The organism is Oceanicola granulosus HTCC2516, assembly GCF_000153305.1.
Lineage (GTDB): Bacteria > Pseudomonadota > Alphaproteobacteria > Rhodobacterales > Rhodobacteraceae > Oceanicola > Oceanicola granulosus.
Map to the genome: position 1 here is coordinate 439,469 of NZ_CH724107.1, position 55,507 is coordinate 494,975.

General features: G+C 70.5%; 52 protein-coding genes and 1 tRNA gene (2 of these 53 cut by a window edge). 34 read left to right on the forward strand and 19 right to left on the reverse strand.

Translation table 11 applies throughout. The annotated features are described in order from the left end of the window. A protein-coding gene (gene tsf / locus OG2516_RS02170) for a translation elongation factor Ts (RefSeq protein ID WP_040614888.1) crosses the window boundary here: on the forward strand, positions 1-728 show its 3' portion. Its footprint begins 148 nt before the window's first position; the window shows 728 of its 876 coding nt (coding positions 149-876); the start codon falls outside the window, past its left edge; its stop codon occupies positions 726-728. A 162-nt stretch (positions 729-890) separates the two neighbouring features. On the opposite strand, the gene rplI is transcribed toward tsf, so the two are convergent. From rplI to rpsF, 3 genes are read right to left on the reverse strand one after another with little or no spacing between them, the layout of a single operon-like run. Next, positions 891-1,520, reverse strand: a complete 630-nt coding sequence (gene rplI / locus OG2516_RS02175; RefSeq protein WP_007253965.1) for a 50S ribosomal protein L9 — start codon at positions 1,518-1,520, stop codon at positions 891-893. A gap of 10 nt (positions 1,521-1,530) precedes the next feature. After that, the gene (gene rpsR / locus OG2516_RS02180) at positions 1,531-1,758 is read right to left on the reverse strand and encodes a 30S ribosomal protein S18 (protein ID WP_007253966.1); all 228 of its coding nucleotides are present in this window, start codon (positions 1,756-1,758) and stop codon (positions 1,531-1,533) included. Between the two features lie 25 nt (positions 1,759-1,783). Next, entirely contained in the window at positions 1,784-2,140 is a 357-nt protein-coding gene (gene rpsF, locus OG2516_RS02185; RefSeq protein WP_007253967.1) for a 30S ribosomal protein S6, read from the reverse strand. Positions 2,141-2,342: 202 nt separating this feature from the next. Here rpsF and fabD point away from each other — a divergent pair, with 202 nt between their 5' ends. The 15 genes from fabD (at position 2,343) to OG2516_RS02250 (ending at position 12,449) form a co-directional block, all read left to right on the forward strand. Further along, on the forward strand, positions 2,343-3,281 hold the full coding sequence (gene fabD / locus OG2516_RS02190; RefSeq protein WP_007253968.1) for an ACP S-malonyltransferase: 939 nt from the start codon (positions 2,343-2,345) through the stop codon (positions 3,279-3,281). Between the two features lie 31 nt (positions 3,282-3,312). After that, positions 3,313-4,050 (forward strand): 3-oxoacyl-[acyl-carrier-protein] reductase, encoded by a 738-nt coding sequence (gene fabG / locus OG2516_RS02195; RefSeq protein ID WP_007253969.1) that lies wholly within the window; start codon positions 3,313-3,315, stop codon positions 4,048-4,050. Positions 4,051-4,204: 154 nt separating this feature from the next. Continuing rightward, positions 4,205-4,441: an acyl carrier protein gene (locus OG2516_RS02200; RefSeq protein ID WP_007253970.1), complete on the forward strand. Its 237-nt coding sequence runs from the start codon at positions 4,205-4,207 to the stop codon at positions 4,439-4,441. Positions 4,442-4,641: 200 nt separating this feature from the next. Further along, positions 4,642-4,935 (forward strand): preprotein translocase subunit YajC, encoded by a 294-nt coding sequence (gene yajC / locus OG2516_RS02205; RefSeq protein ID WP_007253971.1) that lies wholly within the window; start codon positions 4,642-4,644, stop codon positions 4,933-4,935. Positions 4,936-5,042: 107 nt separating this feature from the next. Further along, complete coding sequence (gene secD, locus OG2516_RS02210) at positions 5,043-6,704, forward strand: protein translocase subunit SecD (RefSeq protein WP_007253972.1); 1,662 nt, start codon at positions 5,043-5,045, stop codon at positions 6,702-6,704. 3 nt (positions 6,705-6,707) lie between these two features. Further along, complete coding sequence (secF, locus tag OG2516_RS02215) at positions 6,708-7,676, forward strand: protein translocase subunit SecF (protein ID WP_007253973.1); 969 nt, start codon at positions 6,708-6,710, stop codon at positions 7,674-7,676. A 6-nt stretch (positions 7,677-7,682) separates the two neighbouring features. Next, a complete protein-coding gene (locus OG2516_RS02220) occupies positions 7,683-8,201 on the forward strand; it encodes a TSUP family transporter (protein ID WP_007253974.1) in 519 nt (172 codons plus the stop codon). Beyond that, the gene (locus tag OG2516_RS20610) at positions 8,198-8,413 is read left to right on the forward strand and encodes a hypothetical protein (protein ID WP_007253975.1); all 216 of its coding nucleotides are present in this window, start codon (positions 8,198-8,200) and stop codon (positions 8,411-8,413) included. The genes OG2516_RS02220 and OG2516_RS20610 overlap by 4 nt, the downstream gene beginning before the upstream one ends. Positions 8,414-8,427: 14 nt before the next feature. Continuing rightward, positions 8,428-8,781, forward strand: coding sequence for an Mth938-like domain-containing protein (locus tag OG2516_RS19850; RefSeq protein WP_007253976.1), 354 nt, complete (start codon positions 8,428-8,430; stop codon positions 8,779-8,781). Positions 8,782-8,794: 13 nt separating this feature from the next. After that, positions 8,795-9,400, forward strand: coding sequence for a heme ABC exporter ATP-binding protein CcmA (gene ccmA / locus OG2516_RS02230; RefSeq protein ID WP_007253977.1), 606 nt, complete (start codon positions 8,795-8,797; stop codon positions 9,398-9,400). Further along, on the forward strand, positions 9,397-10,047 hold the full coding sequence (ccmB, locus tag OG2516_RS02235) for a heme exporter protein CcmB (RefSeq protein ID WP_007253978.1): 651 nt from the start codon (positions 9,397-9,399) through the stop codon (positions 10,045-10,047). Before ccmA ends, ccmB begins: the two co-directional genes overlap by 4 nt. A gap of 41 nt (positions 10,048-10,088) precedes the next feature. Then, entirely contained in the window at positions 10,089-10,853 is a 765-nt protein-coding gene (gene ccmC / locus OG2516_RS02240; RefSeq protein ID WP_007253979.1) for a heme ABC transporter permease CcmC, read from the forward strand. Continuing rightward, positions 10,850-10,996, forward strand: coding sequence for a heme exporter protein CcmD (gene ccmD, locus OG2516_RS19315; protein ID WP_007253980.1), 147 nt, complete (start codon positions 10,850-10,852; stop codon positions 10,994-10,996). Before ccmC ends, ccmD begins: the two co-directional genes overlap by 4 nt. Next, positions 10,989-11,537, forward strand: coding sequence for a DsbE family thiol:disulfide interchange protein (locus OG2516_RS02245; RefSeq protein WP_040614889.1), 549 nt, complete (start codon positions 10,989-10,991; stop codon positions 11,535-11,537). The genes ccmD and OG2516_RS02245 overlap by 8 nt, the downstream gene beginning before the upstream one ends. 72 nt (positions 11,538-11,609) lie before the next feature. Then, positions 11,610-12,449, forward strand: a complete 840-nt coding sequence (locus OG2516_RS02250; protein ID WP_050769103.1) for a c-type cytochrome — start codon at positions 11,610-11,612, stop codon at positions 12,447-12,449. Positions 12,450-12,586: 137 nt separating this feature from the next. On the opposite strand, the gene acnA is transcribed toward OG2516_RS02250, so the two are convergent. Then, positions 12,587-15,361 carry an aconitate hydratase AcnA gene (gene acnA / locus OG2516_RS02255; RefSeq protein WP_007253983.1) on the reverse strand — a complete coding sequence of 925 codons (2,775 nt, stop codon included), beginning with the start codon at positions 15,359-15,361 and terminating at the stop codon, positions 12,587-12,589. Positions 15,362-15,652: 291 nt separating this feature from the next. On the opposite strand from acnA, the gene OG2516_RS02260 reads away from it, so the two are divergent. After that, positions 15,653-16,270: a DUF1223 domain-containing protein gene (locus tag OG2516_RS02260; protein WP_007253984.1), complete on the forward strand. Its 618-nt coding sequence runs from the start codon at positions 15,653-15,655 to the stop codon at positions 16,268-16,270. 12 nt (positions 16,271-16,282) lie between these two features. On the opposite strand, the gene OG2516_RS02265 is transcribed toward OG2516_RS02260, so the two are convergent. The 3 genes from OG2516_RS02265 to OG2516_RS02270 are packed head-to-tail and all read right to left on the reverse strand — an operon-like array spanning position 16,283 to position 18,083. Beyond that, a complete protein-coding gene (locus tag OG2516_RS02265; RefSeq protein ID WP_342626081.1) occupies positions 16,283-17,347 on the reverse strand; it encodes a FliG C-terminal domain-containing protein in 1,065 nt (354 codons plus the stop codon). A 37-nt stretch (positions 17,348-17,384) separates the two neighbouring features. Then, on the reverse strand, positions 17,385-17,531 hold the full coding sequence (locus OG2516_RS20160; RefSeq protein WP_007253986.1) for a carbohydrate-binding module family 14 protein: 147 nt from the start codon (positions 17,529-17,531) through the stop codon (positions 17,385-17,387). A 60-nt stretch (positions 17,532-17,591) separates the two neighbouring features. After that, complete coding sequence (locus tag OG2516_RS02270) at positions 17,592-18,083, reverse strand: autoinducer binding domain-containing protein (RefSeq protein WP_050769104.1); 492 nt, start codon at positions 18,081-18,083, stop codon at positions 17,592-17,594. A gap of 128 nt (positions 18,084-18,211) precedes the next feature. Here OG2516_RS02270 and OG2516_RS02275 point away from each other — a divergent pair, with 128 nt between their 5' ends. Beyond that, a complete protein-coding gene (locus tag OG2516_RS02275; RefSeq protein WP_007253988.1) occupies positions 18,212-18,820 on the forward strand; it encodes a helix-turn-helix transcriptional regulator in 609 nt (202 codons plus the stop codon). Positions 18,821-19,003: 183 nt separating this feature from the next. Continuing rightward, positions 19,004-19,648 carry an acyl-homoserine-lactone synthase gene (locus OG2516_RS02280; protein WP_007253989.1) on the forward strand — a complete coding sequence of 215 codons (645 nt, stop codon included), beginning with the start codon at positions 19,004-19,006 and terminating at the stop codon, positions 19,646-19,648. Here OG2516_RS02280 and purB read toward each other — a convergent pair. Then, entirely contained in the window at positions 19,645-20,952 is a 1,308-nt protein-coding gene (purB, locus tag OG2516_RS02285) for an adenylosuccinate lyase (protein WP_007253990.1), read from the reverse strand. The genes OG2516_RS02280 and purB overlap by 4 nt on opposite strands. Before the next feature lie 138 nt (positions 20,953-21,090). On the opposite strand from purB, the gene OG2516_RS02290 reads away from it, so the two are divergent. From OG2516_RS02290 to OG2516_RS02305, 4 genes are all read left to right on the forward strand, one after another. After that, entirely contained in the window at positions 21,091-22,119 is a 1,029-nt protein-coding gene (locus OG2516_RS02290) for a sodium:calcium antiporter (RefSeq protein ID WP_007253991.1), read from the forward strand. 11 nt (positions 22,120-22,130) lie between these two features. Beyond that, positions 22,131-22,538, forward strand: a complete 408-nt coding sequence (locus OG2516_RS02295) for a DUF6314 family protein (RefSeq protein ID WP_007253992.1) — start codon at positions 22,131-22,133, stop codon at positions 22,536-22,538. Positions 22,539-22,605: 67 nt separating this feature from the next. Continuing rightward, the gene (locus OG2516_RS02300) at positions 22,606-23,205 is read left to right on the forward strand and encodes a biotin transporter BioY (protein WP_040614893.1); all 600 of its coding nucleotides are present in this window, start codon (positions 22,606-22,608) and stop codon (positions 23,203-23,205) included. A gap of 70 nt (positions 23,206-23,275) precedes the next feature. Further along, entirely contained in the window at positions 23,276-24,016 is a 741-nt protein-coding gene (locus OG2516_RS02305; protein WP_007253994.1) for a heme-dependent oxidative N-demethylase family protein, read from the forward strand. 153 nt (positions 24,017-24,169) lie between these two features. On the opposite strand, the gene glnA is transcribed toward OG2516_RS02305, so the two are convergent. Together glnA and OG2516_RS02315 are read right to left on the reverse strand one after the other, a co-directional pair. Further along, the gene (gene glnA / locus OG2516_RS02310; RefSeq protein ID WP_007253995.1) at positions 24,170-25,576 is read right to left on the reverse strand and encodes a type I glutamate--ammonia ligase; all 1,407 of its coding nucleotides are present in this window, start codon (positions 25,574-25,576) and stop codon (positions 24,170-24,172) included. 46 nt (positions 25,577-25,622) lie between these two features. Then, positions 25,623-25,961 carry a P-II family nitrogen regulator gene (locus OG2516_RS02315; RefSeq protein WP_007253996.1) on the reverse strand — a complete coding sequence of 113 codons (339 nt, stop codon included), beginning with the start codon at positions 25,959-25,961 and terminating at the stop codon, positions 25,623-25,625. Positions 25,962-26,125: 164 nt separating this feature from the next. Here OG2516_RS02315 and OG2516_RS02320 point away from each other — a divergent pair, with 164 nt between their 5' ends. After that, the gene (locus OG2516_RS02320) at positions 26,126-27,676 is read left to right on the forward strand and encodes a bifunctional ADP-dependent NAD(P)H-hydrate dehydratase/NAD(P)H-hydrate epimerase (RefSeq protein ID WP_040615358.1); all 1,551 of its coding nucleotides are present in this window, start codon (positions 26,126-26,128) and stop codon (positions 27,674-27,676) included. Positions 27,677-27,726: 50 nt separating this feature from the next. Here OG2516_RS02320 and OG2516_RS02325 read toward each other — a convergent pair whose 3' ends face one another. Beyond that, on the reverse strand, positions 27,727-28,206 hold the full coding sequence (locus OG2516_RS02325; RefSeq protein WP_007253998.1) for a Hint domain-containing protein: 480 nt from the start codon (positions 28,204-28,206) through the stop codon (positions 27,727-27,729). 164 nt (positions 28,207-28,370) lie between these two features. Here OG2516_RS02325 and OG2516_RS02330 point away from each other — a divergent pair. Together OG2516_RS02330 and OG2516_RS02335 are read left to right on the forward strand one after the other, a co-directional pair. Beyond that, a tRNA-Leu gene (locus OG2516_RS02330) sits at positions 28,371-28,455 on the forward strand. A gap of 82 nt (positions 28,456-28,537) precedes the next feature. Continuing rightward, positions 28,538-29,476: a 2-hydroxyacid dehydrogenase gene (locus OG2516_RS02335; RefSeq protein WP_040615360.1), complete on the forward strand. Its 939-nt coding sequence runs from the start codon at positions 28,538-28,540 to the stop codon at positions 29,474-29,476. A 77-nt stretch (positions 29,477-29,553) separates the two neighbouring features. Here OG2516_RS02335 and OG2516_RS02340 read toward each other — a convergent pair whose 3' ends face one another. Further along, the gene (locus OG2516_RS02340) at positions 29,554-31,110 is read right to left on the reverse strand and encodes a Ppx/GppA family phosphatase (RefSeq protein ID WP_007254000.1); all 1,557 of its coding nucleotides are present in this window, start codon (positions 31,108-31,110) and stop codon (positions 29,554-29,556) included. A 259-nt stretch (positions 31,111-31,369) separates the two neighbouring features. Between OG2516_RS02340 and lpdA the strand changes: the two genes are divergently transcribed. Beyond that, a complete protein-coding gene (lpdA, locus tag OG2516_RS02345) occupies positions 31,370-32,746 on the forward strand; it encodes a dihydrolipoyl dehydrogenase (protein ID WP_007254001.1) in 1,377 nt (458 codons plus the stop codon). A 143-nt stretch (positions 32,747-32,889) separates the two neighbouring features. Here lpdA and OG2516_RS20840 read toward each other — a convergent pair whose 3' ends face one another. From OG2516_RS20840 to OG2516_RS02370, 5 genes are all read right to left on the reverse strand, one after another. After that, the gene (locus OG2516_RS20840; protein ID WP_007254002.1) at positions 32,890-36,087 is read right to left on the reverse strand and encodes a VWA domain-containing protein; all 3,198 of its coding nucleotides are present in this window, start codon (positions 36,085-36,087) and stop codon (positions 32,890-32,892) included. Between the two features lie 665 nt (positions 36,088-36,752). Further along, complete coding sequence (locus OG2516_RS18835; RefSeq protein ID WP_007254003.1) at positions 36,753-37,577, reverse strand: calcium-binding protein; 825 nt, start codon at positions 37,575-37,577, stop codon at positions 36,753-36,755. A 118-nt stretch (positions 37,578-37,695) separates the two neighbouring features. After that, positions 37,696-41,499, reverse strand: a complete 3,804-nt coding sequence (locus tag OG2516_RS02360; protein WP_007254004.1) for an efflux RND transporter permease subunit — start codon at positions 41,497-41,499, stop codon at positions 37,696-37,698. Further along, positions 41,496-42,842, reverse strand: a complete 1,347-nt coding sequence (locus OG2516_RS02365; RefSeq protein ID WP_007254005.1) for an efflux RND transporter periplasmic adaptor subunit — start codon at positions 42,840-42,842, stop codon at positions 41,496-41,498. Before OG2516_RS02365 ends, OG2516_RS02360 begins: the two co-directional genes overlap by 4 nt. A 211-nt stretch (positions 42,843-43,053) precedes the next feature. Then, a complete protein-coding gene (locus tag OG2516_RS02370; RefSeq protein WP_156799261.1) occupies positions 43,054-44,055 on the reverse strand; it encodes a hypothetical protein in 1,002 nt (333 codons plus the stop codon). A 175-nt stretch (positions 44,056-44,230) separates the two neighbouring features. On the opposite strand from OG2516_RS02370, the gene OG2516_RS02375 reads away from it, so the two are divergent. The 5 genes from OG2516_RS02375 (at position 44,231) to OG2516_RS02395 (ending at position 51,576) form a co-directional block, all read left to right on the forward strand. Next, the gene (locus OG2516_RS02375; protein ID WP_007254007.1) at positions 44,231-44,935 is read left to right on the forward strand and encodes a tetratricopeptide repeat protein; all 705 of its coding nucleotides are present in this window, start codon (positions 44,231-44,233) and stop codon (positions 44,933-44,935) included. Positions 44,936-44,985: 50 nt separating this feature from the next. After that, positions 44,986-46,323: an outer membrane protein assembly factor BamB family protein gene (locus OG2516_RS02380; protein ID WP_007254008.1), complete on the forward strand. Its 1,338-nt coding sequence runs from the start codon at positions 44,986-44,988 to the stop codon at positions 46,321-46,323. A 45-nt stretch (positions 46,324-46,368) separates the two neighbouring features. Next, a complete protein-coding gene (gene der / locus OG2516_RS02385) occupies positions 46,369-47,835 on the forward strand; it encodes a ribosome biogenesis GTPase Der (RefSeq protein WP_007254009.1) in 1,467 nt (488 codons plus the stop codon). A 172-nt stretch (positions 47,836-48,007) separates the two neighbouring features. Next, entirely contained in the window at positions 48,008-49,141 is a 1,134-nt protein-coding gene (locus tag OG2516_RS02390) for an RsmB/NOP family class I SAM-dependent RNA methyltransferase (RefSeq protein WP_007254010.1), read from the forward strand. A 122-nt stretch (positions 49,142-49,263) separates the two neighbouring features. Next, positions 49,264-51,576 (forward strand): ATP-binding protein, encoded by a 2,313-nt coding sequence (locus OG2516_RS02395; RefSeq protein ID WP_050769105.1) that lies wholly within the window; start codon positions 49,264-49,266, stop codon positions 51,574-51,576. Positions 51,577-51,595: 19 nt separating this feature from the next. On the opposite strand, the gene OG2516_RS02400 is transcribed toward OG2516_RS02395, so the two are convergent. Together OG2516_RS02400 and OG2516_RS02405 are read right to left on the reverse strand one after the other, a co-directional pair. Beyond that, positions 51,596-52,567 (reverse strand): glucokinase, encoded by a 972-nt coding sequence (locus tag OG2516_RS02400; RefSeq protein ID WP_007254012.1) that lies wholly within the window; start codon positions 52,565-52,567, stop codon positions 51,596-51,598. 75 nt (positions 52,568-52,642) lie between these two features. Continuing rightward, complete coding sequence (locus OG2516_RS02405; protein WP_007254013.1) at positions 52,643-53,683, reverse strand: LacI family DNA-binding transcriptional regulator; 1,041 nt, start codon at positions 53,681-53,683, stop codon at positions 52,643-52,645. A gap of 270 nt (positions 53,684-53,953) precedes the next feature. Between OG2516_RS02405 and OG2516_RS02410 the strand changes: the two genes are divergently transcribed. Together OG2516_RS02410 and OG2516_RS02415 are read left to right on the forward strand one after the other, a co-directional pair. Continuing rightward, positions 53,954-55,294 (forward strand): ABC transporter substrate-binding protein, encoded by a 1,341-nt coding sequence (locus OG2516_RS02410; protein ID WP_007254014.1) that lies wholly within the window; start codon positions 53,954-53,956, stop codon positions 55,292-55,294. A gap of 102 nt (positions 55,295-55,396) precedes the next feature. Beyond that, positions 55,397-55,507, forward strand: the 5' end (the start) of a protein-coding gene (locus OG2516_RS02415) for a carbohydrate ABC transporter permease (RefSeq protein WP_007254015.1). The gene runs 867 nt beyond the window's last position; only the first 111 of its 978 coding nucleotides appear in the window; its start codon is at positions 55,397-55,399; the stop codon falls past the right edge of the window.

Genomic DNA, 55,507 nt, shown 5'->3' on the forward strand with positions numbered 1-55,507 from the left:
AGAAGTCCGGCCGCACCGCCGCCGAGGGCCTCGTCGCCGTCGCCGTCGAGAACGGCACCGGGGTCGCGGTCGAGGTGAACTCCGAGACCGACTTCGTCGCCAAGAACGCCGACTTCCAGAAGATGGTCGGCGAAATCGCCCAGGCCGCGCTCAAGGCCGACGACGTCGACTCGCTGCTCGCGGCCGATCTCGGCGGCAAGACCGTGCAGGACACCGTCACCGACCGCATCGCCACCATCGGCGAGAACATGTCCGTGCGCCGCATGGCCAAGCTCACCGGCGGCAGCGTCGTCACCTACGTGCACAACGCCGCCGCGCCGGGCATGGGCAACATCGGCGTCCTCGTGGCGCTGTCGGGCGAGAACGAGGCGTTCGGCCGCCAGGTCGCGATGCACATCGCCGCCGCGAGCCCCGCGTCGCTGTCCGAGGCCGACCTCGACCAGTCCGTCGTCGAGAAGGAGCGCCAGATCCAGATCGACATCGCGCGCGAGAGCGGCAAGCCCGAGCAGGTCATCGAGAAGATGATCGAGGGCCGCATGAAGAAGTTCATGGCCGAGGTGACGCTGCTGGGCCAGCAGTTCGTCGTCAATCCCGACCAGACCGTCGCGCAGGCCGCCGAGGAAGCCGGCGTCGCGATCACCGGGTTCGTCCGCCTGCAGGTCGGCGAGGGCATCGAGAAGAAGACCGAGGATTTCGCCGCCGAGGTGGCCAAGGCCGCGCAGGGCTGAACCTCCAGCGTCCGTAATTCGAAAAGGCCCGCCGTTTGGCGGGCCTTTTTCGTGGTGCGCAATGAATGCGCACCCTACGCCGGTCCGACGGTTCACACGCCCGCCTGACGCAAAGAGGCCGCCCCGGAGGGCGGCCTCTTCATCGCGCGCGGGTGCGGGCGATCAGTTCTCGTCGGTGATCGGGTCCTGGGACTCGTCGCGGGGCTCGGGGCCGCGCGGGTCTTCGTCGTCGAGGCCGGCGGCGCCGATCTCGTCGAACAGGCCCTGGATCTCGAACTCGGCGGCCGCTTCTTCCTCGGCGGCGAGCTCCTGGATCGACTTGCCCGACGCCTGCAGCTCGGCCTCTTCGGGCGAGCGGGCGACGTTGAGCTTGATCTCGGCGGTCACCTCGGGGTGCAGCTGCACCTCGACCGTGTGCAGGCCCAGCTCCTTGATCGGCGCGAGCAGCTTGACCTGCTTGCGGTCAATCTCGAAGCCGCCCTCGCTCGCCGCGTCGGCGGCGTCACGGGTGGAGACGGAGCCGTAGAGCGCGCCGCCGTCGGAGGCGGAGCGAATCACGACGAAGGACTGCCCGTCGAGCTTCTCGGCGAACTTCTCGGCTTCGGCCTTGCTCTCGAGGTTCTGGGCCTCGAGCTGCGCCTTGTCGGCCTCGAACCGGGCCTTGTTGGCCTCGTTCGCACGCAGGGCCTTGCCCTGGGGCAGCAGGAAGTTGCGGGCGTAGCCCTCCTTGACGGAGACGATCTCGCCCATCTGGCCGAGCTTGGCGACGCGTTCCAGCAGGATGACGTCCATGGCTGTTACCTCACTTCACGGCGTAGGGCAGGAGCGCCAGGAACCGGGCGCGCTTGATCGCCTGGGCGAGCTGACGCTGGTTCTTGGAGCCGACGGCGGTGATGCGCGACGGGACGATCTTGCCACGCTCGGAGACGTAGCGCTGCAGGGTGCGCGTGTCCTTGTAGTCGATCTTCGGAGCGTTCTCGCCCTCGAACGGATCGGTCTTGCGGCGGCGGAAAAACGGTTTGGCGGCCATTGCTTAGGGTCCTTTCTTCAGCCGGTCAGGAGCGGTCGCGGCGGCGGTCGGCCCGCTCGTCACGCTTTTGCATCTGGATCGAGGGGCCTTCCTCGTGCTCGTCGACGCGGATGGTGAGGACACGCATCACGTCGTCGTGCAGCCGCATCAGGCGCTCCATTTCCTGCACGGCCGGCGCGGGCGCGTCGGTCTTGAGGAAGGCGTAGTGGCCCTTGCGGTTCTTGTTGATCTTGTAGGCCATCGTCTTGACGCCCCAGTACTCGGTATCGACGACCTTGCCGTCGTTGTCGGCGAGCACCTGGGAGAAGTGTTCGATGAGGCCCTCGGCCTGCGCGTTGGAGAGATCCTGACGCGCGATGAAGACATGCTCGTAGAGCGGCATGCGGACTCCGTCACTGTATCGGCGCATTTCAAAGGGCAGGCCTGTGTCTGCCTTCCGCGTCCTGCCCACGAGAGACTGCGCAGTTCAATCGGGTATCACGGAAGGGAAGCGGCCTTATAGCGGCTGGCCGGGGAATCGCAAGCGAAGTTGTGCGCCGCCGCGCGCCGCGCTACGTGGGGGCCAGCGAACAGGAGGTAGAGCCATGCGTGCATTCGTCTTTCCGGGTCAGGGCTCCCAGGTCATCGGCATGGGGCGCGAACTGGCGGAGGCCTATCCGGAGGCGCGCGCGGTGTTCGACGAGGTCGACGCGGCGCTCGGGCAGGACTTGTCGGCGCTGACCTGGGAAGGCGACATCGCGGATCTGACGCTGACCGAGAACGCCCAGCCCGCGCTGATGGCGACGTCGATGGCCGCGATGGCGGCGCTGGCCTCGGAGGGCGTGACCGTGAGCGCGGCCGACTACGTCGCCGGCCATTCGCTCGGGGAGTACACCGCGCTCTGTGCCGCCGGCGCGCTGAGCCTCGCCGACACGGCGCGGCTTCTGAAGGTGCGCGGGCAGGCGATGCAGGAGGCGGTGCCGGTCGGGCAGGGCGCGATGGCGGCGCTGCTGGGGCTCGATTACGAGACCGCGCGCGCCGTGGCCGAGGAGGCCGCGGGCGACGACGTCTGCCAGGCGGCCAACGACAACGACCCCGGGCAGGTGGTCGTCTCGGGCCACAAGGCCGCGGTGGAGCGGGCGGTGGAGATCGCCAAGGGCAGGGGCGCCAAGCGCGCGGTGATCCTGCCGGTCTCGGCCCCGTTCCACTCGTCGCTGATGGCGCCAGCCGCCGAGGTCATGGCCGGGGCGCTCGACAAGGTGACCTTCGAGGCGCCGGTGGTGCCGGTCGTGACCAACGTCTCCGCCCGCCCCGTCACCAACCCCGACGAGCTGCGAGCGCAGCTGGTGGAGCAGGTCACCGGCTCCGTGCGCTGGCGCGAGAGCGTGGCCTGGATGGCGGGAGAGGGCGTCGGCGAGGTCTGGGAGATCGGTGCGGGCAAGGCGCTGTCGGGGATGATCCGGCGCATCGACCGCGCGGTCGCGACGCGCACCGTCGCCACGCCGCACGAGGTCAAGGACGCCGCCGCGAGCCTCGCGGGCTGAGGCGCAACGACAACATCGAGGAGATAGGGACATGTTCGACCTGACGGGCAAGAGCGCGCTGGTAACCGGCGCATCGGGCGGCATCGGCGGCGCCATCGCCGAGGCGCTGCACGGGGCGGGAGCGACGGTGGGCCTGTCGGGCACCCGCACCGGGCCGCTCGAGGAGCTGGCCGGCAAGCTCGGAGACCGGGCGCACGTGCTGCCCTGCAACCTCTCCGACGCCGAAGCCGTCGAGGCGCTGCCCAGGCAGGCGGCCGACGCGATGGGCGGGCTCGACATCCTCGTCAACAACGCCGGCATCACCCGCGACCAGATCTTCATGCGGATGTCCGACGAGGACTGGGCCAGCGTGATCGAGGTGAACCTCACCTCCACGATGCGGCTGTGCAAGGGCGTGATCCGGCCGATGATGAAAGCGCGCTGGGGGCGGATCGTCAACATCTCCTCCATCGTCGGCGCCACCGGCAATCCCGGGCAGGCCAACTATGCCGCCGCCAAGGCCGGGATGGTGGGGATGTCGAAGTCGATCGCCTACGAGGTCGCCACCCGCGGCATCACCGTCAACTGCATCGCGCCGGGCTTCATCGAGACCGCGATGACCGACAAGCTCAACGACGAGCAGAAGGGCGGAATCCTCGGCCAGATCCCGATGAATCGCATGGGCAGCCCCGACGAGATCGCCGCCGCCACGCTCTATCTCGCCTCGCCCGAGGCGGGTTACGTCACGGGCACGGTGCTGCACGTCAACGGCGGGATGGCGATGTTCTGAGGGTTGCCGGGTGGCAACTTGAAAGCGTTTGCGTCATATGGAATCTCTGCTATAGGCGGCGCAATCTCCGGGGGCGGGGCCTAGTCAAAGGCCCGTTTTCGGGCAGTATATGCCAAGACCGGGCCACCTGGCCCCAAGATAGAGGACACTGGACATGAGCGACGTCGCTGACCGCGTGCGCAAGATCGTTGTGGAGCACCTCGGTGTGGAAGAGGACAAGGTGACCGAGAATGCCTCGTTCATCGACGACCTCGGCGCCGATTCCCTGGACACCGTCGAACTCGTGATGGCGTTCGAAGAGGAGTTCGGGATCGAGATCCCCGACGACGCGGCCGAAACGATCCAGACCTTCGGCGACGCGGTCAAGTTCATCAAGGAAGCCCAGCAGTAAGCGCGGGCCTCCGGCCGGCATACCGGCCACGGTTTCAGGAAGGGCGGTCCCGCGCGGGGCCGCCCTTCTTCGTTGCCAAACCCGCATGACGGAGCGGCCCATGCGGCCTCGCGAGCGCTCTCGGCGTTGCGTCTGGCGCTCAAGATGTCCATATGGCCCCCGACAGGGCAATCGCGCCCGGCGACAGACGAGGAGTTTCCATGCAAGGCGGCGCAATAGCCCAGTTCATCCCGCTGATCCTGATCTTCGCGATCATGTATTTCCTGCTGATCCGGCCCCAGCAGAAGAAGCTTAAGCAGCACCAGGAAATGGTGAAGGCGCTGCGGCGGGGCGACCAGGTCGTGACCCAGGGCGGGCTGATCGGAAAGGTCGCCAAGGTCAAGGACGACAACGAGATCGAGGTCGAGCTGTCGCAGGGCGTCACCGTCCGCGTCGTGCGCTCGACGATCGCGCAGGTCATCAACAAGACCGAACCGGCCCAGGCCAAGGGTTGAGCCGCCACGGCGCCGCGACGGGGCAGGGCTCCGTCGTGGCAGGGCGGCATGGCCGGTCCGGCGCCCCCGGGCCGCGCGCCGCGCGCTGAACGATCGAAGGACGCCACATGCTCTACATCCCCCTCTGGCGGAGGATCCTGATCTGGCTGACCGTCGCGGTCGGCCTGTTCCTGGCCATGCCGAACTTCTTCTACGGCCGCGTCGAGCAGTCCAACGACGCCGAGAAGGCCATCGAGGCCGGCCTCAGCACCGAAGAGCTTGCCGCACAGGCCGCGCAATGGCCCAGCTGGCTGCCCGACGGGCTGGTCAATCTCGGGCTCGACCTGCGCGGCGGCGCGCACCTGCTCGCCGAGGTCAACGTCGCCGACGTCTACGAGACGCGGATGGACGGCCTCTGGCCCGAGGTACGCGACACGCTCGCCGCCGAGCGCGACACGCTCGGATTCGTCACCCGCGAAGACTCCGCCCCCGACGAGCTCAAGGTGCGCATCTCCGAGCCCGAGGGCGCCGAGCGCGCGCTCGAGCTGGCCCGCGGCCTCGCCCGCCCCATCGCCACCCTCAGCGGCGCGGGCGCCAGCGACATCGAGGTCACCGCCGACGGCCCCGTGCTGACGATCCGCCTCTCCGAGGCCGAGCGCGCCGCCACCGACGACCGCACCGTGCGCCAGTCGCTCGAGATCATCCGCCGCCGGATCGACGAGGTGGGCACCCGCGAGCCCTCGATCCAGCGCCAGGGCGACGACCGGATCCTGATCCAGGTCCCCGGCATCGGCTCGGCGCAGGAGCTCAAGGACATCATCGGCACCACGGCGCAGCTGACCTTCCAGCCCGTCGTCAGCCGCACCTCCGACCCGGACGAGGCGGCCGGCATGGGCAACGAGCTCGTGCCCGCGCTCGACGAGGAGGGGACGTACTACATCCTGGAGAGCGCCCCCGTCGTCACCGGCGAGGACCTCGTCGACGCCCAGCCCGGCTTCGACCAGAACAACCGCCCCGCCGTCACCTTCCGCTTCAACCCCGCGGGCGCGCGCCGCTTCGGCGACTACACCGCCGCCAACGTCGGCGCGCCGTTCGCCATCGTGCTCGACGAGGAGGTCATCTCCGCGCCGACCATCAACGAGGCGATCCGCGGCGGCTCGGGCATCATCACCGGCAACTTCACCGTCGAAAGCTCCACCGATCTCGCGGTGCTGCTGCGCGCCGGCGCGCTGCCGGCGGGTCTGACCTTCCTCGAGGAGCGCACCGTCGGCCCCGAGCTTGGCCAGGACAGCATCGACGCGGGCACCGTCGCCTGCATCGTCGCCTTCGCGGCGGTGATGGTGTTCATGGCGCTCAGCTACGGCCTGTTCGGGCTGTTCGCCAACGTCGCCCTGCTGGTCAACATCGCGATGATCTTCGGGCTGCTGTCGCTGATCGGCGGCACCCTGACCCTGCCGGGCATCGCGGGAATCGTGCTCACCATCGGCATGGCGGTCGACGCCAACGTGCTCGTCTTCGAGCGTATCCGCGAGGAGGTGAAGACGGCGCGCGGCCCCGCCCGGGCCATCGAGCTCGGTTACGAGAAGGCGCTCTCGGCGATCGTCGACGCCAACATCACCACCCTGATGACGGCGATCATCCTCTACGCGATGGGCTCCGGCCCGGTGCGCGGCTTCGCCATCACCCTCGGCCTCGGCATCGTCACCTCGGTCTTCACCGCGATCTTCGTCACGCGGCTGCTGATCGTGACCTGGTTCGACCGCCGCCGTCCGAAAACCATCGAGGTCTGATCCATGCGCCTGCGACTCGTCCCCCAGGAGACCAACTGGGACTTCTTCTCGAGAAGCCGCCTGTGGCTCGGCATCTCGGCCTTCATGATCGTGCTGGCGCTGGTGTCCTTCGGGGTGCGCGGCCTGAACTACGGCATCGACTTCGCCGGCGGCACCACGATCCGCACCGAGAGCGCCCAGCCCGTCGACGTCGGCGCCTACCGCGCCGCACTCGCGCCGCTCGAACTCGGCGACGTCACCATCACCGAGGTCTACGACCCGACCTTCGGCGACGACCGCAACGTCGCCTCGGTCGCCATCCAGGCCCAGGAGGGCCAGGAATCGGTCACCGCCGACACCATCGCCCAGGTCGAGGCGGCGCTCACCGAGGTGGCGCCCGACATCGTCTTCGCCAGCGTCGAATCGGTCGGCCCCACCGTCTCGGGCGAGCTGATCAAGACCGCGATCCTCGCCGTCTGCCTCGCCATCGGAGCGGTGCTGATCTACATCTGGCTGCGCTTCGAGTGGCAGTTCGCCGTCGGCGCGGTGCTGGCGCTGGTGCACGACGTGGTGCTGACGCTCGGCGTCTTCTCCGAGCTCGGCATCCGCTTCGACCTGTCGATCATCGCGGCGCTGCTGACCATCGTCGGCTACTCGCTCAACGACACCGTCGTCGTCTTCGACCGGGTCCGCGAGAACCTGCGCCGGTTCAAAAACCGGCCGCTGAAAGAGGTGCTCAACCTGTCGATCAACGGGACCCTGAGCCGGACCTTCATGACCTCGCTCACCACGCTGATGGCGCTGATCGCGCTGTTCGTGCTGGGCGGCGACGTGATCCGCGGCTTCGTCTTCGCGATGATCTGGGGCATCGTCGTCGGCACCTACTCGTCGATCTTCGCCGCCTCGGCGACGCTGCTGGTGCTCGGCGTCAAGCGCGACTGGTCCAAGGACGAGCCCCAGGCCGGCACCCAGTTCGGCACGCCCGATGCCTGACCGGGCGTGCTAGCGCCGGACGTCCTCCTCTGGCTCTCGGCGGCGGCCTTCGTCGCCGGGATCGTCCGCGGCTTCACCGGGTTCGGCACCGCGCTGGTCTACCTGCCGCTGGCGAGCATGGTGCTCGACCCGTTCTTCGCCATCACCACGCTGATTGTCGCCGAGCTGGTCGGCCCGCTGCCGGCGGTGCCGCGCGCGCTCGGCCTTGCCCACCGCCGCGACCTCGGCCGACTGGCGCTGGGGCTGGTGCTGGGGATGCCGTTGGGGATGCTGCTGCTGGCCTCGCTCAGCCCCGAGCTGTTCCGGCTGCTGGTCTCGCTGATCGCCCTCGGCCTCGTGGCGCTGCTCGCCGGCGGCGTTCGCTACCGCGGCGAGATGCGCGGCCGCCAGGTCACCGCGGTCGGCCTCGCCGGCGGGCTGCTCGGGGGCGTCACCGGGATCGCCGGGCCGCCGGTGATCCTGTTCTACATGGCCCGGCCGCTGCCGGCGGCGACGATCCGCGCCAACATCACCCGTTCCTGGTGATCGTCGACATCGTCCTGCTCAGCCTCTACGGCCTCACCGACCGGCTGGTCGGCGGCGCCATCCTCACCGGCATCCTGCTGATGCTGCCCAACGTGCTCGGCAACCTGGTCGGCAACCGGCTCTTTGACCCTGCCCGGGAAACCGCCTACCGTCGCACCGCCTACGTCATCATCGCCGCGACCGGCCTGTCGGGGCTGCCGGTCTGGGGCTGAAGGGGAGCCACGCGATGCGTCTCAACGAGATCGACTACAACGAGTCGAAGCCGATCGACGGCTACGGCCCCGGCTTCTTCCGTGTCGGCGGCGAGGCGCTGGAAGCGCCGCTCGTGGTCTCGCCCGCCGGCCCCGCCGCCTGGGGCGGCCTCGACGATGCCGAGACGCTCGCCGCGCTGGCCGAGGAGGTCGACGTGCTGCTCGTCGGCACCGGCGCCGAAATCGCCCACATCCCCGCCGCCCTGCGCGCCCGGCTCGAGGAGGCGGGGCTCGGCGTCGAGACGATGGCCAGCCCCGCCGCGGCGCGGACCTACAACGTCCTGCTGTCCGAGGGCCGCCGCATCGCCGTCGCGCTGCTCGGCGTCTGAGCGCCCTCGGCCCTTGCTCCGGGTCCGTGACCTCACCGTCGCCCGCGGCGGCCTCGCGGTCCTGGAGGGGCTGACCTTCGCCGTCGCGCCGGGCGAGGCGCTGGTGCTGAGCGGCCCGAACGGAGTGGGCAAGACGACCCTGCTGCGCACGCTCGCCGGGCTGCAGCCGCCGCTCGCGGGCGAGATCGAGGCAACGGGGCAGGCGGCCTACGCCAGCCACGCCGACGGGGTGAAGGGGCAGCTCACCGTTGCCGAGAACCTGCGCTTCTGGGCCGGCATCTACGGCACGCGCCTCACCGACGACGTGCTCGCCGCCTTCGCCCTCGCCGACCTCGCCGACCGCCCCGCCCGGACCCTCTCGGCCGGCCAGCTGCGCCGTACCGGCCTGGCGCGGCTGGCGCTGACCGGTCGGCCGCTCTGGCTGCTCGACGAGCCGACCGTCTCGCTCGACGCCGAGTCGGTGGCGCTGTTCGCAGGCCAGGTCCGCCGCCACCTAGCGACCGGCGGCGCGGCGGTCATCGCCTCGCACATCGACATCGGCCTCGACGCCCTCCGGCTCGACCTGCGCGCCTACGTCGCCACCGAGACCGCCACGGGCCGCGACGAGGCGTTCCTGTGAGGGCGCTCCTGCTGCGCGATCTGCGCATCGCCACGCGGGCTGGGGGCGGCTTCGGGCTCGGGCTGGCGTTCTTCCTGATCGTCGTGGTGCTGGTGCCGTTCGGCGTCGGCGCCGAGACGGCGACGCTGCGGCTGATCGCGCCGGGCATCCTCTGGGTCGGCGCGCTGCTCGCGGCGCTGCTGACGCTCGACCGGCTGTTCGCGCTCGACTGGGAAGACGGCTCGCTCGCGCTCATCGCCACCTCGCCCGCGCCGCTCGAGGGCGTCGCGCTGCTCAAGGCGCTGGCGCACTGGCTCACCACCGGCCTGCCGCTGACCCTCGCCGCGCCGCTCCTCGGCGTGCTGCTCAACCTCGCGCCCGAAGCCTACCCGTGGCTCGTCGCCTCGCTCCTCGTCGGCACCCCGGCGCTGTCGGTGATCGGCACCTTCGGCGCGGCGCTGACGGTGGGCCTGCGCCGGGGCGGGCTGCTGCTGTCGCTCCTGGTGCTGCCGCTCTACGTGCCGACGCTGATCTTCGGCGCAGAGGCCGTGCGGCGCGGCGCGGACGGCGGCGCGACGGCGCTGGCCTTGATGGGGGGCATCACGCTCGGTGCGCTGGCGCTGCTGCCCTTCGCCGCCGCTGCGGCATTGCGCGTCAACCTTCGGTGATGCCATTGAGGGCGCGCCCCGGCACGGCTAGACATCTTCCCATGTCGCTCTGGGACTACGCCAACCCGAGGAAGTTCCTCGCCGTCACGACCCCGCTGCTGCCTTGGCTGGCGGCGGCGTCGGCGTTGCTGGTGGGCAGCTCGCTGATCTGGGGCTTCTTCTTCACCCCCGAGGCCGAGCGTTTCGGCTCGACGGTCAAGATCATCTACCTCCACGTGCCCGCCGCGCTCATGGCGATCAACGCGTGGCTGATGATGCTCGTCGCCTCGCTGATCTGGCTGGTGCGCCGCCACCATGTCAGCGCGCTCGCCGCCAAGGCAGCGGCCCCGGTGGGCGTCACCATGACCCTGATCGCGCTCGCGACCGGGGCGATCTGGGGCCAGCCGACCTGGGGCACCTGGTGGGTCTGGGATCCGCGGCTGACGTCGTTCCTCATCCTGTTCCTGTTCTACCTCGGCTACATCGCCCTCTGGGAAGCCATAGAGGACCCCGACACCGCCGCCGACCTGACCTCGGTGCTCTGCATGGTCGGCTCGGTCTTCGCGATCCTGTCGCGCTACGCGGTGCGCTTCTGGAACCAGGGCCTGCACCAGGGAACCTCGGTGCCGGTGGCCACCGGCGGGCGCACGGTGGCCGACGTCTACTTCATCCCGCTCGCCATCGGCATGGTCGGCTTCGGGGTGCTGTTCGTCTGGCTCGTGCTGCTGCGCACCGGCAGCGAGATCCGCGCCCGCAGGACCCGCGCCCTGCTGGCGCGTGCCCGCCGGATGCCGCCGGTGCCGCTCGCGACGGAGCGCGAGGCATGATGTCGCTCGGACCTCACGCGATGGCGGTGCTGTCGGCCTATGCGGTGTCGCTGCTGCTGCTGGCGGTGCTGATCGGCGCGAGCCTGCGTCGCGACCGCCGCGCGCGGCGCGCCCTCGAGGAGGCGGAGCGCGACCATGGCTAGGGTGCCGCTCCTGATGATCCTGCCACCGGCGCTGTTCGCGGGGCTCGCCGGGCTGTTCCTCGCGGGCATGTTCCGCGACGACCCCGACGCGCTGCCCTCGACCTTCATCGGCACGCAGGCGCCCGCGCTGCCCGCCGTCGCGCTCGGCACCTACCCGACCTTCGCGTCGGACGATCTCGCCAACGGCGAGGTGAAGATGGTCAACTTCTTCGCCTCCTGGTGCCCGCCCTGCCGCGCCGAGCACCCGGCGCTGATGCAACTCGCCGAGGAGGGGGTGGCGGTCTACGGCGTCAACAAGTCCGACCCGACCGACACCGCCCTCGAGTTCCTCGACGAACTCGGCAATCCCTACCGGGCCATCACCGTCGACCGCAACGGTCGCCACGCGATCGACTGGGGGGTCGTGGCGCTTCCCGAGACGTTCGTCCTCGACGGCGACGGCACCGTGGTGCTGAAGTTCTCCGGCCCGATCCACGGCGTGATGGACAGCATCATCCGCCCCGCGCTCGCCGAGGCGGCGAAGCCTGCCGAGGCGAGCTGACGCAGCGGAAGTTCACGGTTTCGCGACTCGGCGCTCGGTGGCAAGATCGGCCCACAGCAGGAGGGCTGATTTATGAAGCAATTGATTAGTCTGACCGGTGCGTGCGCCCTCGGAGCAGGGCTCGCCCAGGCCGAACCATCGCTCGAGCGCGGCACCTACCTCGTCGAAGGCCCCGCCGCCTGCGGCAATTGCCACACGCCGCAGGGACCGCAGGGGCCGATGATGGACCAGGCGTTTTCAGGCATGCTCGTCGAGCAGAACGAGATGTTCACCGCCGTCGCGCCCAACATCACGCCCGCCGGCCACGTCGGCGACTGGAGCGACGCCGAGTTCGCCCGCGCCATCCGCGAGGGCATCCGCCCCGACGGTTCGGTCATCGGGCCGCCGATGCCGATCGTCCTCTACCGGGGGCTGTCGGACGACGACGTGATGAGCATCGTGATGTACATGCGCACGGTCGCGCCGGTCGAGAGCGACCTGCCGGAGAGCACCTACAACATCCCGCTCCCGCCCGCATGGGGCCCGCCGGTCGCGTCGGTGGCGCATCCCGAGGAGGGGGTCACGGCGGAGTACGGCGGCTACCTCGCCGGACCCGTCGCCCATTGCCTCGAGTGCCACACCACCTTCGGCGAGCAGGGGCCGATGTACGAGACCCACCTCGGCGCGGGCGGCTACGAGTTCCACGGACCTTGGGGCGTCTCGGTCGCGGCCAACATCACCTCGGGCGAAGACGGCATCGCCGCCTACAGCGACGAGGACCTGGCGAAGATGATCACGACCGGCACCCGCCCCGACGGCAGCCGCATGATGCCGCCGATGCCCTACGGGCACTACGCCAACATGACCGAGGAGGACGTGCAGGCGATCATCCTCTACCTGCGCTCCCTGCCGGCCTTGCCCGATCCGCAGTGACGGCGTGCCGGGCTGAAGCCCGGCCTACGCATCCCGCGCACCGCCCGTAGGCCGGGCTTCAGCCCGGCCCCGGCCGCCCCGAAACGCGAAACGGCGCCCCATCGGGGCGCCGTTTCAACCTCACATGCTCCAGAAGATCAGGCCGCCTTGGCCAGGTCGCGCAGCACGTATTGCAGCACGCCGCCGTGCTCGATGTATTCCACCTCGATGGCGGTATCGATGCGGCAGCGCAGGGTGATCGTCTTTTCGGTGCCGTCGCCGTAGGTGATCTGGGCCGGCACCTCCGACAGCGGCTTGACCGAGGCGAGGCCCTCGATGGTCACTGTCTCGTCGCCCTTCAGGCCGAGCGAGGCGCGGCTGTCGCCGCCGGTGAACTCGAACGGGATCACGCCCATGCCGACGAGGTTGGAGCGGTGGATCCGCTCGAAGCTCTCGGCGATCACCGCCTTGACGCCGAGCAGCGCGGTGCCCTTGGCCGCCCAGTCGCGGGACGAGCCGGCGCCGTATTGCTCGCCGGCGAAGACCACCGTCGGCGTGCCCTGCTCCTGGTAGGCCATCGCCGCCTCGTAGATCGACACCTGCTGGCCGTCCGGCCCGAGGGTGAAGCCGCCCTCGACCCCGTCCAGCATCTCGTTGCGGATGCGGATGTTGGCGAAGGTGCCGCGCATCATCACCTCGTGGTTGCCGCGGCGCGAGCCGTAGGAGTTGAACTCGCGCACCGGCACCTGGCGTTCGATCAGGTACTTGCCCGCGGGCGAGGTGTCCTTAAATGAGCCGGCCGGCGAGATGTGGTCGGTGGTGACCATGTCGCCCAGTATCGCGAGCACCCGGGCCTGGCGGACGTCGGAGATGGTGCCCGGCTCGGGCGACATGCCTTGGAAGTAGGGCGGGTTCTGGACGTAGGTGGAGGAGGGCGGCCAGTCGTAGGTCTCGCTGTCGGTGGTTTCCACCGCCTGCCACTTCTCGTCGCCCTTGAAGACGTCGGCGTACTTGGCCTGGAACGCCTCGCGGGTGACGGTCTTCTCCACCAGCGCGGCGATCTCGGATTGCGACGGCCAGAGGTCCTTGAGGTAGACGTCGTTACCGTTCTTGTCCTGGCCGAGCGGGTCCTTGGCGATGTCGACGTTCATGTCGCCGACCAGCGCGTAGGCGACCACCAGCGGCGGCGAGGCCAGGTAGTTGGCGCGCACGTCGGGGCTGATGCGGCCCTCGAAGTTGCGGTTGCCCGACAGCACCGAGACGCCGATCAGGTCGGCCTCGTTGATGCACTTGGAGATCTCGGGCGCCAGCGGGCCCGAGTTGCCGATGCAGGTGGTGCAGCCGTAGCCGACCAGGTTGAAGCCGATCGCGTCGAGGTCGTCCTGCAGCCCGGCCGCCTCGAGATAGGCCGAGACCACCTGCGAGCCCGGCGCCAGCGAGGTCTTCACCCAGGGCTTGCGGTTGAGCCCGAGTTCGCGCGCCTTGCGGGCGACGAGGCCGGCGCCGATCATCACGTAGGGGTTGGAGGTGTTGGTGCACGAGGTGATCGAGGCGATCACGATCGAGCCGTCGTGGAGCTGGTAATGGCCGTCGTCGGTCATCACGAAGCCGCGCTCGTGGTGGCCCTCGTCGCCGGGGATGTCGACCGGCTCGGGCTGGCCGCCCTCACCCTCCCAGCGGATCTCGGAGCGGGCGGAGGTGTCCTTGCCCTCGCGCTGACCCTTCACGTACTCGCCGAAAGCCTTGGCGGCCTCGTCGAGCGCGATGTGGTCCTGCGGGCGCTTGGGCCCGGAGATCGCCGGCACCACGTCGCCCATGTCGAGCTCGAGCGTGTCGGTGTAGACCGGCTCGTAGCCGGCGTCGCGCCACATGCCGTTCTCGCGGGCATAGGCCTCGACCAGCGCGATGCGGTCCTTGTCGCGGCCGGTGAGCTCGAGGTACTTGAGCGTCTCCGCGTCGATCGGGAAGAAGCCGCAGGTGGCGCCGTATTCGGGCGCCATGTTGCCGATCGTGGCGCGGTCGGCGAGGGGGACGTTGTCGAGCCCGTCGCCGTAGAACTCGACGAACTTGCCGACGACGCCCTTCTCGCGCAGCATCTGCACCACCTTCAGCACCAGGTCGGTGGCGGTGGTGCCCTCGCGCATGGCGCCGGTCAGCTTGAAGCCGACCACTTCGGGGATCAGCATCGAGATCGGCTGGCCGAGCATCGCCGCCTCCGCCTCGATCCCGCCGACGCCCCAGCCGAGCACGGCGAGGCCGTTGATCATGGTGGTGTGGCTGTCGGTGCCGACGAGCGTGTCGGGATACGCGACCTCTTCGCCGTTCTGGTCCTTGTCGGTCCAGACCGTCTGGGCGAGGTACTCGAGGTTGACCTGGTGGCAGATGCCGGTGCCGGGCGGCACCACGCGGAAGTTCTGGAACGCCTTCTGACCCCACTTGAGGAAGGTGTAGCGCTCGATGTTGCGCTCGTATTCGCGGTCGACGTTGACCTGGAAGGCGCGCGGGTTGCCGAACTCGTCGATCATCACGGAGTGGTCGATGACCAGGTCGACCTGGTTCAGCGGGTTGATCTGCTGGGCGTCGCCGCCGAGCGCCTTGATCCCGTCGCGCATCGCCGCGAGGTCGACCACCGCGGGCACGCCGGTGAAGTCCTGCATCAGCACCCGGGCGGGGCGGTAGGCGATTTCGCGGGGGTTCTTGCCGCCGTTGGCGCCCCACTCGGCGAAGGCGCGGATGTCGTCGGTGGTGACGGTCTTGCCGTCCTCGAAGCGGAGCATGTTCTCCAGCACCACCTTGAGCGCGGCGGGCAGGCGGGTGAAGTCTCCGAGCCCGGCCTCCTGCGCGGCGGGGATCGAATAGTAGGCGACGCTCTGGGTGCCCGCGGACAGCGTCCTGCGGGTTCCGGCGCTGTCGTGGCCGACGGTGATGGGCATGGGAAGCCTCCTGTCATGCGGACGGGTGGAAGGTCGCCCTTCCTCTGCCAAAGGTCGCGCGGCCGATCAAGGGGGTGCGGTATACTATTGCACACAATTTGCGGTTTCGGCTGGCGTGGCGGCGCGGGGACTGTCACGGAAACTCCCGCATCCTTGATTGGCGGCGGTCGGGCGAGTTGACTAGGAAGGGCAGGGGGCGACGACGAGGAACGTATGAGACAAGTCCTTCGGGCAATTGCAGCGGCAGCGTGCCTGGCCGCGACCGGAGCCGTTGCAGAGGGCGATGGCCCGGTGGTGGTCGAGCTGTTCACCTCGCAGGGCTGTTCGTCCTGCCCGCCTGCCGACGAGACCCTGCGCGAGCTGGCCCGGCGCGACGATGTCCTCGCGCTGGCGCTGCACGTTGATTACTGGGACTATATCGGCTGGGCCGACGCCTTCGCCGATCCCGCCTTCACCCGCCGTCAGAAATCCTACGCGCTCGCCGCGGGCGAGACGATGATCTACACGCCGCAGATGATCGTCGGCGGCGTCGACCACGTGATCGGCAACCGGCCCGTCGAGGTCTACGACCGGATCATGACCCACGCCGCCCACGACAGCGGCATCCGTGTCCAGCTCGAGCCGGCGGGCGACAGCCTCGCCGTCCGTGTCACCGCCGAGCGCGACCGGGGGCCGATGGTGGTCCAGCTGGTGCGCTACGATGCCGAGCAGGTCGTCGACATCGAGCGCGGCGAGAATGCCGGCCACACGATCCACTACGCCAACATCGTCACCTCGTGGGAGGTGATCTCGGAGTGGGACGGCGCCGCGCCGCTCGAGACGGTGGTGGAGCGCGGGGAGTCGCCGCTGGCGGTGATCGTGCAGGCGCCCGGGCCCGGGCCCATCCTCGCCGCCGCGCAGCTCGACTGACGGGCCCGGGGCTCATTCCGCCTCTCCGCTCTCGAGCATGATCTCGCCCCGGTCCGCCGCCTCGCGCACCGCGGCGACGACCCGGCCCTGCGCCGCCTCGGCGTCGGCGGGCTTAACCTTGCCGCGCTCGGCGATCTCCTCGCGCAAGCCCGTGGCCATGCGCTGCGAGATGTTGTCGAGCAGGTAGTCCGCCGCGATCTGCGCCGCGCCGCCCTCGGCGAGCGCGGCGGCCAGCGCGGTCGTCAGGTCGGCGGCGTCGATCAGGCGGATGACCTTGGCGATGTCTTCCCGGCGCAGGCGGGCGGGAAGGTCGGGGAAGGTGAAGATCGCCTTGCGGACCTCCTCGGCGAAGGCCGGATCCTCGCTGCGCAGCGATTCGAGCATCTCGTCGCGGGTGGCGGCCTGGCTCGAGTTGAGGATCGCGCCGAGCCGCCGCCCGGCCTGGTCGGCGAAGGCGGGAGCGGGGGTGGTGCCGTAGCTCTCCGCCAAGGCCTCGCCGATGCGCCGCACCGCGACGGGGGTGACGGCCTGGGTGCGCGAGACGGCGTAGGTGATCCGGCGCGCGTGCTCGCCCGGCAGCAGGCCGAGCAGCTCGGCCGCCTTGGCCACCGGCAGCTTCGAGAGCACCACGGCGCAGACCTCGACGCTCTCGCTCTCCATGATCGGCTTGATGTCCGCCACCGGCAGCGCCAGCAGGCGCGGCCACGGATCGGCGCCCGAGAGCCGCGCGTTTTCCTCGCGCAGCAGGCTGGCGGCGTCGTCGCTGAGGCGGCCGTCGAGCAGGCGCAGAGCCTCGTCGAGATTGCGCGGGGCGGCGAGCGCGACGTGCTGGACCTCGGTGGCGAACTCGTCGGCCACCGTCTCGAGCGTGGCGCGATCGACAAGACGCAGCTCCGCCAGCTCGCGCGTCAACGCGACCTGCACCTCGCGCGGCAGGCGCTCGAGCGAGAGCGACTGCCCCTCGGCGAGGGCGAACTGGACGATCATCGCCGCCTTCCGGCGACGAGACGCCGCAAGTGCTTCCGCATTGGCCAACAGCCGCTCCAACCCCGCTGCATCAGGACTGCCCGAAGCCAACCTGACAGAGAGGAATGAAGAAACCGTTAGGCGCGGCTCAACCCGTGACGACGGCCTCGCAGGTCCCGGTCTCGGGATCCCAGATCATGCCGTCGGCGCAGCTCATCGCCTGGTCATGGTCGCAGGCCTGGGCCAGCGCGAGTGTCGGAAACAGGGTGAGGACGAAAAGGACAGCGATCTTCATGATACGGCAACCTCCATGTCGTAGCGTCAATCCTAGCACCGCTCCCGGGCGGATCAATGCTCAGACGGAGGCGCCATGGACGTAGCCGATCGACATCGCCCGCAGCTCGGCATGTACCGCGGGCGAGATCCGCCCGGCCTGCAGGGTGATCCGGTGCAGCGCGTCCATGGCGTTGGCGACGGCCCCGGCCTCGGCGTCGGTGAAGTCGCGGTCGCTGCGGGCGAAGCCGCCGACGCTGCGGCTGCCGCCCCAGAGGTGCCCGAGGGCGATCCCGTGCTTCATGTCATAGGCGCGCGCCCGCTCGAGGACGCCGCCGGGCGGGTCGTCGAGTTCGGCCCAGCGAATCCAGCCCTCGTTGGCGAAGCCCCAGCGGACGATCGGGTCGTGCATCACGAGGCCCTCGTCGGAATAGCGGTCGATCCAGTCGCGCCGGTAGGTCTGGAACAGGAAATCCGGCCGGTTGAAGCGGATGTGGCACGCGATGGCGAAGCCGGCGTTGCTCAACTCACCCAGCCGCGCGACCTCGCGCTCGATATCGGCCGTCAAACTCATCACTTCTCTCCTCGTTCACCCTCAACGCGGTTGTCAGTCGGCCGATACAACCTCTACATTATGCGAGTGATCCGCACGACCCGCCATATCTCCTTCGGGACAGTCTCCGGCAGCCGGGCTCGCCGGGCGTGAACGGTCCGCTGCTGTCGGTCGATGTCGCCGCGCTTGCGCCGGCAGGCAGCTACCTCGCCCTCCGCGTCGGATTTGCCTTTCCGCTCGAGGAGGTCAACCGGCTGCCGCCCGAGTGGGTCGACCACTACACCGCCAAGGGGCTTATGCTGGCCGATCCGGCGATGCGCTGGATCTACGCCAACACCGGCGCGATCCGCTGGTCGGAGATCGCGCTCGACGATCCGCTGCAGGTGCTGGCGCAGGCGCGCAGCTTCGGGTTGCGCTACGGGCTTGCCGTGTCGCTGCACGACGACACGCCGCTCGGGCAGCGCTCGTTCGGCCTGTTCGCGCGCGCCGACCGGGAGTTCGACGACAGCGAGGTCGCGCTTCTGACGCTCTACCTCACCCGCCGCCACGAGGAGCGCATGCCGCCGAGCAACCTCACTGCCGCCGAGCTCGAGGCGCTGCGGATGGTGAAGGACGGACAGCGGGTCAAGCAGATCGCCCACGAGCTGGGCGTCAGCGAGGGCGCGGTCAAGCAGCGGCTGAAGAACGCCAAGCGCAAGCTCAACGCCGCCACCAGCGCGCAGGCGGCGACGATGGCGACGGAGTTCGGCCTGATCTGAGCCCTCGGACACTTGTCCCCAACTTTCGAAGCGGTGCGGCCCGGCACCGAAGCCGCGGTTAACGATCTGTTAGGCAGTCGCCTTAAGGTTGTTAAGCGTCACGGCTGCGCTAACGGACAGCCGCCCGACAATACCAGAGAAATCCAGACAGGCCGGGCGCTTCGCCCGGCGAGGGAGGCGCTCATGCGTACGATCACGTTCAACCTGAAGTCACTCCACCAGCACGGCGATGCGTTCTGCGACTATCTCGCGTTGCGCAAGCGCTTCTTCGTCGACGCGCTCGGCTGGGACATCCCGCACGACGCGACCGTCGAGATGGACCAATACGACAACCCGACGGCCCGCTACTCGCTCGTCGTCGGCGACGACGGCCGGGTGCTGGCGGGCGCGCGGGCGCTGCCGACCACGGCGAGCTGGGGGCTGACGACCTACATGCTGCGCGACGCCCAGAGCGGCAAGGTCGCCGGCATCCCGGCCGACCTGCTCGACGGGCAGATCGTCACCGCCGGGATGTGGGAATGCACCCGCCTCGTCATCGCGCCGTCGGTGCAGGGCGCGACGGCCCGGCGCGCCTGCCTCGGGCTGATCTGCGAGGGGCTGGTGGAGATGGCGCTCGAGGAGGGCGCGCGCGAGCTGATGTCTCTGTCGAACCTGTGGCTGCTGCGCGCCCTGCGCCAGCTCGGCTACCCGGCCGACCTCATCAGCCGGCCCTACGTCAACAGCGACGACGGCCACCGGTACGCGGTCATGAAGATGCCGGCCATCCGGCTCCACCGCCCGGCCGCGCCGGCGCGGGCGGTGGAGACGCGGGTGCCCGAGCCTGCCTAACCCTCGCCGAAGACGCGCGCGAAGATCGTGTCAACGTGCTTGGTGTGGTAGCCGAGATCGAACTTCTCCTCGATCTCGGCCTCCGTGAGGGCGGCCCGGACCTCCGCGTCGGCGAGCAGTTCGCTACGGAAATCCTTGCCCTCTTCCCACACCTTCATCGCGTTGCGCTGCACCAGGCGGTAGGCGTCCTCGCGGCTCACCCCGGCCTGGGTCAGCGCCAGCAGCACCCGCTGGCTCATCACGAGGCCGCGGAACTTGTTCATGTTGGCCAGCATGTTGTCGGGATAGACGACCAGCTTGTCGATCACCCCGGTGAGCCGCGCCAGCGCGAAGTCGAGGTGCACCGTGGCGTCGGGCCCGATGCCGCGCTCGACGGAGGAGTGCGAGATGTCGCGCTCGTGCCAGAGCGCCACGTTCTCGAGCGCCGGCACCACCGACGAACGCACCAGCCGGGCCAGGCCGGTCAGGTTTTCGGTCAGCACCGGGTTGCGCTTGTGAGGCATCGCCGACGAGCCCTTCTGGCCCTTCGAGAAGAATTCCTCCGCCTCGAGCACCTCGGTGCGCTGCATGTGGCGGATCTCGGTTGCGATGTTCTCGATGGAGGAGGCAATCACGCCGAGCGTGGCGAAGAACATCGCGTGGCGGTCGCGCGGGATCACCTGGGTGGAGATCGGCTCGGGGCGCAGGCCGAGCTGGGCGCAGACGTGCTCCTCGACGCGCGGGTCGACGTTGGCGAAGGTGCCGACGGCGCCGGAGATGGCGCCGGTCTCGATCTCGAACTTGGCCTTCTCGAGCCGGTTTCGATTGCGGTCCATCTCGGCGTAGAAGCGCGCGAAGGTCAGCCCCATCGTCGTCGGCTCGGCGTGGATGCCGTGGCTGCGGCCGATCCGCACCGTGTCCTTGTGCTCGAAGGCGCGCCGCTTGAGCGCCGCGAGCAGCGCGTCCATGTCGGCGAGCAGCAGGTCGGCGGCGCGCTTGAGCTGGATGTTGAAGGTGGTGTCGAGCACGTCCGACGAGGTCATCCCCTGGTGGACGAAGCGGGCCTCGTCGCTGCCCACGTGCTCGGCGAGGTGGGTGAGGAAGGCGATCACGTCGTGCTTGGTCACCGCCTCGATCTCGTCGATGCGAGCGACGTCGAAGTCGACATCCTTGGCCTTCCACACCGCCTCGGCGTTGGCGCGCGGGATCACCCCGAGATCGGCCATGGCGTCGCAGGCATGGGCCTCGATCTCGTACCAGATGCGGAACTTGGTGGCGGGCTCCCAGATCGCGGTCATCTCGGGGCGGGCGTAGCGGGGGATCATCTCGGCACCTTTCGTCTCGGCAGGGGATCACGGGCCTCCTAGACGGCAGTGGACGTGGCGGCAAGGGCAGGGGCCGGCCGGGGCGGACCCGCAGGCGCCCGGGCGGCGTTGGCCCCTCGATCCCCAGCCGGAGCCTCCATGTTCACATCCCTGCCGCTGCCCGTCGTCCTCGCCATCTTCGCGGCGTGCGGCGTGGTGATCCTGCTGCTCGGCGTGCGCATGACGGCGCTGGCGGACCGCATCGCCGACCTCACCGGGCTGGGCGAGGCGGTGGTCGGCGCGGTGCTGCTCGGCGCGGCGACGTCGCTGTCGGGCGTGGTCGTTTCGGTGACGGCGGCGCTCGACGGACGCGCCTCGCTCGCCTTCGCCAACGGGATCGGCGGCATCGCGGCGCAGACCGTCTTCCTCGCCGTGGCCGACATGATCCACCGCCGCGCCAACCTCGAACATGCCGCCGCCGAGGTGACCAACCTGTTCCAGGCGGCGCTGCTGATGGTGCTGCTGGCGCTGCCTCTGGTGGCCTGGAGCGCGCCGGAGGTCAGCTTCTGGTCGGTGCACCCGGTCTCGCTGCTGATGCTGGCGGGCTACATCGCCGGGGTGGTGGCGACTCGGCGCGCGCGCCAGACGCCGATGTGGCGCCCCGTGCGCACCAAGGAGACGCGGCCCGACGATCCCGACGAGGAGGTCGCCCGGAGCGGCGCGGCGCGCGTGATCGGCGTCTTCGTCTTCCTGATGGTGCTGATGGGCATCGCGGGCTGGCTGGTGGCCCAGTCGGCGGTCGCCATCGTCACCCGCGTCGGCATCTCCGAGACCATCGTCGGCGCGCTGATGACGGCGGTCGTGACCTCGCTGCCCGAACTCGTCACCACGCTCGCCGCCGTGCGCCGGGGCGCGATGCAGCTCGCGCTCGGCGGGATCATCGGCGGCAACACTTTCGACACGCTGTTCCTCGCCGCCTCCGACGCCGCCTACCGCGACGGCTCGATCTACCACGCCGTCGCGCGCACCGATTTCCTGTGGCTGACGGTGGGGATGCTGATGACGGGCGTGCTGCTCATGGGGCTGATCCTGCGCGAGCGCGACGGACCGTTCCGCATCGGCACCGAGAGCGTGCTCCTGCTGGCGATCTACGGCGGCGCGGTTGCGATCCAGCTCGCCACCGGCTAACCGGCGGCGCCATGAGCTTGCTGGCCCGTTTCCTCGGCACCTGGAGCCTCGCGCGCGAGGTCGACGACGCCCGCGCCGGCGCGCTGCTCGCCTACGAGGGGACGGCCACGCTCGCCCCAGACGAGGCGGGGCTGGTCTACGACGAGGCCGGTGCCTGGACGGCCGGCCCCTACGCGGGGCTGCGCGCCACCCGCCGCTACCTCTGGCGCCCCGCGTCCGACGGTATCGCCGTGCTGTTCCACGACGGCCGCCCGTTCCACGACTTCGCCCTCGCACGCCCCGCCGCGCAGCACCTCTGCGGCGCCGACACCTACGACGTGACCTACGCCTTCGCGCTGCCCGGCGGCTGGCAGAGCGTCTGGCAGGTCTGCGGCCCGGCGAAGGACTACCGCGCCACCACCCGCTACTGCCGCGCCTGAGGCTTGCGGCAGCCTGGGGATTGTTGCACAACTCCCCCTGACGAAAGCCTAGGAAAGAGGGTGGCTCATGGCTCTGGCAATGACGGACAAGGTTCTGGCCGATGCGGTCTGGCCCGAGGCGGCGCGCGGACGGCTGCTGCGGCAGGCGGCGCTGGTCGTGGCGGGCGTGGTCTTCATGATCGCGATGGCGAAGATCCGGGTGCCCATGTGGCCGGTGCCGATCACCATGGGCACCTTCGCGGTGCTGACGCTGGGCGCCGCCTACGGCCCCCGCCTCGGCCTGGTGACGATCCTCGGCTACCTGCTCATCGGCGCGCTCGGCTTCGACGTGTTCGCCTCGTCGGCGGCCGACAATGCCGGCCTGAGCTACATGCTCGGCGGCACCGGCGGCTACCTGGTCGGCTACGTGCTCGCGGTCGCGGCGCTCGGCATGGCGGCGCGCGCGGGTTGGGACCGGTCGGTCGGCGGCATGGCGGCGGCGATGCTGCTGGGCAACGCGATCATCTACGTTCCCGGCGTCGCCTGGCTCGGCGTGCTCTACGGCTGGGACCAGCCGCTGCTGCAGTGGGGCCTGTTCCCGTTCCTCATCGGCGATGCGCTCAAGCTCGGCCTCGCCGCGCTGCTGGTGCCCGCCCTGTGGAAGCTGGTCGCCAAGGCCCGCGGCTGACCCGGCCGACCGGATCAACGATACGGGGCGCGGGAGCCATTCCCGCGCCCTTTTCATGTGCCGGAGCGCCATGAGCCCGCGGCGCCCGCCCATCCTGCAGCCCGCGATCCCGACCGAGCTGCGCGCCGCCGCGGCGCTGCCGCTGCCCCGGATGCAGCCCGTCGCCGGCCCCTGGATCACCGTCGACGCCGCCTACGCCGCCCAGATGGCCGAGCGCGCCCGCCTCGCAGCCGAACACGGCCCCGGCGTGCTGCGCGCCCTCGACGGCAGCGCCCCCGCGCTCGACGACCTGCTCGACACCGTGCTCGCGGCCCTCGACGACCACCCCGCCTTCGCCCGCGACGGCGCGGCGATCCGCTGCCCCGACGGCCGCCGCGTCACGCCCGAGCGCGCGCGCCCGCTCGAGAGCCTCAACGCGCTCCTCGCCGAAGACCTGTGCCTGCTCGAGAAGCGCGGCGACGAGCACGTCCTGACCGCCGCCGCCCTCTGCTTCCCCGCCGGCTGGACGCTCGCCCAGAAGATCGGCCGGCCGCTGACCCGCATCCACCGCCCCGTGCCGCCCTACGACGACGACATCGCCCGCCGCGTGCAGCGCTTCTTCGACGCCGCCCGCCCCGGCCGCCCGCTCTGGCGCGCCAACCTGCACGGCTACACCACCCCCGACCTCTACCTGCCCCTGCGCGAGGACGAGCCGAAATCCAAGATCTCGGCCCGCCCCGCCTACCTGCGCAGCGAACGCCAGACCGTCCTGCGCCTGCCCGCCTCCGGCGCGGTCCTGTTCGCCATCCACACCACCGTCACCCGCGCCTGACGCCCCCATTCTCTGTCCGGCAAATATCCTCGGGGAGAGCGCGAGAGGGGCAGACAGCCCCTCTCGCCCCCGCCGGCCACGCGCGGCACGCACGAAAAAAGGCGCCCCCGCGAGGAGGCGCCTGTCCAGTCCCGGGAATGCGGGGACCGGTGTTCAGCAGCTGTAGTACAGCTTGAACTCGATCGGGTGCGGGGTGTGCTCGTAGGCGTACACCTCTTCCCACTTCAGGCCCATGTAGCCCTCGATCTGGTCCCGCGTAAAGACGTCGCCGACGAGCAGGAAGTCGTGGTCCGCCTCGAGCTCCTCCAGCGCCTCGCGCAGCGACGCGCAGACGGTGGGGATGCCGGCCAGCTCCTCGGGGGGCAGGTCGTAGAGGTCCTTGTCCGACGCCGGGCCCGGGTCGATCTTGTTCTTGATCCCGTCGAGGCCGGCCATCAGCAGCGCCGCGAAGCACAGGTAGGGGTTGGCGGACGGATCGGGGAAGCGGGCCTCGACGCGCTTGGCCTTCGGGCTCTCCGCCCACGGGATCCGGACGCAGCCCGAGCGGTTGTTGGCCGAGTAGGCGCGCAGCACGGGGGCCTCGAAGCCGGGAATCAGGCGCTTGTAGGAGTTGGTCGAGGGGTTGGTGAAGGCGTTGAGCGCCTTGGCGTGCTTCAGGATGCCGCCGATGAACCACAGGGCTTCCTCGGAGAGATCGGCGTACTTGTCGCCCGCGAAGAGCGGCTTGCCGTCCTTCCAGATCGACATGTTGACGTGCATCCCCGTGCCGTTGTCGCCGGCGATGGGCTTGGGCATGAAGGTCGCCGTCTTGCCGTAGGCCTGTGCGACGTTGTGGATGACGTACTTGTACTTCTGGATCTCGTCGGCCTGCTTGGTCAGCGAGTCGAAGACCAGCCCGAGCTCGTGCTGGCACGAGGCGACCTCGTGGTGGTGCTTGTCCACCTTCATGCCGAGCTTCTTCATGGTCGAGAGCATCTCGGAGCGGATGTCCTGCGCGTCGTCGATCGGGTTGACCGGGAAGTAGCCGCCCTTGACGCCCGGCCGGTGGCCGGTGTTGCCCATCTCGTACTCGGTGTCGGTGTTCCACGAGGCGTCGATCGCGTCGACCTGGTAGGAGACCTTGTTGGTCGTGACCGCGAAGCGGACGTCGTCGAACAGGAAGAACTCCGCCTCGGGGCCGAAGAACGCGGCGTCGCCGATGCCGGACGACTTCAGGTAGGCCTCGGCGAGCAGCGCCGTGCCGCGCGGGTCGCGGTTGTAGGGCTCGCCGGTGTCGGGCTCGACGACGGTGCAGTGCAGGCAGAGCGTCTTCTCGGCGTAAAACGGGTCGATATAGGCGCTGTCGGTGTCGGGCATGAGCTTCATGTCGGACTGGTCGATCGACTTCCAGCCGGCGATGGACGAGCCATCGAACATGAAGCCCTCCTCGAGGAAGTCCTCGTCGATCTGGCTGACGTCGATGGTGACGTGCTGCAGCTTGCCGCGCGGGTCGGTGAAGCGGACATCGACGTACTGGACGTCTTCGTCTTCGATGAGTTTGAGAACGTCGGCGTTGCTCATGGGTCTGGATTCCCCTTGTTGGTAATCGTGTCTTGGGTGCGGGCGGTCAGAGGGCGTCTTCGCCCGTCTCCCCGGTGCGGATGCGGATCGCCTGGCTGATGTCGGAGACGAAGATCTTGCCGTCGCCGATCTTGTCGGTCTTGGCGGCGGCGATGATCGCGTTGATCGCCGCCTCGGCGAGATCGTCGGAGAGAACCACCTCGATCTTCACCTTCGGCAGGAAGTCGACGACGTACTCGGCGCCGCGATAGAGCTCGGTATGGCCCTTCTGGCGGCCGAAGCCCTTCACTTCCACGACCGACAGGCCCTGGACGCCGGCCTCCTGGAGGGCCTCCTTGACCTCGTCCAGCTTGAACGGCTTGATGATCGCTTCGATTTTCTTCATCGACCGGCACTCCCTTGTCCTCGGCGCTGGGGGCGTGAGACCATCCCCTGCCGGCGGGCACAATCGGGCGAGCCTGCGCGGCCGCGTAGGGCGCGTGCTTTCCGGGCCGCACGCCTCGCGAATGGGCGGATGGCACAAAGATTGGGCAGTTTGTGAAGGTGGCGATGGGCGAGGTGCTGTTGAGCGCGCAGATGCGCGAGATCGAGGCGGCGGCGATGGCCGGGGACCGCGTCACCGGCGCGGAGCTGATGGAGCGGGCGGGGTCCGAGGTCGTCGCGGCGGCGCGGGCGGCGTGGCCCGAGCTCGCGGCTGGCGGCCGGGCGCTGGTGCTGGCGGGGCCGGGCAACAACGGCGGCGACGGCTTCGTCATCGCGCGCCTGCTGGCGGAGGCCGGCTGGGAGGTGGCGGTACAGGTCCAAGGCGACCGCGCCCGGCTCGGCCCGGACGCGCAGGCGATGGCCGCGGCGTGGCGCGGGCCGGTCCTGCCGCCGGAGGCGCGGCCGGAGGCGCCGCTCGACCTGGCGGTCGACGCGCTCTTCGGCACCGGCCTCTCGCGCACCATCCCCGACGCAGCCGCGCAGGCGCTGCGTGCCGCGCGCGCGCGCGCCGCGCGGCTGGTCGCGGTGGACTGCCCGTCCGGGCTCGACTGCGACAGCGGCCGGCTGCACCTGCCCGAGGACACGGCGGCCGACGACATCGCCGCCGATCTCACCGTCACCTTCCACCGCCCCAAGCGGGGGCACTATCTCGGGCAGGGGCCCGAGGTCTGCGGGCGGCTGGTGATCGCCGACATCGGCCTGCCCGCCGCCGCCACCGCGCCCGAGGCGCTGCCGCCGCCGGGCCGGATACGGCTGGTGGCCCGTGCGCCGGGCTGGCCGGCGGCGCTGATCGCCGCGACGCGGCCGGGCGTGCACAAGTATGACCGGGGCCACGCGCTGGTGCTCGGCGGCGGCGTCGGCAAGGGCGGGGCGGCGCGCATGGCGGCGCGCGCGGCGCTGCGGATCGGGGCGGGGCTGGTGACGGTCGCGGTGCCGCCGGCGGCGCTGATCGAGAACGCGGCCCAGCTCAACGCGATCATGCTGACGCGCCTCGCCGATGCCGGCGCGTTGGCGGAGATGCTCGGGGACGACCGCCTGAGCGCGCTGTGTCTCGGCCCCGGGCTCGGCACGGGCGAGGGCACCCGCGCGCTCGTCGGCGCGGCGCTGGCGGCGGAGCGCTTCACGGTGCTCGACGCGGACGCGCTCTCGAGCTTCCGCGACGACCCGCCCGCGCTGTTCTCCCGCCTGCACCCGCGCTGCGTGCTGACGCCCCACGAGGGCGAGTTCGCGCGCCTGTTCCCCGACCTCGCGCAAGGCGCGCGCGCCGCGGCCGGCCGCTCGAAGGCGGACGCCGCCGCCGAGGCGGCCGAGCGGGCGGGCTGCACCGTCCTGCTCAAGGGCCCCGACACGATCATCGCCAGCCCCGGCGGCCACCTGTCGCTCAGCGCCTCGCTCTACGAGCGGCGCACCACCTGGCTGGGCACTGCCGGCGCGGGGGACGTTCTGGCGGGAATGATCGCCGGCCTCGGCGCGGCGCCGGGCGCGAAGGCGCACCTGGTGGCCGAGGCGGCGGCGTGGCTGCACGTGGAGGCGGCGCTTAGCTTCGGCCCCGGGCTGATCGCGGAAGACCTGCCGGAGGCGCTGCCGGGGGTGCTGCGCGGGCTGCGCGGGCTGTGAGCGCCGCGCGCGGGGCGCAGAGCCGCCGCCGCCGCGGTCCGGGGAGAAGGTCAGACCGCGGCGGAGGCCACTTCGAGACCGTCGGCGTAGAGCACGTGCTGACGGTCGAAGACGAGATCGTAGACGCGGGCGGTGGTGCGCGCGGCGGGCGAGATGAACTCGCCGTCGATGAGCCGGCGGGCGGGAACCATCGCGGCGCGGGCGCCGAACATCGCCTCGGCGCGCCAGTCGCGGATATGGACGAGAGCGTCGGGGGCGATCAGCATGTCGCGGTCGGGGCGGGTATGGCCGAGGGAGCCGGCCTTGATGCGGATCGGCGTCAGCTCGACGTCGCGCACCCGCACCTCGCGCAGCACGGCCATGCCGCTGTCGCGCGTGATGATGCGGTCGCCCGCGCCGAGGTGCTCGACCGGCAGTTCGCCGTCCATCGTCATCAGCGAGGTGCCGGCACAGAAGCCGGTGACCTCTTGCGTGGTGTCGACGCGCGCGCCGCCGGCGGCGGCGCCTGCCGTGTTCGTCTCCAGGTCCATGGCGATTTTCCGCTCTTGGTATGTCTGCCTCAGTCTTCTCGCCATAATGTGTCAAAAAAGAGTTTACGTCAGGCCCAATTGCGGGCGATGACGCGCCGTGTGCGGCTTCTTTGCCCCACATTTGACTTGAACCCGGGGCGCTTGCGCGCGACATCCAAGCCTGTGCGGGTGTGGCGGAACTGGTAGACGCACCAGATTTAGGTTCTGGCGCCGCGAGGCGTGGGGGTTCGAGTCCCTTCACCCGCACCACCTTCCCCGGATGCCCCGCCAAGCTTGCACTCCGGCGCGATCCGTGGCCCCTGTCGCTGCGACAGCAGTGATGGAGGACGAGATGGCGGATGTTGCAGCCGTGGGCGGCTACGAGGGCGAGGACAGGGCGGCGCTCGAGGCGATGGGGGCGGTCTTCTACGACGACCTCGGCGCGCTGGGAGATGCCGGCGAGGACGCGCGGGGCGCGGTGCGCGTGGTCGCCTACAAGCACCACCAGCCCTTCGACGGCGAGATCATGGACCGGCTGCCGCAGCTCGGGCTGATCGCCAACAACGGCGTCGGCTACGACGCCATCGACGTGGACGCGGCCAAGGCGCGCGGCGTGCGCGTCACCAACACGCCCGACGTGCTCAACGACGACGTCGCCGACCTCGCGGTGGCCATGCTGCTGATGCAGGCGCGCGACCTGTGCGCGGGCGATGCCTGGGTCCGGCAGGGCAAGTGGGCCGAGGAGGGGGCGATGCCGCTGGCGCGCAAGGTCGCGGGCAAGCGCGCCGGGATCTGCGGCCTCGGCCGGATCGGGCGCGAGATCGCCGACCGCCTCGCCGCCTTCAAGCTCGAGATCCACTACCATTCGCGCCACGAGAAGGAGACGCCGGCGGGCTGGACCTACCATGCCGACCCGGTGTCGCTGGCCGGGGCGGTCGACTTCTTCGTCATCGCCCTCGTCGGCGGACCCGACACGGAGAACTACGTCGACGCGGGGGTGATCGAGGCGCTGGGACCGGAGGGGGTCATCGTGAACATCTCGCGCGGCACGGTGATCGACGAGAGCGCGATGCTCGACGCGCTCGAGGCGGGACGGCTGGCGGGCGCGGGGCTCGACGTGTTCCGCGGCGAGCCGCAGGTCGACGCCCGCTTCGCCCGGCTCGGCAACGTGGTGCTGCAGCCCCATGTGGGCTCGGCCACCGGCGAGACGCGCGCCGCGATGGGGGCGCTGCAGCGGCGCAACGTGGCGGCGTTTCTCGCCGGAGAGGAGCTGCCGACGCCGGTCGTCTGAGACGGAGGGAGGGGGGCTTCGCCCCCCGCTGCCGTCGGCAGCTCCCCCCAGGATACTTCCAGGACAGAGGGGGCGGGTCAGGTGCCGATGGTGACCCGGGGCTCGGCGTCGAGAGCCTTGGCGAGGGCTTCGAAGCGCGAGGCGGCGACCTCGCCGTAGAGCGGGCGGGCGTGCTCGGTCAGGTGCAGGGAGAGCACGCGCGCCTGGTCGTCCCAGGCGAGGCGGCCGGGCGCCTCGTCGGCCTTCATCCAGAGCATCGCGCCGAAGCGCATGGCGCGGCCCAGCACCGCGGCCTCGGCCTGCTCCCCCGGCGTCAGCAGGGCGAAGAGCGGCTCGTAGACGGTGCCCTCGCGCTTGGACGAGTAGCGGTGCAGCAGGGCGAGGCCCAGGTAGATGCGCTCGGCATGCTTGAGGCCGCCGAGGTTGGCGCGGGTGGCGTTGTCGAAGGTGATCTCGGCGCGGTAGTCGGGGTGGGCGCGCCAGGAGACGTCGTGGAGCAGGCAGGCGGCCTTGATGATGCGCTTCTTCTGCCAGTCGGCGTCGGCGAAGAGCGGCATGACGAAATCGTAGAGCGTGCGCCCGAAGCCCGGCGTGCGCGCGTCCTTGGCCTCGGCGAAGCGGGCGGCCTCGATCAGCGGGTCGCGCTTGCGCAGCTGGTCGGGCATCTGCTCGTAGAGCATCCCCTCGCGGATGCCGTAGGAGGACACGGTGATGTCCTTGGGCTCGAACACCCGCACCAGCTCGGCCAGCACCGGCGCGGCGAGCGGGATCAGCGACATCCGCGCGTCAGAGATGTTGCAGCGCCCGCGCAGCTCCTGGAGATCCGACTTGGCGACGTAGGCGGCGGTGCGGTCGACGTCGCGCGCGGTCATGCGGTACTCGTGGAGCACGTGGAGCGGGTAGTCGCGCCGGTCCATGTCGATGCGCGCGATCGCCCGCCAGGAGCCGCCGACGAGGAACAGCCGCTGCCCGGTCGGCCGGCCCATCCGCTCGAACAGGTCGGCCATGGTCTCGGCGACATGGGCCTCGAGCTGCTTGCGGCCGCCGTGGATGCCCTTGAGCTTGAGCGGGCCGAGCGCGGAGGTCAGGCGGCGGCCGACCTCTCCGTCGTGGAGGTCGGCGAGCTCCATCGAGGAGCCGCCGATGTCGCAGACGAGGCCGTAGCTGCCGGGCCAGCCGAGCAGCACCCCCTGCGCCGACAGCCGCGCCTCCTCGGCGCCGTCGATGACGAAGATGTTGACCCCGGTCTCGCGCTCGATCTCCTCGCGAAAGGCTGGCCCGTCCTCGGCGTCGCGCATCGCCGCGGTGGCGACGGCGGTCAGCGGCGAAATGCCGAGGCTGTCGGCGAGGGCGGCGAAGCGGCGGATGGCGGAGAGCGCGCGCACCTTGCCCTCGGGGTTGAGGCGGCCCGTCTCGCCGAGGCCGCTGCCGAGCCCGGCCATGACCTTCTCGTTGTAGAAATAGGCCGGCGAGCGGGCGGCGCCGTCGAAGATCACGAGGCGGACCGAGTTGGAGCCGACGTCGATGACCCCGACCTTGGAGAGGCCGAGCGCCTCGGCCTCCTGGAACAGCGGCCGGCCGAAGGGGCCGTAGTCGATGCCGTCGGAGCCGATCTCGTTGGGGGGCTGGTTCATGCCGCCTCGCGCGCTTGCCGGGACAGTCCCGTGGGTGGGCGTTCGCGGCCGCGGCGGCCGCATCGGTCGCAGTCCGGCGAGAGATAGCGTGAATCGCCGCGCCGTGCAGCCACGACGTGCCAAACCTCGCCCGGCCGCACAAGACCGCACCGCATGGCCGGCATGAGCGGGGGTTACTGGCGAACGGGCGCGAACCGGGCTAGCTTCGGGAGCGAACACGGAGCTCGGAGAGGACGCACCCTTGGCGAAAAGCTATGACATGATCGTAATCGGCGCCGGCCCCGGCGGCTACGTCGCCGCCATCCGCGGCGCGCAACTGGGCATGAACGTGCTCTGCATCGAGCGCGAGCATCTCGGCGGCATCTGCCTCAACTGGGGCTGCATTCCGACCAAGGCGCTGCTGCGCTCGTCGGAGGTGTTCCACCTGATGCACCGCGCCAAGGAGTTCGGGCTGAAGGCCGAGGGGGTGGGCTACGACCTCGACGCCGTGGTCAAGCGCTCGCGCGGGGTGGCCAAGCAGCTCTCGGGCGGCATCGGGCACCTGTTCAAGAAGAACAAGGTGACCTCGCTGATGGGCGAGGCGCGGATCGCCGGCAAGGGCCGCGTCGTGGTCAAGACCGACCAGGGCGAGGAGGAGGTCTCCGCCCCCGCCATCGTCGTCGCCACCGGGGCGCGGGCGCGCGAATTGCCCGGGCTCGAGGCCGACGGCGATCTGGTCTGGACCTACAAGCACGCGCTGCAGCCGCCGCGGATGCCCAAGAAGCTGCTGGTGATCGGCTCGGGCGCCATCGGTATCGAGTTCGCGAGCTTTTACAACACGCTCGGCGCCGAGACGACGGTGGTCGAGGTGATGGACCGGATCCTGCCCGTCGAGGACGCCGAGATCTCGGCCTTCGCCAAGAAGCAGTTCAAGAAGCAGGGCATGAAGATCCTGGAGAAGGCCATGGTCAAGAAGCTTGACCGCGCCAAGGGCAAGGTCACCGCTCACATCGAGAGCGGCGGCAAGGTCGAGACGCAGGAGTTCGACGCCGTCATCTCGGCCGTCGGCATCGTCGGCAATACCGAGGGGCTGGGCCTCGAGGAACTCGGCGTGAAGGTCGACCGCAGCCACGTCATCGTCGACGAATATTGCCGCACCGGGGTCGAGGGCGTCTACGCCATCGGCGACATCGCCGGCGCGCCGTGGCTGGCGCACAAGGCGAGCCACGAGGGGGTGATGGTCGCCGAGCTGATCCACGGCAAGAACAAGGTCCACCCGGTCCGCCCCGAGAGCATCGCCGGCTGCACCTACTGCCAGCCGCAGGTCGCCAGCGTCGGCTTCACCGAGGCGCAGGCCAGGGAGAAGGGCTACGACATCAAGGTCGGCAAGTTTCCGTTCATCGGCAACGGAAAGGCGATCGCGCTCGGCGAGCCGGAGGGGATCGTCAAGACGGTCTTCGACGCGAAGACGGGCGAGCTGCTCGGCGCGCACATGGTCGGGGCGGAAGTGACCGAGCTGATCCAGGGCTACGTGGTCGGCCGCCAGCTCGAGACGACCGAGGAGGACCTGATGGAGACGGTCTTCCCGCATCCGACGCTGAGCGAGATGATGCACGAGAGCGTGCTGGACGCGTACGGGAAGGCGATCCACTTCTGAGTTGGGGCCATCGGGGTGCGCAATGAATGCGCACCCTGTGGTGGTGTGGGCCCCGTAGGCCGGGCTTCAGCCCGGCTGTCGCACCGCTGGTGTTGCCGCATGACTGGCTACGGGCGGGTTGCGCGATGAATGCGCCCCCTCGCTCACTTGTCCGGTACCACCTCCACCGTGTCGCGGCCGACGATGCGGCGGTCCTCGCGCAGGTAATAGCGGACCTCGTAGCGCCCGGGGGCCTCGGGGAGGTCGATCTCGAGCGGATTGCCGTCGCGGGTGTAGGCGTAGCTCTCGTAGCCGTCGTCGCCGGGCAGGCCGATGCCGATGAAGTCGTTGTGGTTGTCCGGCCCGTCATGGCCGACGATCAGCGTCTGGCCGGCCACGCCCTCGGGCGGGAACACGAGGCGCACGGCGATGTCGCTGACCTCCAGCGGGATGCGCGTGACGATGCGGCGGTCCTGGTCGAGGTAGTAGCGCACCTCGTACTGGCCGGGCTGGGCCGGGACGGCGACCTCGGCGGGGTTGCCGTCGCGGGTGTAGGCGTAGGAGGCGTAGCTGTCGTCGCCGACGGGGCCGATGGCGATGAAGTCGTTGCGGTAGCCGGGCCCGTCCCACGTCACCGGCAGGGTCGAGCCGACGGGGGCGCTGGCGGGCGCGGAGAGTTCGACCTTCAGCGGCGTCAGGGTGATCGGCACCGAGGCGATCTGGCGGCGGTCCTGGCCGAGGTAGTAGCGGATCTCGTAGCGGCCCGGCTCGGTCGGCATCTCGAGCGCCGCGGGGGCGCCGTCGCGGGTGTAGGTGTAGTTGACGTAGCCGTCCTCGCCGACCTCCGACACCGCGATGTAGTCGTTGCGGTAGCCCGGCCCGGTCCACTCGACACTCACCGTCTCCCCCGCCGCGGCCTCGGCCGGGGCCGAGAGCGTCGCGCCGACCGCCGCGACCTCGATGGGCCGGCGCGCCAGCGGCACCCGGTCCTGGCCGAGGACGTAGCGGAGCTCGTATTGGCCCGGCTCGGTTGGCAGCTCCAGCTCGAGCGGGTTGCCCTCGCGGGTGTAGGTGTAGTTGACGTAGCCGTCGTCGCCCACTTCCGACACCGCGATGTAGTCGTTGCGGTAGCCCGGCCCGGTCCAGTCGACGGTGATCGGCTCGCCGGCCGCCGCGCTGTCGGGCGCGTCGAGGCTCGCCTCCACCTTCGTCACCTCGATGGGGCGGGCGGCGAGCTGCGCGCGGTCCTGGCCGAGGACGTAGCGGAGCTCGTAGCGGCCCGGCGCGGTGGGCAGCTCCAGCTCGAGCGGGTTGCCCTCGCGGGTGTAGGTGTAGTTGACGTAGCCGTCGTCGCCCACTTCCGACACCGCGATGTAGTCGTTGCGGTAGCCCGGCCCGGACCAGCCGACGGTGATCGTCGCCCCGGCGGGGGCGCTCTCGGGCGCGACCAGATCGGCGGCGACGGCGGTGACCTCGAGGGAGGCGCGGGCGAGGACGACCCTGTCCTGGCCCATCACGTAACGCACCTCGTAATCACCGGGCTCCGTCGGCAGCTCGAGTTCGACCGGGTTGCCCTCGCGGGCGTAGGTGTAGTTGACGTAGCCGTCGTCGGTGGGGAGCGACACGGCGATGTAGTCGTTGCGGTAGCCCGGCCCCTCCCAGCCGACGTCGATCGTCGCCCCGGCCTCGGCGCGCGCGGGCAGGGTGAGCGCGGCGCCGACCTGCTCCACCACGATGGGCCGCGACGCGACCACGCGGGCATCCTCGCCGAGCACGTAGCGCAGCTCGTAGGCACCCGGTTCGGCGGGCAGGGTGAGCGGCAGGGGATTGCCCTCGCGCACGTAGGTGTAGCCCTCGTAGCCGGGATCGCCGACGCGGGCGACGGAGACGTAGTCGTTGCGATATCCCGGCCCGTCCCAGCCGACGTCGATGGTCTCGCCCACCGGCGCGGCGTCGGGCGCGGTGAGGGCGGCGGCGATGTCGATCACCTCGATCGGGCGGGTCAGGATCGTCTGGCGGTCGAGGAAGCGGTAGCGGACCTCGTAGGCGCCCGGGTCGGCGGGCGCGGTGAGGGTGAGCGGGTTGCCCGAGCTCGTGTAGCGGAAGTCGCTGTAGCCGCCGCCGACCGGGCCGACCTGGATGTTGTCGAGCCTTTGGCCCGGCCCCTCCCACGTCACCTCGAAGGGCGCGCCCGCGGCGACGGTTTCGGGCGCGTCGAGCGACAGCGGCGCCTCGGTCACCTCGATCATGCGGGTGGCGATGACCTCGGAATCGTGCAGCACGTAGCGCAGCTCGTAGGTGCCGGGCGTGGCGGGCATGATCAGCGGCACGGGGCTGCCGTCCTTGGTGTAGGTGAAGTCGTGATAGCGGCCGTTCAGCTCGCCGACCTGGATGTTGTCGAGCGGCTCGTCCGGCCCGTCCCAGCCGACCATCACCGTCGAGCCCATCGGCGCGTTGTCGGGCGCGTCGAGGCGGGCGGTGGGCAGGGGGGTGTCGAAGACCACCTGCACCGTCTGGACGGGCGCGTCGGTGAGGGTGACGCTCTGCTCCTGCACGATCTCCTGCGCGACCCAGTAGGCGTGGACGAGGTAGGTTCCCGGCATCAGCTCGGCCTCGAGGGGGTTGCCCTCCGCCTCGCTCAGCTGCGCCGCGTCGCCCTGCCAGACGTCCCAGATCACCGGCCAGTCGAGCAGGCCGCCGTCGTCGAGCACCGCCTCGAAGGTGACGGACGCCGCCACCGGCTCGGGCTCCACGACGACGCTCATCGCCTCGCTGAGCTCGCCGGCATTGGCGGCGGTGGTGAAGGTGCCGCCGGTCTCGTCGGCGATGCACTGCATCTGGCCGAGCGCGTCGGGGTCGGTGACGTCGAAGCCGATGACGTGGGCGGTGAAGTCGATCCCCGCCTGCTCGAGCGCGCGGGCGGCGGCGCAGGGGTCGGGGTTGCAGGTCTCGATCCCGTCGGAGACGAGCACCACGGTCGCGCGCTCCTCGGTGTAGCGCAGCGCCTCGGCGGCGGCGATGATGGCGTCGGTCATCGGGGTCTTGCCGCGCGGGTTGATGCCTTCGACCACCTCGACGATCTGCCCCGCCGTCCCCGTGGCAGGCGCGACGACGGTCTCGATGTCGGTGCAGTCGCCGCGCGTGCGGTGGCCGTAGACGGTCAGGCCGAGGTTCTGGTCGGCGGGGAAGTCGCCGAGGATCTCGCTGACCACCTCCCGGGCGATGACGATCTTGTTCACCCCGTCGATCTGCCCCCACATCGACCCCGACCCGTCCATCACCAAGATCGTGTTCGGCCGCTCCTGCGCCGCGAGCGCGAAAGGCAGCAGAAGCAGGGCGAGGAGGGGGGCAATCAGGCGCATCGGAAATCTCCCTAGAGGTGCAATGACCTCAGGGTTAGCGCGCAGGGTGAGTCGGGGCTAGGGGGGAGGCGAGGGTACCTCTACGAGATCCTTTGCCGTCCGCGATCTCTGATTATGCAACTAGGCCAATCTGCAGCTGCCGCATTCAATTCACGTGCCCATTCCTCAAAGAGGATGAGGTAACCCCGTCGGTCTTGGTGCCGATAAGAGCAGACAACGACACCAGCAAGGTTCTCATCTTCGCCATCTATCCAACAGCGAGCAATGGAATGTAGGAGTTGATTACAAAGCTCCCGCAGACCGACGTCGACAGGCAGGCCGATCCGCTGGTCAAAGTTTACTGAACCAACTGTGTTACGCCAAACTGAGGCTTCAGGAGGTGCCTCAGTCGAAAAGGTACGGATGCTGAGTTGCCTGCCTGCAAATTCGTCTGTCAGCTTGCGGTCTTCTATTAGCTTTCTGAGGACTACCGCCGAGTAGAGCAGGGCACGCTCGATCTCGAAGGGGATATCGTCACCAACAGGCCAAAGTGGCGCATCCTGTAGGGTGACCGCGAACTGCCGCAGCTCGGTCCGCCAAGGGGCACTTTCATACATGCCTGTTATACCCAGTCCTCGAGACGGAGATGCTACGCCCGCCGAGAGGCGAGCGTAGATAGTTCGAGGTCAGCCGAAGTTGCCGTAGACGCTGTCGAGGACTTCCTCGAGCGTCAGGTCCGTCAGCAGCAAGGCGGCATCCTCGCCGTCGACGGTGAAGTTGATCATTCCGCTGCCGATGAAGGGGCTGGAGCCGCCGAAATCGGGCGTCTCGTCGATGTCCCAGCCCTTGAGCTCGATCAGGTCGCCCTCGCGCATGTCGATGACGTCGAGGCCGTCGATCTTGTTCTTCTTGAAGACGAACGTGTCGTCGCCGGAGCCGCCGTCGATGCTGTCCTCGCCGGCGGAGACGACGATGCGGTCGTCGCCCTTGCCGCCGCGCACCCGGTCGTCGCCGGAGCCGCCGTCGAGGCGGTCCTCGCCGCGGTTGCCCTTGATGAAATCGTCGCCGGAGCCGCCCTTGATCTTGTCGTCGCCGGAGCCGCCCTTGAGGGTGTCGTCGCCCGAGTTGCCCTTGATGTTGTCGTCGCCCGAACCGCCCTTGACGTTATCGTCACCCGAGCCGCCGCGGATGCGGTCGTCGCCGGAGTTGCCCTTGATCGAGTCGTCGCCCCTGTTGCCCTTGAGGGTGTCGTCGCCGGTGCCGCCCTTGATGAGGTCGTCGCCGCCGCGTCCCTTGATCGAGTCGTCGCCGCCGAGGCCCTCGATCTTGTCCTCGCGCATCGTGCCGCGGATCGTGTTGTCGCCGGCGGTGCCGATGTAGTTCCGGGCGGGGGCGCTGTAGTCGACCTCGTCATCGTAGGCGTCGATGGTGAACTTCTGGTAGGACGGCGTGTCGTTTGACGGGCCGAAGTCGAAGACGTCGGCACCCGCGAAAGACGGATAGATGGCCATGTGGGTAATCCCGTTGAGGCAGCGCAAATGCTGCAGGCAAAGATGTTGAAGACGACACTACCAGCCGCTCCTGCAGCTGTCTACGCACCGCCCCGTGGGCCGGCGGCGGCGCACCGCCTCACTCGGCGGCGCGCAGCGGCAGCAGGGGCTGGTCGGCAGGGTAGACGGGCGCGGGGGTGTCGCCGCTGTCCTCGGTCCAGACGATCTCGGGGTGGCGGATCTGGCGCGCCTCCCGGTTGAGCGCCCAGTCGCGCGCCGCCCGGCTGCCGCGGCCGAACGAGAGCCGCGCGAGCAGGCGCGACAGCCAGCGCGCGTAGGTCGTCACCCAGACCCGCAGCGCCAGCATCGAGGGCGTGAAGACCAGCGTCAGCACCGTCGCGATGCCGAGGCCGAAGACCACCGCCGTGGCGAGCTGCGTCCACCAGAGCGCGGTCGGCGAGCCCACCGAGTAGCCGCCGCCGAAGAAGTCGATCGACAGCCCGAACATCATCGGCGTCAGGCCCGCCATCGTGGTGATCGTGGTCAGCAGCACCGGCCGCAACCGCTCCTCGGCGGTGCGCACGATGGCCTTCAGGCGCGGCATGTAGGCGGCGTATTCCTGGTAGGTGTCGATCAGCACGATGTTGTTGTTCACCACGATCCCCGCGAGCGCGACGATGCCGGTGCCGGTCATGATGATCGAGAACGCCTGGTCCATCACCAGCATTCCGATCAGCACGCCGGCCGTCGACATGATGACCGCGAGCAGCACCAGGACGGCGTTGTAGAACGAGTTGAACTGCGCCAGCAGGATGATGAACATCAGCCCCAGCGCGCCGATGAAGGCGGTCATCAGGAACGCCTGGCTCTCCGCCTGGTCGGCCTGGTCGCCGGCCCATTCGTAGCCGATGTCGCCCGGCAGCGCGCCTGCGTCGGCGAGCCAGGTCTCGAGCTCGGCGATCCGCTCGGTCGGGGTGATCGGCGTGACGCGCAGCTCGTCGGCCTGGAGACGGCGCTCGACGTCGGCGAGCGCGACGCCGGCGGTGAGGTCGCTCACCTGGTAGCGCGTGCCGTCGGCCCCGGTGAGGACGGGATTGCCGTTGTCGCGCACCCGCACGTCGTCGCCGATCTCGCGGGCGTAGGCGAGCACGTTGCCGGCCTCGTCGGGCAGGGCGATCTCGTCGCCCGGCTGCGCCTCGAGGGCGACGAAGCCCGGCTCCACGTCGGCGCGGATCTCGAAGTAGCGCTCCTGGTCGATCCGGTCGATCTGGGCGAGCTTCTCGACCGGGGTCAGCGTGATGAAGTTCGACAGCGGCACCAGCCCGTCGGGCGTGCGGACCCGCAACGTCTCGAGGGTGGAGAGCACGCGCTCGTCCTCGGGGAAGCGGACGCGGATCTCGATCTCCTCGTCGGAGCTGTCGACGCGCATGGTGTCGAGCAGGATGCCGCGCGTGACGAGCTGCACCATCGCGCCGACGGCGGCGACGCTGGCGCCGAACTGGCCGGCGCGCTCGACGTCGACGTCGATCTGCCAGTCGATGCCGGGCAGGGGCAGGGTGTCTTCCACGGCGATCAGGCCGGGCATCTGGTCGAAGTAGGCGCGGGTCTGGGCGACGGCGCCGGTCAGCGCTGTCCAGTCGTTGCCCTTGAGGCGCAGGGTGATCGGCTTGGCCGCGCCGGGGCCCATGGCGAGGTTGAGCGCCTCGGTGCGCAGCCCCGGGATCGCGTCGAGCCGGTCCTGCAGCCGCTCCATCACCACGTCGCCGTCGAGCTCCTCGAGCGTCACGTCGGGATTGGCGGCCACGAAGGCGGGACGGTCCTCCCACGGAACGAGCTCGAGCTGGAGCTGGCCGATCGTGTCGGCCGGCCCGGAGGCGCCGGCGGTGTTGGAGTTGAGCCCGCCGTCGCCGGCGAAGGCGAAGACGGTCTGGATGCCGACCGTGTCGAGCGCGACCTCCTCGGCCTGGCGCACGAGCGCGTCCTTCTCGGCGAGGCTGAGGTTGCCGCGGGCCTGGACGTAGATGATCGACTGCTCGGGCTCGCTGTCGGCGAAGAATTCGACGCCGTTGGAGTTCTCGCCGAAGTAGCCGAAGGTGAAGACCACGAAGCCGACGACGGCGGCGATGGTGACGAGCGGCATGACCGGGTTGCCGGTGATGAGCCGGATCACCCAGCCGAACGGCGTGTGCCCGCGCTCGGCGCGCACGGTGCGCGGCTTGCGCTGGAACTTCACCGAGTCGAGCGCGATGGACAATCCGATGACCGAGGCGAGGAACAGCGCGATGCCCGGCAGGCTGTCGGCGAGGCCCGAGGTCTGGACCGCGCCGCCCGCGAGGTAGGCCGGGTTGAGGATCAGCATCGCGCCGAGGAAGGTCAGCGCGCCCGCCACCGGCACCAGCAGCGCCCGCACCGCCCACGGCAGGCTACGGCGCAGCCCGTTGGCGGCGCGCCCGAAGCTGCGGCTCATCCGGCCGGTGATGCCGCCCATGATCGGCAGGAAGATCAGCGCCACGATCAGCGAGGCGCAGAGCACGAAGATCAGCGTGACGGGGAGCATCCCCATGAACTGCCCCGGCAGGCCCGGCCAGAACAGCATTGGCAAGAACGCGCAGAGCGTGGTGGCGGTGGAGGAGACGACGGGCCAGAACATCCGCTTGGCGGCGTCGGTGTAGGCGTGCATCGGCCCGACGCCCTCCTCGATGCGCTTGTCGGCGTACTCCACCACGACGATCGCGCCGTCGACGAGCATCCCCACAGCGAGGATCAGGCCGAACATCACGATGTTGGAGATCGTCACGTCCATCACCGCGAGGAACGCGAAGCAGAGCAGGAACGACGTCGGGATCGCGAAGCCCATGAGCAGCGCCGGCCGGGTGCCGAGCGCGGCGAGCACCACGATCATCACCAGCGCCACCGCGGTGAGCACCGAGCCCTCGAGCTGGCTGACCATGGAGGCGATGGTGCGGCTCTGGTCGTTGGAGGTGCCCACGTCGATCGCGTCGCGCAGCTCTTCGGGCCAGGCGGCGCGCTCGGCGGCGACCTCCTGCTGCACGAGCGCCGACGTGTCGATGACGTTGAAGCCCTTGCGCTTGACCACCTGCAGCGCGACCGTGTTGACCCCGTCGAAGCGGGCGGTGCTGGTGCGGTCCTCGAAAGTGAGCCGTATCTCGGCGAGCTCTCCGAGCGTCACCTGGCGGTCGCCGTCGCTCTTGACGACGAGCTCGTAGATGTCCTGCGCCTCGTCGAAGCTCGAGGGAATCTTGATGGCGAAGGCGCCCTGTTCCGTCTCGATCTCGCCGGCGGCGATGAGCTGGTTGTTCTGGGTCACCACGTCGATCAGCTCGGTCGCGGTGACGTTGTAGGCCTCGAGCCGCAGCGGATCGATGATGACCTCGAGCATCTCGTCGCGCTGCCCGGTGAGCGAGGCCGACAGCACCGGCTCCAGCCCCTCGAGGCGGTCCTGCAGGTCCTTGGCGACGCGCAGCAGGGTGCGCTCGGGTACCCGGCCGGTGAGGTTGACGATCAGGATCGGGAATTCGGAGAAGTTGATCTCGTTGATCGTGTACTGGTCGGCGCCCTCGGGGAACTGGCCCTGCACGTTGTTCATCGCGTCGCGCACGTCGGCCATGGTCTGGGTCTTGTCCCAGCCGAACTCGAACTCGAGCGACACCCCGGCATAGCCCTCGGAGGCGGTCGAGGTCATCGTCTTGAGCCCGTCGATGTCGGCGAGCTCGGTCTCCATCGGCTTGACGAGCAGCGTCTCGCTGTCGGCGGCGGAAATGCCCTGGAACGGAACCGAGACGAAGAGGGCGGGGATCTCGATGTCGGGCTCGCCCTCCTTGGGCAGGCTGACATAGGCCGTCGCGCCGGCCACGACGGACAGCACGATGAAGGCCATGACCATCCGCGCCCGGGAGGCGGCCCAGTCGATCAGTCCGTTCATCCCTCGTTCTCCCGGTAGGTCGGATCGACCGGCACGCCGTCGATGACGTATTCCTGCCCGACGACGATCACGTCGACGCGCTCGGGCAGGCCGCTGACCCAGATCCCCTCGCCGCTGTCGCGCACCATCTGGACCGGCATGAAGGCGGCGGTGGAATCGTCGGCGACGGCGCGGATGCCGAGGTCGCCGTCGTCGTTGAGCGTGAGCGCCGATTGCGGCAGCAGGTGGGCGTCTTGGCCCTCGGCGCGGATCATGATCTCGACGGTCTGCCCGTCGCTCACCGAGAGGTCGGCGTTGTCGACCGTCACCTCGACGCGGAAGGTGCGGGTGGTCTCGTCGGCGGAGCGCGCGAGGTAGGTGACCTCGCCGCGCAGCTCCTCGCTCGCCGAGGCGAGGCGGGCGACGGCGGGCGCGCCGAGCTCGACCTTGCCGACGCCGATCTCGGGGACGAAACCGACGAGGCGGATCGGGTCGAGCTGGATGATCGTGGCGCAGAGCCCGCCGGCCTGCAGCAGGCTGCCCCGCTCGGCGGCGTCGGTCTCCATCAGGCCCGCGAAGGGCGCCGTGATCCGGAGCCGGTCGATCTCGCGCTCGGAGCTTGCCACCTGCGCCTGCGCCGACACGATGGCCGCCTGCGCGCCCTGCACGGCGGCGACGGCGCCCTCGACGCCGGCCTCGGCGCCCTTGATCCCGGCGGTGGTGCTCGACAGGGTCGCCTGCGCCGACGACACCGACGCCCGCGCGCTCTCGAGCGCGGCCTCGGCGTTGGCGAGGCGGGTCTCGCTGGCGAAGCCGTCCTCGCTGAGGCGGCTGGCGGCGTTGTAGTTGATCTCGGCCTCGGCGAGCCGGGCCTCGGCCTCGGCGAGGCGGGCCTCGGCCTCGGCGACGCGGGCGACGGCCTCGGCCTGCTTGGCCTCCGCCTCGGGCACCCGGGCCTCGGCCTCGGGCAGCCGTGCGCGGGCCTCGGCGAGGCGGCCGAGCGCCTCGTCGAGCGTCGCCTGCCGGGCGCCGGGATCGAGCTCGCAGAGCAGGTCGCCCTCCTCGACGTAGCTGCCCTTGTCGAGCGGCTCCGAGATCACCAGCCCCGATGTCTCCGCCCGAACGTCGACGCTGCGCGCCGCCTCGGTGCGCCCGCGCAGCACGACGGCGTCGTCGATCGTGCTCGCCTGCGACGTCATCGCCACGACCGACACCGCCTCGGGGCCCTCGTCGGGCATGGCCACCTCGGCGGGCGCGTCCTCGACCGACACCTGCGCGATGGCGAGCAGCGTGCCGCGGTCGACCACCACGAAGTAGACCACAACCGTCACGAGGATGGCCGTGAGAATTGGCATGAGACGCATGGGCGATCGTCCGTTGGGTCTGTTACTGAACCTGTCAGTTCACTTAGCGACTTTGTGCCGTAGCGCAAGCATCGCACACCCAGCTTTACGCTGAACGGGCCGGTTCAGATGAATTTTGTTGCAGGAGCGCGCAAAAAAGCCCGGCCGCGCACGTCGCGCGGCCGGGCTGGAGGGGCGAGGGCGCGCGCGTGGCGCGGCCGTGCCGGGGGGGTCAGTCGCGAACCGGACGCCCCATGGCGGCGCCGGCGACGGCGGCGATCAGGCCGAGCAGGGAGGCGATGAAGGCGCCCATGGCGGCGGTGCTGGCGGCGTCGACGGCGGTATCGAGCGCCTCGGCGGCCGCCTGGCGCGCTTCGTCGAGCGCGTTCTGCGCCGCGGCGGTGGCTTCCTCAAGCTGCGTCTCCACCTCGGCGATGAAGCGCTCGGCCTCGGTCTCGGTGATGCCGAAGCGCTGCTCCATGACCGCGATCGCCTCGGCGCGATCTTCCTCGCCGAGCACGCCGCCGCCGCCGAACAGCGTGCCGACGAAGTCGTCGATCTCCTCGGCCGCCGTGCCGGGCTGCGCGACGATCTCCGACGCCGTCTGCTGCGCGGCGTTCACCGCCCGGCGCTGCTCGGACTGACTGACCACCTCGCGGAAGATGTCGCGCGCCTGAGCCTGGAACGCCTCCGGCGTCAGGCCCTCGGCCTCGAGTTGGGCACGGAGGTCGTCGGGCAGCGCGTCCATGCCCATCTGCGGCAGCGCCAGGTCGGGCACCTGCACGTCCTCGGGGATCACCGCCTGCGCCGCGCTCGACACGCCGCTGGCGGCGCTGCCGAGCAGCGAGCCGGTCATGTTCACGAGGCCCATCGAGGCCGAGACCGCGAGCCACGCGGCGGCGAGGGTGGTGACGGCCCAGACGGCGGCGCCGTGCAGGTAGTTGCCCATCTTGTGCAGCACGCCGCCGAGGCGGCCGGCCGCGTAGCCGCCGCCGAGCAGGGCCAGCAGCTGCGAGATCACGATCCACCACGGCGCAACGGAGGGAACCGCGCCCACGGGCTCCGCGTCGGTCGGCTCGAGCGCGGCGAAGCCCCACCAGAGGCCGAGCAGCGACAGCAGTATGAAGAGCGCGAGCGCGATGGCGGTGCCGGCAAAGATGGCGCTCCACGAGGCGCGGCCGCCCCGGTCGAGAGTGGATTCAGCGGCCATCGCCGCGCTTGTCGTTGCTTTCATTGTTCAACTCCGGGCAGGTGCATATCTGCGGAGGGAATGCCGCTCCCGCAGCCGAAGTTCCGCGATCTGGGCGGGTTCCCACCGATCCGCCCGCCCTTGTCCCGCCGCGCCGCTTCGCGATAAGAGGGCCCGAACCAGCGTTCGGCCCCTCAGCGGGCATCCGGGAGGCACGGCATTGAGCAACAACGAGAGCTTCATCGACGAGGTCAACGAGGAGGTCCGCCGCGACCGGCTCTACGGCTATCTCCGCCGCTACGGCTGGATCGCCGCGCTCGTGGTGGTGCTGATCGTGGGCGGGGCCGCGTGGTCGGAATGGAGCCGGGCGCGCGAGCAGGCCCGGGCGCAGGAGCTCGGCGACGCGCTGCTCGCCGCCGCCGAGATGGAGGACGCCGAGGCCCGCGCCGCCGCGCTCGAGGCGCTGGCGCCCGAGGGGCCGGCCGTCGCCGTCGCGGGGATGCTGGCCGCCGAGGCGCAGGCCGAGGCCGGCGACAGCGCCGCCGCCACCGCCACGCTCGCCGCGCTCGCCGACGATCCCGAGGTGCCGCCGCTCTACCGCGATCTCGCCGCGCTCAAGGCGCTGATGCTCGATGAGACGATGTCGCCCGCCGAGCGCGCCGCCGCCTTCGGCGAGCTCGCCCGCCCCGGCGCGCCGTTCCGCATGGTGGCGCTCGAGCAGCAGGCGCTCGCCGAGGTCGCCGCCGGCGACGCCGAGACCGCGCTCGACACACTGGCCCGGATCATTCGCGACGCCGACGTCTCGCAGGACTTGCGCGACCGCGCCACTACGCTGATGGTGGCCCTCGGCGGCGAACCCGAGACGCTGGCCGGGGCCGGTGCCGGCGGCGCGAGCGTGACCGCCGAGCCGGCCGCCGAGCAGTGAGCAGGGCAGGCGCGCCGCACGAGACGGAACCGAGGCGAGGGGCGACAGGCATGAGATCGACGACCAAGACGGGCCTCGCTCTGACGCTCGCCCTGCTGGCCGCCGCCTGCGGCGCTCCCGACACCCGGCTCCCCGGCGAACGGCTCGGCCTGCGCGCCTTCGACAGCGCCCCCGATCCGGCCGCCATCCGCGCCGCCCAGCCAAACACCGCCCGCGCCATCGCGCTGCCCGCGGCGCGCGTCAACGCCGCCTGGACCCATCGCGGCGGCGAGGCCGACCACTTTCTCGGACACGTCGCGCTCGGCCCGACCCCGACGCTCGCCTTCCGCACGCCGATCGGCGCGGGCGACAGCCGCCGGGCCCGCATCACCGCCGACCCGGTCGTCGCCGACGGCCGCGTCTTCACCCTCGACGCCAACGCCACCCTCAGCGCCACCGCCGTCACCGGCGAGCCGCTCTGGGCAGTGTCCGTCGCGCGCCGGCTCGACGCGGCCACCGATGCCTCGGGCGGCGGGCTCGCCTACGCCGACGGCGTGGTCTACGTCACCACCACCTTCGGCGAGCTGATCGCCATCGACGCGGCGACCGGCGGCGAGTTCTGGACCCAGGACCTCGACGCGCCGGGCGGCTCCGCGCCCACCGTCTCGGGCGACCTCGTCTACGTCGCGGCGCGCAACGGGCGCGCCTGGGCGATCGACCGGGGCAACGGCCGGATCCGCTGGACGCTCGCCGGCACGCCCTCGCCCGACGGCTTCGACGGCGGCGCCGGCGCGGCGGTGTCGGGCGGCTACGCGCTGTTCCCGTTCCCCTCGGGCGAAGTCGTCGGCGCCTTCGCGCAAGGCGGCATCCGGCGCTGGTCGTCCTTCGTCGCCGGCCGCCGGCTCGGCCGGGCGGGGGGCTTCGTCACCGACATCTCGGGCGATCCCGTCGTCGCCGACGGCCGGGTCTATGCCGGCAACGTCTCGGGGGCGCTCGACGCGCTCGACCTCGAGACCGGCGAGACGATCTGGTCGGTCACCGAGGGCGCGCTGAGCCCGGTGGTGCCGGTCGGCGATTCCGTGTTCCTCGTCAACGAGGTCAACCAGCTGGTCCGCCTCGACGCCGCCACCGGCGCCCCGATCTGGCGCCAGGAGTTGCCGACCTTCGTCGAGCAGCGCTTCAGCCTGTTCCGCAAGCCCAACCGGCTCCATGCCCATTACGGCCCCGTCCTCGCCGGTGGCCGTCTCGTCGTCGCCTCCTCCGATGGCCTGCTGCGCTTCTTCGACCCGGTCTCGGGCGCGCTGACCGGCCAGAGCGAGCTTCCCGGCGGCGCGACCACCAACCCCGTCGTCGCGGGCGGTGTGCTCTACGTGGTCAACAAGGACGGCGAACTTCTCGCTTTCCGTTGACGCGGTGAGGGTGTATCGGCCCGGCTTCCCAACCCGAGGCGCGCCATGAGCTTCACTCTCGCCATCGTCGGACGCCCCAACGTCGGCAAGTCCACCCTGTTCAACCGCCTCGTCGGCAAGCGGCTGGCGCTGGTCGACGACCAGCCCGGCGTCACCCGCGACCTGCGCGAGGGCGAGGCAAGGCTCGCCGACCTGCGCTTCACGGTGATCGACACCGCCGGCCTCGAGGAGGCGACCGACGAGAGCCTGCAGGGCCGGATGCGCCGGCTCACCGAGCGGGCGGTCGAGATGGCCGACGTCTGCCTGTTCCTGATCGACGCCCGCACCGGCGTGACGCCCACCGACGAGGTCTTCGCCGATATCCTGCGCAAGAAGAGCGCCTACGTCATCCTCGGCGCCAACAAGGCCGAGGGCCGGGCCGGGGAGGGCGGTCTGCTCGAGGCCTATGCGCTCGGCCTCGGCGAGCCTATCGGGCTGTCGGCGGAGCATGGCGAGGGCATGGCCGACCTGCTCGAGGCCCTGCGCCCCGTCGCCCGCGAACATGCCGGGCGCGCCGAGGAAGCCGCGCCGCTGACGGATGTCGACGTCAGCGACGACGACGGCGAAGAGCTGCCCGACTGGCGCCCCACCGAGGCGCGCCCGCTGCAGGTTGCCGTCGTCGGTCGGCCCAACGCGGGCAAGTCGACGCTGATCAACCGCATCCTCGGCGAAGAGCGCCTGCTCACCGGCCCCGAGGCTGGCATCACCCGCGACTCGATCTCGCTCACGCTCGAGTGGGAGGGCACGCCCGTGCGCCTGTTCGACACCGCCGGGATGAGGAAGCGCGCCAAGGTGCAGGACAAGCTCGAGAAGCTCTCCGTCGCCGACGGTCTGCGCGCGGTGCGCTTCGCCGAGGTGGTGGTGGTGCTGCTCGACGTGGAGATCCCGTTCGAGCAGCAGGACCTGCGCATCGCCGACCTCGCCGAGCGCGAGGGCCGCGCGGTGGTGATCGCGGTCAACAAGTGGGATCTCGAGGGCGAGAAGCAGGACAAGCTGCGCGAGCTGCGCGCCGAGTTCGAGCGGCTCCTGCCACAGCTGCGCGGCGCGCCGCTGGTGACGGTGTCGGCCAGGACCGGCCGCGGCCTCGACCGGCTCCACGCCGCCATCCTGCGCGCCCACGAGACCTGGAACCGGCGCGTGCCGACGGCGGCGCTGAACCGCTGGCTGAGCGAGGTCGTCACCGCCCACCCGCCGCCCGCGCCCGGCGGCCGCCGCATCAAGCTGCGCTACGTGACCCAGGCCAAGACCCGGCCGCCGGGCTTCGTGGTGATGTGCTCGCACCCCGACCGCATCCCCGACAGCTATAGCCGCTACCTGGTGAACGAGCTGCGCGACGATTTCGACATGCCGGGCACCCCGATCCGCCTGTTCCTGCGCGGGCAGGGCGACAAGAACCCGTTCAAGAACCGCAAGAAGTCGACTCCGTCGCGGCTGAGGAAGCACCTGGGCAAGGCGCCGTACAAGGGCTTCTGACCGGGCAGGGGGCGGCTGCCCCCGCCGCCGCCGCTGGCGGCGACTCCCCCGCGCATATTTTCGGCCAGATGAAGCGGGGCGGCGCGAGACGGATGAGGAGGGTCGTGATGGTCTGTGAGCCCATGGTGTTCGAGGTTCGGCAGTGACGCCGGCGGCGCGTCATGCGGGCGCGATGGAGGTGCTCGATCTGTGGCTGTCGGGGCTGCCGCTCGAGGCGGCGTGGCAGCGCTGGTATCGCGGCGCGCGCTACGCTGGCTCGTCCGACCGCGCGGCGATCCGCGACCTCGTCTACGCCGCCGTCCGCCGCCGCCGCTCCGCCGCCGCGCTCGGGGGCGGCGCGGCGACGGGGCGGGGGCTGATCCTCGGGCTGCTGCGCGCCGAGGGGGTGGATCCGGAGGGCGTCTTCACCGGCACCGGCCATGCCCCGCCGCCGCTCACCGACGCCGAGCGCGCCGGGCCGGGCGCGCTGACCCGTGCCGAGCGGCTCGACGTGCCGGACTGGCTGCTGCTGCGCATCGAGGCGGCGCTCGGGCCGCGCACGGAGGATGCGCTTGCCGCGATGCAGGTGCGCGCCGATGTCCACCTGCGCGTCAACACCCGCCGTGCCGACCGCGCCGCGCTCGTCGCCCGGCTGGTGGACGCGGGGCTCGAGGCCGCGCCGCATGGCGAGGTCGACACCGCGATCACCATCGCCGGCGACGCGCGCAAGCTGGCGCGCACCGGGGCGGTCGACGAGGGGCTGGCGGAGCTGCAGGATGCCGCCTCGCAGGCCGTCGTGGCCCGGCTCGCCGAGCGTCCGGCGGCGCGGGTGCTCGACTATTGCGCCGGCGGCGGCGGCAAGGCGCTGGCCTTCGCCGACCTGCTCGACGCCGAGATCGTCGCGCACGATATCGCCCCGGCACGCATGGCGGACCTGCCCGCCCGCGCCGCGCGGGCGGGGCAGCAAATCGCCACGCGCGGCACCTCCGAGCTCGCGGGCGAGGCGTTCGACCTCGTCTTCTGCGACGCGCCCTGCTCCGGTTCGGGGAGCTGGCGGCGCGATCCGGAGGGGAAGTGGCGGCTGACGCCCGCGCGGCTCGACGAGCTGGTGGCGGTGCAGGCCGGGGTGCTGGCGCAGGCCCATCGGCTCGTGGCGCCGGGCGGGCGGCTGGGCTACGCGACCTGCTCGGTCCTGGCCGAGGAAAACGAGGCGCAGGCGGCGGCCTTCCTGGCGGCGCACGCGGGCTGGCGACAGTGCGACGCGCTGCGCCTCGTGCCGGGCGATGTCGGCGATGGGTTCTTCCTGGCGGTGTTCGAGCGCGTATGAAACAACCTTTGGTTGTGCTTCAAGCGGATCCGGCCTAGCCTCGAGGGGGCCATTAAGCCGGCGTTAAGGCGCGGCGGGTTCAATGGGCGGAACGAATCGCAAGGGATGGGCCGGTGTCTCAGATGGAGGCGGGCAGGGGAACGGCAGTGCCGGGGCGGATGGCGCTCGATGTACGGCCGTGGGCGGTGCTCGGGGTCGCGCTGGCGGCGCTCGCCGGGAGCGTGCTGACCGGCAAGCCCGCGCAGGCGCTCGGGCTGCAGGCGGGCGCGGCGCTGGCGGCCACGGCGTGGCTTGGGATGCTCGCCTGGCAGGCCCATGGCCGCCGCCGCCTGGCCCTGCGGCTCGAGGCGGCCGGGCTGCTGATCGAGCACGATCCTTTCGTCTCCTTCGTCACCACCGACGACGGCACCATCCACGCCCGCAACGCCGCGGCGCGTGCGCGCTTCCAGGATCCGTTCGTCGACACGCTCGGCTTCGTGCTGACCGATACGTTCGCCAACCCGGGCGCCGTCCTGTTCCGCCTGCAGAGCCGCGCGCATGCGGGCGGGCACGCGGTGGAGGAGATCGTCACCCGGCGTGGCCCGGTCCGGCTCGCGGTGCGCCGCATGGGCGACGAGATTTACCTGTGGCGCCTCGAGGAACAGGTCGAGCGGACCGTCGGCCGGGGGGCGGAGGCCTTCGGCCTGCCGATGCTCACCGCCGGACCGACCGGCACGATCCTCTACATGAACGAGGCGTTCCGGCGCCTCATGGGCGGGCGGGTCAAGGCGCTGCAGCAGGTCTTCGCGGAGCTGCCGATCGTCTCGGGGCGCGTTCACCGGGTGCAGGGGGTCAACGGAACGATCGAGTGCATCGTCGCCGAGATCAACGGCAACGGCGGGCGGCGCGAGATCTACCTCATCCCCGGCCCCGGCGAGGCCGACGCGCGCGCCGGGCCGGGCTGGGGCGCGATCGACGCGCTGCCGGTTCCGCTGCTGAAGGTGGCGACGGACGGCACGGTGATCGAGGCCAACCGCGAGGCGCGCGCCCTGCTCGGGGCGGACATGGGCGAGGCCACGCGCCTGTCGGACCTGCTCGATGGCCTCGGCCGCCCGATGGCCGACTGGCTGCGCGACGCCGCGCGCCGGGACGACCGCGCGCCGCCCGAGTTCCTCTCCCTCGCCCACGGCGCGCAGGACACCTTCGTGCAGGTCGCGCTCAGCGCCGAGGGGGCGGGCGACGACCGTCACCTGATCGTCGCGCTGACCGACGTCACGGCGTTCAAGTCGCTCGAGGCGCAGTTCGTCCAGAGCCAGAAGATGCAGGCGATCGGCCAGCTCGCCGGCGGCGTGGCGCATGATTTCAACAACTTGCTGACCGCCATCTCCGGCCATTGCGACCTTCTGCTCCTGCGCCACGACCAGGGCGATCCCGACTTCGGCGACCTTACCCAGATCCACCAGAACGCGAATCGCGCCGCCGCGCTCGTGGGACAGTTGCTCGCCTTCTCGCGCAAGCAGAACATGCGGCCCGAACGGCTCGATCTGCGCGACACGCTCGCGGACCTGACCCACCTGCTCAACCGGCTGGTGGGGGAGAAGATCGCGCTGACCCTCGCGCACGATCCCGCGCTCAAGGCCATCCGCGCCGACAAGCGCCAGATCGAGCAGGTGCTCATGAACCTCGTGGTCAACGCCCGCGACGCGATGCCCGAGGGCGGCGAGATCCGGATCGAGACGGAGAACCTGTGCCTGAAGCAGTCGCTGCGCCGCGACCGGGCGACGGTGCCGGCGGGCGAGTACGTGGTGATGCACGTGATCGACGACGGTCACGGCATCGCGGAGGACAAGCGGGCGAAGATCTTCGAGCCGTTCTTCACCACCAAGCGGACGGGCGACGGCACCGGGCTGGGGCTGTCGACGGCCTACGGGATCGTCAAGCAGACCGGCGGTTATGTCTTCGTCGACAGCGCCGTCGGGCGAGGCAGCACCTTCACCCTGTTCTTCCCGGTCAACAACGACCCGCCCGCGACCTTCACCCATCCGCCCGTCGCGCCCGCCGTCGAGCGGCGCGGCCCGGAGGCGGCGCAGGACGAGGGGGTGATTCTCCTTGTCGAGGACGAGGCGCCGGTGCGCGCCTTCGCCTCGCGCGCGTTGCGCCTGCGCGGCTACACGGTGCTCGAGGCGGATTGCGCGGAGTCCGCCCTCGAGATCCTGCAGGACGCGGAGCTCGTCATCGACGTCTTTGTCACCGACGTGGTGATGCCGGGGCTCGACGGGCCGACCTGGGTGCGCGAGGCGCTCACCGAGCGGCCCGACACCCGCGTCGTCTTCGTGTCGGGCTATTCAGAGGAGACCATCGCCGAAAACCAGACACGTATCCCCAATTCCGTCTTCCTGCCGAAGCCGTTCTCGCTGTCGGAGCTGACGGCGACGGTCCAGCGGCAGCTGCACTGACTTCCGGCCGCGTGCCGCTTCAGTCGGACAGCTCGACGAGGTGGGCGGCGCAACCGGTGAGGGCGGCGTAGTCGTCCTCGACGACGCAGACGGCGAAGTTGGCCATGAAGCCGGCGAAGCGGCCCTTGTCCCGGAAGGCGGCGTCGAAATCGAAGCCGTCGAGGTAGGGAGCGATCGCGCGGGCGACGCCGCCGACGAGGAAGACGCCGCCGAAGGGCAGGTGGATCAGGGCGAGGTTGCCGCAGACGGTGCCGAGAATTTGCGCGAAGGTCCGGGCGGCCTCCGTGGCACGCGGGTCGCTGCCGTCGGCGCAGGCGGCCATTATGTCGGCGGCCTTGGCCTCGGCGGGCGATCCCGCCTCGGCGCCGAGCCAGGCGTAGACGCGCTCGAGGCCGCGGCCGGAAAGCACGTCCTCGATGGCCGGGAAGCCATGGGCGGTGCTGACGAACTGGCAGAGCTTGAGTTCGGCCTCGCTGCGGATCGGCAGGTTGGCGTGGCCGCACTCGGACGGCGCGACGACGCGGCCGACCCGCGTCTCGTGCACCGGCGCGGCGTTGAAGCCCGTGCCGACGCCGATGACCAGCTTCGTCTCGTGCGGCTGAGTGTCGGGGCCCGACACGATGGTGCGGATGTTGCCCTCGGCGACATGGCCGAGCGCATGGCCCTGCGCCTGCAGGTCGTTGAGCACCGCCACCGTCTCTGCGCGGGTGGCGCGGCTGACGGTGGAGCGGTCCATCGTCCAGTCGAGGTTGGTCATCGTCGCGCGCCCGTCGCGCACCGGACCGGCGACCGCGACGCAGGCGGCGACGCAGTCGACATCGCCCTCGTCGGCGATGAAGCGGCGCAGCACCGATTCGAGCCCGGCGAACTCGGCGTTGCGGTAGCGGCGGATCGTCGGCTCGAGCACCCGGCGGCCGTCGGCGAGGGCGACGCGGGTGTTGGTGCCGCCGATGTCGGCCACGAGGGAGAGCTTGTTCGGCGGGTGGGGCATGACGCATCCGTTCGGCTGAGGCAGGTTGGCGACTGATAGGACGGCTTGGCCGCGCGCTTCAAGCGGTGGCCGGCCTCAGGGGGCGGTTTTGCGGGCGCGCGGCGCCGGGCCGGTCGACTCGCCCACCAGCAGCTGCGCCTCGAGCAGGTCCTGCGCGTGCGGCGCGCCGGGCGTCTCGATGCGCCCGATCAGCAGCCGCGCCGCGCGCCGCCCGGCCTCGCGCACCGAGGAGCGCACGGCGGTGAAGATCGGCACGTCGCCGCCGTTCTGGAAGTAGGACAGTGCGTCGTCGTGGGTGACAATGCTCACATCGCGTCCCATCACCAGCCCGAGCTCCTCGACGGCGCGGCGCACGCCGAGGGCGCAGATCAGCGACGACACGAGGAAGGCCGTGGGCGGATCGGGCCGGGCAAGCATCGCGCGGGCGCTGTCGTGGCCGAAATCCTCCGTCATCTCGCCCTGCACGACGAGGTCCGCCGTCTCCGGCAGCCCGCGCTCGGCCAGCGCCTCGCCGTAGCCGCGCCGGCGGCGGTGGGCGAAGTCGAAGATCTCCTCGCCGTTGACGAGGCCGACGCGCCGGTGGCCGAGGTCGAGCAGGAAGCCGGCGGCGCGGCGGAAGGCGGAGCGGCTGTTGACGTCGATCCAGGAATAGGGCGCCTCGTAACCGCTGATCCGGCCGTGGACGAGGAACGGCAGGCCGAGCCCGTCGAGCAGGGCAGGGCGCGGATCGCCGAGCCGGGGCGCGCTGACGACGACGCCGTCGACACTGCCGCGCGCCTTCATCGAGCGGTAGACCGCCGCCTCGTCGCCCTCCACGACCGACAGCACCATCTCGTAGCCGAGCGCCGAGCAGGCCTCGCCCGCACCGGCCAGGAAATCGCCGAAGACCGGGTTGACCATCTCCTGCTGATCCGAGACGGGGATCACCAGTCCGATCGCCATCGCCTGGCCCGTCGCCAGCCCCTTTGCGCGTGCGTTGGGGCTGTAGCCGTGCTGCGCCGCGGCCTCCACCACGCGGCGGCGCGTGGCCTCGGACACCTCGGGATAGCCGTTGAGCGCTCGGCTCACGGTGGTCTGGCTCAGGCCAAGAGCTTCTGCGAGCTGTTTGAGGTTCATCGGCGGGGCTTCCAAAGCGCTTTAGGAGGCCCTGATACCCTAGCCAGCGTCCGCTCACGGTTAAAGTCTTTTCCGGAGGGGTCGCGAATGCCGCGTAAGCAAAGAGAAATGTGCAGTTGCGGCATTGCCTTTGCGGCCAGTTGACACATCTCCGGGATTGGGCGACAGTCGCCTCGTCCAAAGCGCTTTGATCCGTCGGCAGGCGGGATCGGGGCGCGCACGACATGCATAGCCGGCGCGGAAGATGCCGCGCGATCTGGGAGGATCATCATGAAGACGAGACTTTACACCGGCGCAGCCCTGCTCGCCCTGACCGCCTCGCTGGCCCATGCGCAGGACCTCGTCGTCCCCGTGGGCGAGGGCGACTACAACTGGGACAGCTTCAACAGCTTCGCCGACGCCCACGACCTGAGCGGCGAGACCCTCGAGATCACCGGCCCCTGGACCGGCCTCGACGCCGAGAACGTCGAGAAGGTGCTCGCCTACTTCGAAGAGGCCACCGGCGCGACGGTCAACTATTCCGGCTCCGACAGCTTCGAGCAGGACATCGTCATCTCCACCCGCGCCGGCTCCGCGCCCAACGTCGCGGTGTTCCCGCAGCCGGGCCTCGCGGAAGACCTCGCCAGCCAGGGCCTGCTGACGCCGCTGCCCGAGGGCACCGCCGACTGGATGCGCGAGAACTACGCCGCCGGCCAGTCCTGGGTCGATCTCGGCACCTACGAGGGCGAGGACGGCAACGAGGATTATTACGGCTTCTTCTACAAGGTCGATGTCAAGTCGCTCGTCTGGTACTCCGAGAGCGCCTTCGACGAGATGGGCTACGACGTCCCCGAGACGATGGAAGAGCTGAAGGAGCTGACCGAGCAGATCGTCGACGACGGCGGCACCCCCTGGTGCATCGGCCTGGGCAGCGGCGCGGCGACGGGCTGGCCGGCGACGGACTGGGTCGAAGACATGATGCTGCGCACGCAGTCGCCCGAGGTCTACGACCAGTGGGTCGCCAACGAGATCCCGTTCGACGATCCCGCCGTGGTCGAGGCGATCGAGGAGTTCGGCTGGTTCGCCAAGAACGACGAGTACGTCCAGGGCGGCGCGTCGGCCGTGGCGACGACGGACTTCCGCGACAGCCCCGCCGGCCTCTTCGCGATCCCGCCGGAGTGCTACATGCACCGCCAGGCGTCGTTCATCCCGACCTTCTTCCCCGAAGACAACGACGCGGCGTTCTTCTACTTCCCCGCCTACGAGGAGAAGGATCTCGGCAACCCGGTGCTCGGCGCCGGCACGCTCTGGGCGATCACCGATCCGTCCGACGCCGCGACCGCGCTCATCGACTTCCTGAAGGAGCCGATCGCGCACGAGATCTGGATGGGCCAGTCGGGCTTCCTGACACCCCACACCGGCGTCGACACCGCGCTCTACGCCGATGACACCAGCCGTGCGCTCGGCGACGTCCTGCTGAACGCCACCACGTTCCGCTTCGACGCCTCCGACCTGATGCCGGGCGAGATCGGCGCGGGTGCCTTCTGGACCGGCATGGTCGACTACGTCACCGGCGCGGAGGCCTCCGACGTGGCCGCCGACATCCAGGCGCGCTGGGACTCCATTCAGTAACGCCACGGAAAAATCGTCACCGGGAGCCCGCTTTTGCTTTTGCAAGGCGGGCTCTTCGGTCAGGCTGAAACAAACGGGTGCGCTTGAGCGGGGAGGGGCAGCATGTCGCCGATCATTCAGGGGATCATCACGGTCATCATCGGGGTCGGCGGGTGCATCGGGTATTTCTACCTGTCCAACCTGATCCTCGACCGCGTGATCTTCCCGCCGCGC

What these genes read in the sequence shown, in the direction of transcription:
- rplI (WP_007253965.1), bottom strand. Translation starts at nt 1,520, where the DNA reads ATGGACGTCATCCTGCTGGAACGCGTCGCCAAGCTCGGCCAGATGGGC.
- rpsR (WP_007253966.1), bottom strand. Translation starts at nt 1,758, where the DNA reads ATGGCCGCCAAACCGTTTTTCCGCCGCCGCAAGACCGATCCGTTCGAG.
- rpsF (WP_007253967.1), bottom strand. Translation starts at nt 2,140, where the DNA reads ATGCCGCTCTACGAGCATGTCTTCATCGCGCGTCAGGATCTCTCCAAC.
- fabD (WP_007253968.1), top strand. Translation starts at nt 2,343, where the DNA reads ATGCGTGCATTCGTCTTTCCGGGTCAGGGCTCCCAGGTCATCGGCATG.
- fabG (WP_007253969.1), top strand. Translation starts at nt 3,313, where the DNA reads ATGTTCGACCTGACGGGCAAGAGCGCGCTGGTAACCGGCGCATCGGGC.
- OG2516_RS02200 (WP_007253970.1), top strand. Translation starts at nt 4,205, where the DNA reads ATGAGCGACGTCGCTGACCGCGTGCGCAAGATCGTTGTGGAGCACCTC.
- yajC (WP_007253971.1), top strand. Translation starts at nt 4,642, where the DNA reads ATGCAAGGCGGCGCAATAGCCCAGTTCATCCCGCTGATCCTGATCTTC.
- secD (WP_007253972.1), top strand. Translation starts at nt 5,043, where the DNA reads ATGCTCTACATCCCCCTCTGGCGGAGGATCCTGATCTGGCTGACCGTC.
- secF (WP_007253973.1), top strand. Translation starts at nt 6,708, where the DNA reads ATGCGCCTGCGACTCGTCCCCCAGGAGACCAACTGGGACTTCTTCTCG.
- OG2516_RS19850 (WP_007253976.1), top strand. Translation starts at nt 8,428, where the DNA reads ATGCGTCTCAACGAGATCGACTACAACGAGTCGAAGCCGATCGACGGC.
- ccmC (WP_007253979.1), top strand. Translation starts at nt 10,089, where the DNA reads ATGTCGCTCTGGGACTACGCCAACCCGAGGAAGTTCCTCGCCGTCACG.
- ccmD (WP_007253980.1), top strand. Translation starts at nt 10,850, where the DNA reads ATGATGTCGCTCGGACCTCACGCGATGGCGGTGCTGTCGGCCTATGCG.
- OG2516_RS02245 (WP_040614889.1), top strand. Translation starts at nt 10,989, where the DNA reads ATGGCTAGGGTGCCGCTCCTGATGATCCTGCCACCGGCGCTGTTCGCG.
- OG2516_RS02250 (WP_050769103.1), top strand. Translation starts at nt 11,610, where the DNA reads ATGAAGCAATTGATTAGTCTGACCGGTGCGTGCGCCCTCGGAGCAGGG.
- acnA (WP_007253983.1), bottom strand. Translation starts at nt 15,361, where the DNA reads ATGCCCATCACCGTCGGCCACGACAGCGCCGGAACCCGCAGGACGCTG.
- OG2516_RS20160 (WP_007253986.1), bottom strand. Translation starts at nt 17,531, where the DNA reads ATGAAGATCGCTGTCCTTTTCGTCCTCACCCTGTTTCCGACACTCGCG.
- OG2516_RS02270 (WP_050769104.1), bottom strand. Translation starts at nt 18,083, where the DNA reads ATGAGTTTGACGGCCGATATCGAGCGCGAGGTCGCGCGGCTGGGTGAG.
- OG2516_RS02280 (WP_007253989.1), top strand. Translation starts at nt 19,004, where the DNA reads ATGCGTACGATCACGTTCAACCTGAAGTCACTCCACCAGCACGGCGAT.
- purB (WP_007253990.1), bottom strand. Translation starts at nt 20,952, where the DNA reads ATGATCCCCCGCTACGCCCGCCCCGAGATGACCGCGATCTGGGAGCCC.
- OG2516_RS02290 (WP_007253991.1), top strand. Translation starts at nt 21,091, where the DNA reads ATGTTCACATCCCTGCCGCTGCCCGTCGTCCTCGCCATCTTCGCGGCG.
- OG2516_RS02295 (WP_007253992.1), top strand. Translation starts at nt 22,131, where the DNA reads ATGAGCTTGCTGGCCCGTTTCCTCGGCACCTGGAGCCTCGCGCGCGAG.
- OG2516_RS02300 (WP_040614893.1), top strand. Translation starts at nt 22,606, where the DNA reads ATGGCTCTGGCAATGACGGACAAGGTTCTGGCCGATGCGGTCTGGCCC.
- OG2516_RS02305 (WP_007253994.1), top strand. Translation starts at nt 23,276, where the DNA reads ATGAGCCCGCGGCGCCCGCCCATCCTGCAGCCCGCGATCCCGACCGAG.
- glnA (WP_007253995.1), bottom strand. Translation starts at nt 25,576, where the DNA reads ATGAGCAACGCCGACGTTCTCAAACTCATCGAAGACGAAGACGTCCAG.
- OG2516_RS02315 (WP_007253996.1), bottom strand. Translation starts at nt 25,961, where the DNA reads ATGAAGAAAATCGAAGCGATCATCAAGCCGTTCAAGCTGGACGAGGTC.
- OG2516_RS02320 (WP_040615358.1), top strand. Translation starts at nt 26,126, where the DNA reads ATGGGCGAGGTGCTGTTGAGCGCGCAGATGCGCGAGATCGAGGCGGCG.
- OG2516_RS02325 (WP_007253998.1), bottom strand. Translation starts at nt 28,206, where the DNA reads ATGGACCTGGAGACGAACACGGCAGGCGCCGCCGCCGGCGGCGCGCGC.
- OG2516_RS02335 (WP_040615360.1), top strand. Translation starts at nt 28,538, where the DNA reads ATGGCGGATGTTGCAGCCGTGGGCGGCTACGAGGGCGAGGACAGGGCG.
- OG2516_RS02340 (WP_007254000.1), bottom strand. Translation starts at nt 31,110, where the DNA reads ATGAACCAGCCCCCCAACGAGATCGGCTCCGACGGCATCGACTACGGC.
- lpdA (WP_007254001.1), top strand. Translation starts at nt 31,370, where the DNA reads ATGATCGTAATCGGCGCCGGCCCCGGCGGCTACGTCGCCGCCATCCGC.
- OG2516_RS20840 (WP_007254002.1), bottom strand. Translation starts at nt 36,087, where the DNA reads ATGCGCCTGATTGCCCCCCTCCTCGCCCTGCTTCTGCTGCCTTTCGCG.
- OG2516_RS18835 (WP_007254003.1), bottom strand. Translation starts at nt 37,577, where the DNA reads ATGGCCATCTATCCGTCTTTCGCGGGTGCCGACGTCTTCGACTTCGGC.
- OG2516_RS02360 (WP_007254004.1), bottom strand. Translation starts at nt 41,499, where the DNA reads ATGAACGGACTGATCGACTGGGCCGCCTCCCGGGCGCGGATGGTCATG.
- OG2516_RS02365 (WP_007254005.1), bottom strand. Translation starts at nt 42,842, where the DNA reads ATGCGTCTCATGCCAATTCTCACGGCCATCCTCGTGACGGTTGTGGTC.
- OG2516_RS02370 (WP_156799261.1), bottom strand. Translation starts at nt 44,055, where the DNA reads ATGAAAGCAACGACAAGCGCGGCGATGGCCGCTGAATCCACTCTCGAC.
- OG2516_RS02380 (WP_007254008.1), top strand. Translation starts at nt 44,986, where the DNA reads ATGAGATCGACGACCAAGACGGGCCTCGCTCTGACGCTCGCCCTGCTG.
- der (WP_007254009.1), top strand. Translation starts at nt 46,369, where the DNA reads ATGAGCTTCACTCTCGCCATCGTCGGACGCCCCAACGTCGGCAAGTCC.
- OG2516_RS02390 (WP_007254010.1), top strand. Translation starts at nt 48,008, where the DNA reads ATGGAGGTGCTCGATCTGTGGCTGTCGGGGCTGCCGCTCGAGGCGGCG.
- OG2516_RS02395 (WP_050769105.1), top strand. Translation starts at nt 49,264, where the DNA reads ATGGAGGCGGGCAGGGGAACGGCAGTGCCGGGGCGGATGGCGCTCGAT.
- OG2516_RS02400 (WP_007254012.1), bottom strand. Translation starts at nt 52,567, where the DNA reads ATGCCCCACCCGCCGAACAAGCTCTCCCTCGTGGCCGACATCGGCGGC.
- OG2516_RS02405 (WP_007254013.1), bottom strand. Translation starts at nt 53,683, where the DNA reads ATGAACCTCAAACAGCTCGCAGAAGCTCTTGGCCTGAGCCAGACCACC.
- OG2516_RS02410 (WP_007254014.1), top strand. Translation starts at nt 53,954, where the DNA reads ATGAAGACGAGACTTTACACCGGCGCAGCCCTGCTCGCCCTGACCGCC.